The organism is Pseudomonas sp. AAC, from assembly GCF_000725445.1.
GTDB classification, from domain to species: domain Bacteria; phylum Pseudomonadota; class Gammaproteobacteria; order Pseudomonadales; family Pseudomonadaceae; genus Pseudomonas; species Pseudomonas citronellolis.
Genome location: NZ_KL647098.1, coordinates 1 through 57,671, shown reverse-complemented (window position 1 = coordinate 57,671; position 57,671 = coordinate 1). Strand labels below are relative to the sequence as shown.

Sequence of the window (57,671 nt, the reverse complement as noted above, 5' to 3'; positions counted from 1 at the left end):
GTCGAAGGCCTCGAGGGTCATGCGCTTGTGCGTCTCGCGGGTGGAGGCGCCGTTGTGCGGCGACAGCACCAGGTTGGGCAGGCCGAGTAGCGCCGGGTTCACCGCCGGCTCGCCTTCGGTGACGTCCAGCCCGGCCGCCGCCAGCCGGCCTTCGCGCAGGGCCGTGGCCAGGGCGGTTTCATCCACCAGGCCGCCGCGGGCGGTGTTGATCAGGATGGCCTCGGGCTTCATCTGCGCCAGCTGCGGCGCGCCGATGATGTGGTGGGTGGCGGCGCTGTAGGGCAGCTGCAGGATGAGCGCGTCGCTCTGCTCCAGCAGGCTGTCGAAGTCCAGGTAGCGCACGCCGAGCCGGACTTCTTCCTCCACCGGCAGGCGCCGCCGGTTGCAATAGGTGACGTCCATGTCGAAGCCGCGGGCGCGCTTGGCCACTTCCATGCCGATGCTGCCCAGGCCGAGGATGCCCAACTGCTTGTGGTGCACGTCCTGGCCGAACAGCGGCGAGGAGTCGGCGCGCCAGCCGCCGCCGCGGACGAAGGCGTCGGCCTCGACGATGCGCCGGGCCGCGGCCAGCAGCAGGCCGAAGGCGAGGTCGGCGGTGGCCGCGGCGACCGCCTTGGGGGTGTTGCAGACGCGGATGCCGCGGGCCGTGCAGGCGGCCACGTCGATGTGGTCGAAGCCGGCGCTGACGGTGCTCAGCACCTTCAGGCGCGGGCAGCGCTCCAGCAGGGCGGCGTCGATGCGGTCGGCGGGCAGCACCAGGGCGTAGTCGGCCCCGCTCAGCAGCTCGCCCAGGTCATCCGGGAGGCCGCGTTCGGGCATGCGGAGCTCGGCCCGTTCGCGCAGGCTTCCCAACAGCGCATCGGGTACCTGGCGCGACAGGGCGATGCAGGGAGTGGTGTTCATCGCTGGCTCCTCAGTCGCGATAGCTGGTGTCGATGCGGTTGAGCCTGCGCAGCAGCGCCGGCCAGACGAAGTCGCCGCCCTGGCCGCCGGTCTGCTTGTCGACCACCTCGGCCACGCCGTCGATGATCTGCGGATCGACCTGCACCAGCTGGCCGCCGGCCTGGGCCGCCAGCTGGATCTGGCAGGTGGTCTCGAAGGTGTACATGTTGAGGAAGGCGTCGGCGACGCTGCGGCCGACGGTGAGCAGGCCGTGGTTGCGCAGCATGAAGAACAGCTTGTTGCCCAGGTCGGCCTGCAGGCGCGGCTTCTCGTCGTCGCGCAGGGCCACGCCCTCGTAGTCGTGGTAGGCCAGCGAGGAGAGCACGAAGGTGGACTGCTGGCTGATCGGCAGCACGCCGCATTCCTGGGCGCTGACCGCGACGCCGGCGCGGGTGTGGGTGTGCAGCACGCACTGGATGTCGTGGCGCGCGGCATGGATGGCGCTATGGATGACGAAGCCGGCGCGGTTGGCGTCGTAGGGGCTGTCGATCACCTTGTTGCCGTCCTGGTCGATCTTCACCAGGTTGGAGGCGGTGATCTCGTCGAACAGCAGGCCGTAGGGGTTGATCAGGAAGTGATGCTCGGGGCCGGGGACGCGGGCGCTGATGTGGGTGAAGACCAGGTCGGTCCAGCCGAACAGGGCGACCAGCCGGTAGCACGCGGCGAGGTTGACGCGCAGTTGCCATTCTTCGTCGCTCACCTGGTCGCGGACATGGGGGAGGGCGAGTTCGTGGGCCATGGGGCATTCCTTCTTGTAGGTGTTCTTGTAGATGTTGTGGTGGAGCGCCCGAGGCTAAGGCGTGGCGAGGTGCGGCGACTGTCCTGAATTTGACGTCCGTCCTGCTGGCGCCCGGTCCCCCCTTTGCGGCCGATTGGGGGAGGCCGTCGATGCGCCTTGTGCTGGCTCGCCCGTCGGCCGAATAATGGGAGCAACGTCCCGGATTCCATGGAGCCTTCAGGCGTGACCTTCCCCTCGATGTTGTCGGAGTCCCATCTCGCCGTGCTGCTGGCCAGCCCCTGGTTCGGCGGCCTGCCGGAACAGGTTCGCGACGACATGCTGGCCCGCGCCGGCGTGCGCGCGCTGAACACCGGCCAGCAGCTGTTCCGCTGCGGCGAGCCGCCGGATGGCCTGTACATCGTGCTGCAGGGCATCATCCGCCTGAGCAACACCACCCGCGATGGCCAGGAGGCGGTGCTGAACTTCTACGAGCCGGGCACCTGGCTGGGCGAGGTGTCGATGCTCGACCACAGCAACCGCCTGCACGACGCCCATGCCCACGTACCCTCCCAGGTGCTGCACATCAGCCCGCTGGCGCTGGGCGAGCTGTGCGATCGGCACCCGGCGCTGGTGCGCATGCTGCTGGACCTGGAGGTGTCGCGCCTGCGCGCCATGCTGGTGGCCTTCTCCGCGTTTTCCACGCAGTCGCTGGAGCAGCGCCTGGCCGGGCGCCTGCTGGGGCTGAGCGAATCCTTCGGGGCGAAGGAGGCCGAAGGGGTGAGCCTGGACCTGCGGCTGTCCCAGGAGTCCATGGCGCAGCTCATCGGCGCCACCCGCCAGCGCGTCAACCAGGTGCTCAAGCAGTGGGAGCAGCAGGGCCTGATCCGCCAGCGCTACGGCCAGCTCCTGCTGCTGCGCCCGGACGCCCTGCAGACGCTGGCCCAGGAGCGGCCGGACCGCTAGCCCAGCGAACCTAGGTGTCCGCCGGCGGCTGGCCCGCGGCCTGCAGTTCGGCGCGCCGGTCGTGGGCGCGCTCGATCAGGTAGGCGCGGATCTGCTCCACCTGCTCCGGCGCCAGCCGCCCGGCGAACGGCGGCATGCCCCGGCCGGCCCGCGCGCCGGCGACGATGCTCTGGAAGTCCTCGTGCGTCTGCGCCGTCATGTAGCGCAGGTCGGGGATCACGTTCGCGCTGAAGGCGCCCAGGCCGTGGCACACCCCGCAGTGCTGGCGGAACAGCTGGTCGCCGGCCGCCACCGTGGCCGCGTCGGCGCTCAGCGGCGGCGGCTCGGGCAGTACGATGGCGCGCCGCCGGACCGCGGGCATGGGCGCGCTGCCGCCGAGCCTGAAGGTGAACACCCGGGCGTCGGGCACGCCGCGGGTGCGCTCGGACAGGGCGCCGAAGGTGATCGGGTAGGCGCCGCCCCAGCCGCTGCTGAAGGTCACGTACTGCTCGCCGTCCACGCTGTAGGTGATGGGCGCGGCCACCACACCGCTGCTCACCTCGCGCTGCCACAGCAGCTTGCCACTGTCGGCCGCGTAGGCCAGCAGGCGGCCATCGTGGGTGCCCTGGAACACCAGGTTGCCGGCGGTGGCCAAGGTGCCGCCGTTGGCGATCTGCGCGTAGGGCACCGACCAGACCTCTTTCTGCCGCACGGGGTCCCAGGCCTGCAGCTTGCCGGTGTAGATCTGCGCGAATTCGTCGATGCTCTTGCTGTCCCGGGGCATCGGCGGGATTTCCATCCCGGTGTTCCACTGGCCCTTGGCGGGCGTATCCAGCTTCGCCTTCGGGTGGTGGATGTCGGCCGTCGATTGCGTGGGGATGTAGACCAGGCCGGTCTTCGGGCTGTAGCTCATCGGGTGCCAGTTGTGCCCGCCCTGGGAGCCGGGGAACACCAGCCTGGCCTCGCCCTTGCTCCAGTAGTCGGCCGCCTCCGGGTCGATGAGCGGCCGGCCGCTGTCCAGGTCCACGCCCTTGGCCCAGTTGACCTTGGGGGCGTACTGGGCGGCCGAGAGCAGCTTGCCCGTGGCCGCGTCCAGCACGTAGAAGAAGCCGTTCTTCGGCGCCTGCATCACCACCTTGCGCGGCTTGCCGTCGATGGCCAGGGTGGCGACGATGATGTGCTGCGTGGCGGTGTAGTCCCAGGCGTCGCCCGGCGTGGTCTGGTAGTGCCAGACGTACTGCCCGGTGTCGGGGCGGACCGCGACAATGGAGGAGAGGAACAGGTTGTCGCCCTTGCCCTGCGAGCGCTGGCCGTAGTTCCAGAAGGCGCCGTTGCCGACGCCGAGGTAGAGCAGGTCCAGTTCGGCGTCGTAGGCCATCGAGTCCCACACGGTGCCGCCGCCGCCCTGTTTCCAGTACTGGTCGCCGAACCAGGTCTTGCGGATCATGCCGATGGTGTCGCTCTCGTCGCCCTTTGCCGGGTCGCCCGGCACGGTGAAGAAGCGCCAGGCCTGCGCGCCGGTTTCGGCATCGTAGGCGGTGACGTAGCCGCGCACGCCGAACTCGCTGCCGCCGTTGCCGATCACCACCTTGCCCTTGATGATGCGCGGGGCGCCGGTGATGGTGTAGTTGCGCGCGTGGTCGAGCACGGTGTCCACCGACCACAGGCGCTGCCCGCTGCGTGCTTCCAGCGCCTCCAGCCGGCCGTCGTACACGCCCACGTAGACCTTGCCGTTCCACACCGCCACGCCGCGGTTGGCCGCGTCGCAGCAGCCCGAGCCCTGGATGCCGCGGTAGACCCCGGGGTCGTACTTCCACAGCAGTTCGCCGGTGCGCGCGTCCAGCGCGTGGACGATGCTGTAGGCGCTGGTGGTGTACATCACGCCGTCCACCACCAGGGGCGTGGCCTCGACCACGCGGTCCAGCCCGAAGCCGTAGTTCCAGGCCAGGCCGAGCTGCCCCACGTTCCCCTCGTTGACCTGCTCCAGCGGCGAATAGCGCTGTTCGCCGTAGGTGCGGCCGGTGCTCATCCAGTTGCCGGGCTCGCTGTCGGCGGCGTTCAGGCGCTGGGCGTCGACCGCCGCCGGGCCGCCGGCCCAGGCCAGCGGAGCCGCGAGCAGCAGCGCCGCCCCGGTATTCCAAGGTGCTTTCATGGTTCGTTCCCTCATGGCGCCGCCAGCGGCAGCTCGTTTCGGGCGAGGCTCGGTGTGCAGGACGGTGCCCCGGCGGCAGGCCGCCGCCGGGGCTGGCCGTCAGGCGTGACGCGCAGTGCCGGTCACGGTTCGAGTCCCAGAGCAGCCGCCACCTGCGGGTAGGCCACCGTGTCGATCAGCTGGCGCGTGGCGGCGCCGTAGGGCGGCGTGATCAGCTCGAAGCTGCCGCCGGCGCGGCGCTCGTAGAAGCCGCGCGGGTTGGAGAACTCGCGGAAGCCTTCCTCGCCGTGGTGCCGGCCCATGCCGCTGGCGCCCACCCCGCCGAAGCCCATGGCGGCCAGCGCGCCCTGCATCACGGCGATGTTGAAGCACACGCCGCCCGAGCGGGTGCGCGTGGCGATCGCCTGGCGCAGCGCCGGGTCGTCGCTGAAGAGGTAGATGCCCAGCGGCGTGTCGCCCTGGTTGATGCGCGTGACGAGGTCGTCGGTGTCCTTGTAGGTCTGGATCGGCAGGATCGGACCGAAGATTTCCTCGCGCACCACCTGGGCGTCGTCGCGCGGGTTGACCACGATGTGGAAGGGCATGTCGCGGGCGCCGGCATCCATCTCGCGGCCGATGCGGATCACCTGCTCGCTCTTGCCCTGGGCGTCCTCCAGCAGGCGTTGCAGGCGCTCGACGTGGCGCTGGTTGATGATGCCGCTGGCGCTGCTGGCGCCGTTGTCGTGGCCGAAGCTGTGCTGCATCACTTCGCTCAGGGCCTTCACGAAGTCCTGCAGGCCGTCCTCGGGCACCAGCAGGTGGTCGACGGTGATGCACAGCTGGCCGCGCTTGATGGCCTTGATGCCGGCGATGGCCGCCAGCGTCTGCGCGTCGCCGAGCTTGTCGCGGCCGACGATGGTGGGGTTGCGCCCGCCCAGTTCGAGGGTGACCGGCACCAGGTTCTCGGCGCAGCGCTTCATGATCTCGCGGCCCACCGCCGTGCCGCCGGTGAACAGCAGGTGGTCCCAGGGCAGCGTGGCGCAGTGCCGGGCCAGCTCCAGGTCGCCGTTGACCACCGCGACCTCGTCCTCGGCGAAGTAGGCCGCGAACATTTCCTGCAGCAGGGCGCCGCTGTTGGGCGTCAGGTCCGAGGGCTTGAGGATCACCCGGTTGCCGGCGCCGAGCATGTCGATGAGCGGGCCGACGCCGACGTCGAAGGGGAAGTTCCACGCCGCCATGTTGCACACCACGCCCTTGGGGCTGTACTGCACGTAGGCCCGCGACTCGCCCTGGGTGGCCGGGTCGACCGGCTTGGCGATGGGCTTCATCCACTGCTGGACGTGGGCGCAGTCGAAGCGCACGCGCTCGACCATCGGCAGGATTTCGGTGAGGTCCGCCGCCGCGCCCGAATGGCTGCCGAAGTCCGCCACCAGCGCTTCGTGGATCCTGGCGCGGTAGCTGTACATCATCGGCACGATGCGCGACATGCGCTCGATGCGCGTCTCGGCGCTGGGGAACATGTCCTGGGCGAAAGCCGCTTTCTGCAGCGCGAACAGGCGCTCCAGGCGCTGGATGGGGGGTTGCGTGGTCATGACAGGTCTCCGGTGGGTAGCCGCGCGTCCCGCCCCGGATGGAGCGGGCCGTGCGGGAGGGCGCTGGCCCCCGGCCAGGGGCACGGGGGCAGCAAGATGCTCGGGCCGACGGCCTCGATGTCGGTGTGGCCGCAGAAGGCCATGCTCAGGCTCAGTTCGTTGTGGATGATCTCCAGCGCGCGGCTCACGCCGGCCTCGCCGAGGGCCCCCAGGCCGTAGACGAAGGCGCGCCCCAGCAGGCAGCCGCGCGCGCCCAGGGCGCGGGCGCGGAGCACGTCCTGGCCGCTGCGGATGCCGCCGTCCATCCAGACTTCGGTCTGCGCGCCGACCGCCTCGACTATCGGCGGTAGCGCGCGGATGCTCGACTGGGTGCCGTCGAGCTGGCGCCCGCCGTGGTTGCTGACCACGATGGCGTCGGCGCCGCGGGCCACGGCGTTGCGCGCGTCGTCCACGTCCTGGATGCCCTTGAGCAGCAGCGGGCCGTCCCACCAGCGGCGGATTTCGGCGACGTCGGCCCAGTTCAGCGACGGGTCCAGCTCGCCGCCGCGCCAGCGCGCCATGTCGGCCATGCTGTCGATGCCGGGCGCGTGGCCGACCACGTTGCCGAACGCCCGTCGCGGCGTGCCGGCCATGCCCAGCGCCCAGCGCGGGTGCCTGGCCACGTCGAGCAACTGGCGCAGGCTCATGCGCGAGGGGTCGGTCAGGCCGTTCTTCAGGTCCTTGTGGCGCTGGCCCACCAGCGACAGGTCGAGGGTCAGCACCAGCGCCGTGCAGCCGGCCGCCCTGGCGCGCTCGACCAGGCGCCGGGCGAAGGCGCGGTCGCGCATCACGTAGAGCTGGAACCAGAAGCCGGGGCCGGCGTGCTCGGCCACGTCCTCGATGGAGCAGATGCTCATGGTGGACAGCGTGAAGGGCACGCCGAAGCTCCGCGCCGCGCGCGCCGCGAGGATTTCGCCGTCGGCATGCTGCATGCCCAGCGCGCCCACCGGGGCGAGCGCCAGCGGCATGGAGGCGCGCTGGCCGAGCAGGGTGGTGGCGGTGCTGCGCCGGTCGATGTCGATGGCCACGCGCTGGCGCAGCAGCAACTGCTGCAGGTCGGCCTGGTTGGCGCGGTAGGTGCTCTCGGTCCAGGAGCCCGAGTCGGCGTAGTCGTAGAACATCCGCGGCACGCGGCGCTGGGCCAGGGCACGCAGGTCCTCGATGCAGGTGATGCAGGTCATGGCGCGCCGCCGTCGAGCAGCTTGCCCGGGTTGAGGATGCCGGCGGGGTCCAGCGCGCGCTTGATCGCGCCCATCAGCGCGCGTTCCTGCGGGCTGCGGGTGATCGACAGCCAGGGCTTCTTCTCCAGCCCGATGCCGTGCTCGGCCGACACCGAGCCGCCGCGCGCGCGCAGTTCCGCGTAGACCAGCGCTTCGATGCGCGGCTTGAACCGTTCGAGGTCGGCGTGGGGCAGGGTGACGACCAGGTGCAGGTTGCCGTCGCCCAGGTGGCCGAACACGTAGAGCCAGTGCGCCTTGGCTTCCGCGAGCAACAGGCGCTGCACCTGGCGCACGTAGCCGTCCATCTCGGCGATCGGCAGCGAGATGTCGAAGCCCAGCGGCATGCCGTGCCGCATCACCTGTTCCACGTCGTCGCGCAGCGCCCAGAAGGCCTGCGCGTCGGCGTCGGAGCGGGCGAGCACCGCGTCGCTCAGCAGCCCTTGCTCCAGGGCCGCTTCGAGCGCGGCCTCGAAGCGCTGGCCGTCGCCTTCGCGCTGGCTGCCCTGGGCCTCGACCAGCACGTAGAAGGGGTGCTCCTGGCCCAGCGGCGGCAGGCTCTTGGCCGGCGGCGTGGTCACCAGGCGGTAGAAGGACTGCCACATCACCTCGAAGGACGACAGCGAGCCGCCCAGCGCGCGGTCCATGTGGCGCAGCAGCCCGGCCACGGCATCGAAGCCCGGCGCCGCCAACAGCGCGGTGTGGCTGGCCAGCGGCTTCTCGCGCAGGCGCAGCACCAGGCGGGTGATCACCCCCAGGGTGCCTTCGCTGCCGATGAACAGCTGCTTGAGGTCGTAGCCGGTGTTGTTCTTGATCAGTGGGCGCAGGGACGACACCACGGTGCCGTCGGCCAGCACGGCCTCAAGCCCCAGCACCATGTCGCGGGTCATGCCGTAGCGCAGCACGCGGGTGCCGCCGGCGTTGGTGGCGGCGGTGCCGCCCAGGGTGGCGCTGCCGCGCGCGCCCAGGTCCAGCGGGTAGACCAGGCCCTGGGCCTCCACGGCTTCCTGCAGGGCCTGCAGGGTGACGCCGGCCTGCACGGTGGCGGTGCGCTGTTGCGGGTCGATGGCCTCGATGGCGCGCATGCGCTCCAGCGACAGGATGATCTCGCCGGGCCCGGCATCGGCGCCGCGCACCAGGCCGGTCAGGCCGCCCTGGGGTACTACCGGCAACTGCCGTTGGTGGCACCAGCGCAGCACGGCGGCGACTTCCCCGGTGCTGGCCGGGCGCACCAGCGCCCGCGCCCGCAGATGGTCGGCGCGGAAGGCGCCGGCCGAACGGCTGGCGAGGTCGGCCGCGCAGAGCACGCCGTTATCGCCGACGATGGCGCGCAGCGCCTCGACTATGGGGTCCATATGCGATCGTCTCCTAGCGGGGAGTGGCTGGCGCGCGGGCGATGTCGTGCCGCGAGGCCTTGAGCTGCGCGCGTTCCTTTTCCACCTGCTCGATGTGGCGCTGGCGCACGTGGCCATAGCCGCGGATCTTCTCCGGCAGCGAAGCCAGGGCGACGGCGGTGTCGAGGTTGCCAGCATCGAGGCTGGCGATCAGGCCGTCGATCTCGCGCTCGTACTCGGCCAGCAGGCGCAATGCGAGCCGGCGTTCGGCGCTGTTGCGGAAGGGGTCGAGGAGGGTGCCGCGTAGGCCCTTGCAGTGCTTGAGCAGGCCGAAGGCCTTCAGCAGCCAGGGCCCGACTTCCTGCTTGTACGGCTTGCCGTGCTGGTCCAGGCCGCCGAAGGGCCAGGCGCCGACGTTGAAGTGGACCTTGTAGTCGCCCTCGAACACGGCATCGAGTTCTTGCCTGAAGGTGGCGGAAGCGTAGAGGCGGGCAACCTCGAACGCGTCCTTGATCGCCAGCAGCTTGAAGTAGTAGCGCGCCACCGCCGTGCTGAAGCGCTCGCCCAGGTTCAGCCCGCGCTCGGCCGCCATGGCGCGGTCCACCAGGGCCTTGTAGCGCCGGGCATAGGCCTTGTTCTGGTATTCGGCCAGGTAGGCCATGGAGCGCTGGACGATGGCGTCGAGGGACATGTCGATGCGTGGCGCGGGCACGACCGGCTTGCCGGCGCAGGCGGCCTGTTCCACCGCCTGCAGGTCGACCGCCGCGCGGCGGCCCCAGAGGAAGCTCGCCTTGTTGAAATCGACCTGCACGGCGTTGAGTTCCAGCGCGCGCATGATGGCCGCGTGGGACAGCGGCACGCTGCCCAGCTGCCAGGCCGCGCCGAGCATGAACATGTTGGCGGCGATGCTGTCGCCCATCAGCTGCGCGGCGATGCGCAGGCCCTCCATGGCCAGCAGCTGGCCGTTGCCGCAGCGCTGGCGGATGCGCTCGACCAGCGCGCCGGCATCCATCTTCCAGTCGGGGTTGCGCGCGAAGTCGCTGGTGGGCACCAGGTCGCTCGCCACTATCACCCGCGTGCGGCCCGGGCGCACGCGCAGCAGCGCCTCGTCGCCAGCGGTCACCACCAGATCGCAGCCCACTATGGTGTCGGCTTCGGCCGTGGCTATGCGCGTGGCATGCAGGCGCTGCGCATCGGCGGCGATGCGCACGTGGGACATCACAGCGCCGTATTTCTGCGCAAGGCCCGTGACGTCCAGCACCGAGACCGCCAGCCCCTCGATGTGCGCGGCCATGCCGAGCACCTGGCCGATGGTGACCACGCCGGTGCCGCCGACACCGGTGATCAGCAGCGAGAACTCGCCGGCGAGCGCCGGCAGCGCCGGTTCCGCGATGGCCGGAAAGTCCGCCGCGCCCACGCCCGCGGTGCGCGTCTTGCGCAGCTTGCCGCCGTGCACGGTGACGAAGCTCGGGCAGAAGCCCTCGACGCAGGAGTAGTCCTTGTTGCACGAGCTCTGGTTGATCTTGCGCTTGCGCCCGAAGGGGGTTTCCAGCGGTTCGATGGACAGGCAGTTGGAGGCCCTGGAGCAGTCGCCGCAGCCCTCGCAGACGGCCGCGTTGATGAAGCTGCGCTTGGCCGGATCGGCCCACTTGCCGCGCTTGCGCAGGCGCCGGCGCTCGGTGGCGCAGGGTTGGTCGTAGACGATCACCGACACCCCTTCGATCTCGCGGCAGCGCAGCATCAGCGCATCCAGCTCGGCGCGGTGCAGCAGCGGCACGCCGGCCGGCAGGCTGCCGGCGGGGTGCTTGGCCAGGTCGTCGGTCAGCACGAAGATGTGCCGGACGCCCTCGGCCATCAGCTCGCTGACCACCTGCGGCACCGTCAGCTCGCCGTCGATGGGCTGGCCGCCGGTCATGGAGACGAAGCCGTTGAACAGCACCTTGTAGGTCATGTTGGCCTTGGCCGCGATGGCCTGGCGGATGGCCAGGAAGCCGGAATGGAAGTAGGTGCCGTCGCCGATGTTGACGAAGACGTGCTTCTCCCCGGTGAAGCGGTGCTGGCCCAGCCAGTGCATGCCTTCGCCGCCCATCTGGGTGAACATCGGCGGCGTCTTGATCGGGTCGTGCAGCACGGCCATGGCGTGGCAGCCGATGCCGACCATGGCCCGCGAGCCGTCGGGCACCTGGGTCGAGCGGTTGTGCGGGCAGCCCGAGCAGAAGCCGGGGTTGCGATTGGGCGAGGCCGGGTCGGGCAGGCCGGGCAGCTTGTTGGTGGCTGGCGGCAGCGCCATGGCGGGCAACTCGGGGTGCAGCTTGCGTAGTTGCCCGTGGATGGCGTGCATGATCTGCGTCGGCGACAGCTCGCCCCAGCCCTGCAGCACCGCCTCGCCATGCTCGGGCGCGAAGGCCTGGGCCGCCGCGTACTTGCCGGCCACCCGCGGGTGGTTGGGCAGCGCCAGGTCGTAGAGGATGCCCTTGACCTGGTCTTCGAGGATGCCGCGCTTTTCCTCGACCACCAGGATGGCGTCCAGCCCGTCGGCGAATTCGCCGACGAACTGCGGGTCCAGCGGCCAGATTAGCCCGGCCTTGCCGATGCGCAGGCCCAGCTCGCGCTGGCGCGTCTCGTCCAGGCCCATCCCTGCCAGGGCCTGCAGCACGTCCTGGTACGACTTGCCGGCCGACAGCACGCCGAGCCGGGCGCCGGGCACTTCCTGCAGCAGATGGTTGAGCCGGTTGGCGCGGGCATAGGCCACGGCCGCCGGCAGCCGGTGGTTGACCAGGCGTTCCTCGCCCATCAGCGGGATATCGAAGGTGCGGATGTTCAGGCCCTGCGGGCCGAGGTGCGGGGCAACCTGCAATTCGGGCAGGACGATGCGCGGCGAGTCGGGGCCGACGCGCACCGAGCCGCCGCCCTCGACCACGTCGTTGTGCACCTTGAAGCCCACGGCGCAGCCGCTGAAGCGGCTCATGGCGAAGCCGTGCAGGCCCAGGTCGAGCAGTTCCTGGGTGTTCGACGGGTAGAGGATCGGCAGGCCGGCGGCGATGAAGATCGGGTCGGAGAAGTTGATGACCGAGGAGGACTTGACGCCGTGGTCGTCGCCGGCGATGGCCAGCACGCCACCGTGCCTGTGGGTGCCGGCGCTGCCCAGGTGGCGCATGGCGTCGGCGCTGCGGTCGGTGCCCGGGCCCTTGCCGTACCAGATGCCGAACACGCCGTCCACGTTGGCGCCGGGCAGCAGGCCCGCGTACTGCGAGCCCCACACCGCGGTGAGCGCCAGGTCCTCGTTGACCCCCGGCATGAAGTGGATGTTGTTGGCCTCCAGGCGCGCCTGCTGGGCCCACAGCTCCATGTCGTAGCGGCCCAGCGGCGAGCCGCGGTAGCCGGAGATGAAGCCGCCGGTGTCCAGGCCCGCGGCCTGGTCGCGCCAGCGCTGCTGCAACGGCAGGCGCGACAGGGCCTGGGTGCCGGTGAGGTAGATCCAGCCGTCGCGGATTTCGAACTTGTCGTCGAGGCTGACGCCCTGGCGAGGCAGAGGGGCATTCATCACGGTGTCTCCTGCTTATTCTTGTTCTGGCGCCTTGTGCGCGGTACAAGCGGCGGGGCGGGCAGGGCGTGCCCGCCGGGCGGCTCGTGGCGCCACGACGATCGTTGGAAAAATAGTGCAGCGCGATACCGCGGGAGACTGTTAGGTATTTGCAATGCGAGGACGCTGTAGGAGTACTCATGACTACCCCTTCCGAGGTATCGGCAAGCCACCTGCGGACGCTGCTGGGCAACCCCTCGTTCGCCCTGCTGCCGGCGGAGGTGCGCGATGATGTCCTTGCCCACGGCCGGCAACGCCGGCTGGCGGCCGGGCAGCGGTTGTTCCGCCGCGGCGACAGGGCCGATGGGCTGTACATAGTGCTGGAGGGCTCGCTGCGCCTGAGCGGCACTTCCCGGGACGGCCTGGAGGCGGTGCTGAACTTCTACGAGCCGGGCTGCTGGGTCGGCCTGGTGTCGCTGCTCGACGGCCTGCCGCGCATCCACGATGCCCAGGCGGCCATGCCGTCCCTGGTGCTGCAGCTCACCCCGGCGGACGTCGAAGGCCTGATCGGCCGCCATCCCGCCTTCTCGCGCTTCCTGCTGCACCAGCAGAGTTCGCTGCTGCGCGCGCTGCTGGTGGGGTTCGAGGCCTTTTCCACCCAGACGCTGGAGCAGCGCCTGGCCAGCCGCCTGCTGGCGCTGGCCGCGGCCTTCGGCTCGGCCAACGCCGGGGGCGGGCTGGCCATCGAGCTGCGCCTGTCCCAGGAAACCCTGGCGCTGCTATTGGGCAGCACCCGCCAGCGGGTCAGCCAGTTGCTGAAGCAGTGGGGCCAGGACGGCATGATCGCGCAGAAGTACGGCAGCGTCGTGCTGCTCGACCAGGGCCGGCTGGAGGAACTGGCCCGGGTGTGAGGCTTCAGTCTTCCTGGCATTCCTGCCAGCGCTTGCGCGCGCGCAGGTAGGCGGCGGTGTCGGCGTAGCCGAGGCGGGTGGCGATGCGTTCGCGGTCCAGGCCCTGCAGCTCCAGGTACTGCTCCAGCTCCGTGCGCACCGCGGCCAGCACCTGACGGTAGCCCAGGTCCTGCTCCAGCAGGCGCCGGCGCAGGGTGCGCGGGGTCATGTGCAGCGCCGCCGCGGCGCTCTCCAGGCTGGGCGCGGCGCCGCTTTCCAGCTCGCCGCGGATGTGCTGCGCCACCCGCGCGGCGGCCCCGCTGAACTGCTGCAGGCGCGCCAGGCGCTGTTCCAGGCCGCTGACGATCAGCTCCACCAGCACCGGGTGGTGGCCGCGCATCGGCTCTTCCAGCAGGCTCCTGTCGAAGACCAGGCGGCTGCGTTCGCAGCCGAACTGCAGGTTCGGGCCGAACAATTCCCGGTACTCGGCGTGGTAGGGCGGCCGCGAATAGGCGAACTCGGCGCGCAGCGGCAGCACTGAGTGCACGCAGCCTTCGCGCAGCTGCGTCATGGTCATCACCAGGGCATGTTCGCTGTAGTGCCGACGCAGCCGCTCCGAGGCCTCTATCTGCACCTCCAGTGCCACTTCGCCAGCGGCTTCGACGATGTGCAGGCGATCGAGGTCCGAGCCCAGGCGGGCGAAGCGCTGCCAGTGCTGCAGGGCCTCGCCGACGTTGGCGCAGCACAGGGTGAGGGGCACCAGCACGAAGCGCTCCCTGGGCAGGAAATGGCTGAACAGGTGCAGGCCGATGGCCGGGTCGATGCGCGCCGCGCGCTGCCAGAGGCGCTCCAGCTGCGCCCGGTCGAATTCCTCGGCGTCGCTGTGCTCGCCGAGGTAGCGGGCCAGCACCCGGCCCATGGCGCCGCGGTGCCGCGGCTGGACCGGCGTGGCCACTTTGGTTCGGTTTTTGTCCCTTTCTGGCATGTTCGCCAGCGTCCTCTTGCCGTTTCATGTGGCCGTTCGAGCGTGCTGTCCCGCCCTGCCGATCGGCGGCCAGCCACGTCCTGCCGTTGATGATAAACCGAGAATAAGAAACATGACCCGCAAATACCTGCCACGCCGCGCCGCGACCCTGGCCACGCGCCTGCTATTGCTCGCTCTGCCGGTACTGGGCGGCGCCGTCCAGGCGGCGGACAAGCCCAACATCGTGGTGATCTTCGGTGACGACATCGGCATGTGGAACCTCAGCGCCTACAGCCGTGGCGCCATGGGTTACCGCACGCCGAACATCGACAGCATCGCCAAGGGCGGCGCCATCTTCAGCGACCACTACGCCCAGCCCAGCTGCACCGCCGGGCGCGCCGCCTTCATCACCGGCCAGCTGCCGATCCGCTCGGGCATGACCACCGTCAGCCAGCCGGGCGGGCCGCTGGGCCTCAAGCCGCAGACCGTGACCCTGGCCGAGGTGCTCAAGACCCAGGGCTACACCAGCGGCCAGTTCGGCAAGAACCACCTGGGCGACCGCAACGAGTACCTGCCGACGGTGCACGGCTTCGACGAGTTCTTCGGCAACCTCTACCACCTCAACACCGAGGAGGAGCCGGAGGACGTCGACTACCCGGCCGACCCCGGCTTCAAGAAGCGCTATGGCCCGCGCGGCGTGTTGCACTGCTACGCCACTGACGGCGAGACGCCCGGCGACGACCCGCGCTTCGGCAAATGGGGCAAGCAGCGCTGCGAGGACACCGGCGCGCTGACGCGCAAGCGCATGGAGACCGTCGACCAGGAGCTGATCCAGGCCTCGTTCAAGTTCATGGACAAGGCCGTGGCGCAGAAGAAGCCGTTCTTCGCCTGGATCAACACCACGCGCATGCACGTCTTCACCCACACGCCGAACCAGTACCTGGAGCGCTGCAAGCAGTTCACCAGCGGCGAGGACGAACACTGCGCCGGCATGCTGCAGCATGACGAGGACGTCGGCACGGTGCTGAAGAAGCTCGACGACCTGGGCATCACCAAGGACACCATCGTCATCTACTCCACCGACAACGGCCCGGAGCACGAGACCTACCCCTTCGGCGGCACCAGCCCGTACCGCAGCACCAAGATGACCACCTGGGAAGGCGGCGTGCGCGTGCCGATGATGGTGCGCTGGCCGGGGCACATCCCGGCGGGCGAGGAGCTCAACGGCATCCAGTCCCACGAGGACCTGTTCACCACCCTGGCGGCCGCCGCCGGCATGCCCGACGTGCGCGAGCGCCTGGCCAAGGGCGACGACCTGGGCACCGGCGTGGTGAAGAAGAACTACATCGACGGCCTCGACAACCTGGCCTACTGGGAAGGCAAGACCGACCAGTCGGCGCGCCACGAGATCTTCTACTACGCCGAGAGCCGCCTGCAGGCCGTGCGCCTGGACCAGTGGAAGGCGCACTTCTATACCCGCGACGGCTACTACGGCAGCACCACCACGCTGGAGATGCCCTGGCTGTTCAACATCCGCCAGGACCCCTTCGAGAGCTACGACCAGGCGCCCGGCCCGCGCGCCAACCTGCTGCAGAAGAAGACCTACCTGTTCAACCGGATGACCGACGCCATAGTCGCGCACCTGAAGACCTTCAGGGACTTCCCGCCGGCGCAGAAGGGCGTGTCGCTGAGCTTCGACCAACTCAAGGAACAGATCACCAAACAGGCCGAAAAATGATTCCCCCGGCGGCCGCCCGACGGCCGCCAGGTTTACCCCCGCGCGCCCGTCGCGCGCAGAACAACAAGACCGGAGTTTTACCCCCGATGAGCCAGCTCAGCCCCGCCGCCATGCAAGTCTTCGCCGCCATGCAGAACGCCCCCGTGGTGTCCCGCGACCACGCCCGCGAGGCGATCCTGCTGCTGGAGGACGACCTGCCCTGGGTCGCCCTGCCCGACGGTTCCACCATCCAGCTGCTGCACGTGGACCTGAACCAGAACCTGTGGATCAACCGCACCCGCATGAAGCCGGGCTTCGGCGTCGACACCCACTACCACACCGGCCCGGTGTTCGCCGTCACCCTGCAGGGCGAGTGGTTCTACCGCGAATACCCGGACAAGGTGAACAAGGCCGGTTCCTACCTCTACGAGCCGGCGCATTCGCTGCACACCCTGTGCGTGGCCGAGGACGCCACGGAGATCGCCGACGTCTGGTTCGCCATCTTCGGCAGCAACGTCGACATCGACGAGAAGGGCGACGTCATCCGCATCCTCGACGCCAAGACCGCGCTGGCCGTCTACCGCGCGCTGTGCGCGGCCGAAGGCAAGAGCTGCGACAAGCTGATCGTGCTCGGTGAGTGAGATGAGCCGCTTGCAGAGCGCATTCGTCACCGGCGCCGGCGGCTTCATCGGCCGTCACCTGGTGCGCCAGTTGCTGGCCGAGCAGGTGGCCGTGGTCGCCCTGATGATGCCCGGCGAAGCCGTGCCGGCGGAGTGGGGCGATAACGTCCGGGTGGTGGTCGGCGACGTGCGCCGGCTGCTCGAACTGCGCGAGCGGATCGGCCCGGTGGACGCCATCTTCCACCTGGCCGCGGTGGTCAGCGACTGGGGCAGCACCCAGTCCCACGTGGAAGTGACCGTCAAGGGCACCGAGCAGGCCATCGAACTGGCCCTGGGCTGGGGCGCGCACTTCGTGGTGACCACCAGCGTCTGCGCCTTCGCCAGCGCCCTGGCCAAGGGCCGGCTGAGCGAGGACAGCCCGGTCGGCGTGCCGTCGTCGGCCTACGAGTTCTGCAAGCAGGAACAGGAGCGCGTCACCCGCGAGGGCGTGGCGCGCGGGCTCAAGGGCACCATCGTGCGGCCGGCCAACGTCTTCGGCGTGGGCAGCATGCCCTGGGTGAACTCGCTGGTGCAGGTGCTGCGCGAAGGCGCGCCCTGCCTGCTGGGTTCCGGCGACTGGGATGCCGGGCTGGTGCACGTGAACAACCTGGTGGCGCTGCTGATCGCCGCCGCGCGCTCGGCGTTCGTGCATGGCGAGGTGTTCATCGCCGCCGACGGCTTCGGCGTGACCTGGAAGACCTACCTGGAGGCCCTGGCCCAGGCCGCGCAGACGCCGCCGCCGAAAAGCCTGCCGAACTGGCTGGCGCGCTTCATGGCCAGCGCCCTGGAGTGGTGGGGGCACCTGCGCAAGCAGACGCAGCGCCCGCACCTGACGCGGCAGACCTTCCGCCTGATGGGCGGGCCCAACGAGTTCGCCATCGACAAGGCCCGGCGCCTGCTCGACTACCGGCCGCCGGTGAGCTTCGAGGCGGCCATGGCGGAGCTGGCCGAGCATTTCCGTACACAACGCCAGGCGTCGGCAGGCGCCGCAAGTGCAACAGCAGGACTGGGGAGCCAGGCATGAGTCAGTGGATCCACGGCGCGCCGCGCGTCGCCTTCATTTCCGGCGCCGGCAGCGGCATCGGCCTGCAGGTCGCCAAGGCCCTGGTGGGCGAGGGCGCCAGCGTGGCGCTGTTCGACCTGCGGGTGGAGGAGGGCGTGCTCGCCGAGCTGCGCGCCCTGTGCCGGCAGCCGCAGCAGAAAGTCGAGGCCTTCATCGTCGACATCACCCAGGCCGCCGAGGTGGACGCGGCGGTGGACGCCGCCGCCACCAGGCTGGGCGCGCCGGACTTCGCCTTCAATTCCGCCGGCATCCTGCGCACCGCGCTGTTCACCGAACTGCCGGCGGAAACCTTCGAGCTGGTGGTGCGCATCAACCTGATCGGCAGCCGCAACTTCGCCGCCGGCGCGCTGCGCTACATGCAGCGGGGCAGCCATCTGGTGCTGGTGGCCTCGCTGTCGGGAATCGTGGGCGGCTACACCCAGGCCGCCTACTGCGCCTCCAAGTTCGGCGTGGTGGGCCTGGCCGAGGTCCTGCGCCTGGAGCAGAAGCCGCGCGGCATCGACGTCTCCGTGGTGTGCCCCGGCGAGATCGCCACGCCGCTGCTGACCTACGAGCGCCAGCATGGCAGCAAGGTCACCGAGGCGCTCAACGCCACCGCCGGGGTGCTGACGGTGGAGGAAGCCGTGGCCGGCATCCTCGCCGGGCTGCGCAAGCGCGAATTCATGATCACCCCGGGCCTGCGCGCCAGGCTGTTGCGGGGCATGGCGCGCAAGACCAGCTCGCTGATGCGCTGGCTCACCGACCAGACCCTCGCCAAGGCGCTGCAGGCCGAGCGCCGCTGAGCCGCGCCGGCCGCGGCTGGGGCCGTGGCCGGCAACCCTTCCGTCATTTCCAGGGGAGCCTTTCATGTCGCGTAGAACTCTGATGATGCCGCTGTTGCTGGCCCTGGCCCTGCAGGGCCAGGCGGCCGAGTCCGTCACCATGGAACCGGTGGGCGGGCAGCCCGCCGCGGGGGAAAAGCCCTCGGTGAGCGACTTCGACTACCAGGTGAAGTACCAGCGCGCCTTCGAGGCGGTGCTCTGGTCGCTGCCCAGGGTGCAGACCCAGGGCGGGCGGGAGGCCACCCTCGGCGGGCTGGGCATCAAGGACAACGACATAGTCGCCATGTCCGGCACGGCCACGCCCAAGTTCGAGACCTGGACCGCCAACAGCTCCACGCCCTACGTCTTCGCCTATTCCGACCTCAGGCGCGAGCCGGTGGTGCTGGAGGTGCCGGCGGCCGGCCCGGACGGCAGCCTCTACGGCCAGGTGGTGGACGCCTGGCAGCGCACCATCGCCGACATCGGCCCCTCCGGAATCGACGCCGGCCGTGGCGACAAGCTGCTGCTCACCGGCCCGGACTTCAAGGGCACGGTGCCGGCCGGCTACCGCCAGGTGGTGTCGCCGACGCGGCGGATCGTCTTCGCCTTCCGCTCGGTGCGTGCGCCGGGCAAGAGCGCGGCGGACGCCTATGCCTACGCCAGGCGCCTGAAGATGTACTACCTGTCGCAGGCGGCCCGGCCGCCGCAGCAGCGTTTCGCCGACCCGCTGAACCAGCGCTATTCGTCCCTGCTACCGCAGGACGAGCGCTATTTCCAACTGCTCCACGACACCGTCACCTACGAACCGGTGCAGCCCGAGGACAAGCACATGCTCGGCCTGCTGGCCTCGCTGGGCATCGAGCAGGGCAAGCCCTACCAGCCGGACGAGAAGACCCGCCGGGCGATGCGCCAGGCCGTGGTGGACGTCTGGTTCTACCTGCAGCAGCGCTTCGACCAACTGCCCAGGGACTATTACTACTGGCCCGACCGCCAGTACGTGCCGCTGCTGCTGCCGGACGCCAACCGCGGCTTCAGCTTCGACTACCCCGGGCGCATCGACGTGGATGGCCGCGCCCTGGCGTTCTTCTGGTGCACCCTGGTGCCGCGGCAGGTGCCCGAGCGGCCGGCGGCCTACTACCTGATGGCCATGGCCGACAGCCGGGGCCGGCCGCTGGAGGCGGGCGCCAGCTACAGGCTGGTGGTGCCGGCCGACATGCCGGTGAAGCAGTTCTGGTCGCTGACCCTCTACGACCGCGCCACCATGGCCTTCATCTACACCCCGCAGAACCGCACCACGCTGGACTCCTACGGCCTGGACAAGATGAAGAAGAACGCCGACGGCAGCGTGACCCTCTACGTCGGCCCGCAGGCGCCCAAGGGCCTGGAGTCCAACTGGATTCCCACCGGCGGCAAGCGGCCGCTGCCGGCCCTGCGCTTCTACGGCGGCACCGACGCGCTGTTCGACAAGCAGTTCAAGATGCCCGACTTCGAGCGCATCGACGAGCCGGCCGCCGCAGCCGCGCCCGGCGTCATGCCCGCCGGCCTGGCGATGGGCAGCCACCTGCTGCCATGACGGATGCCTGGCATGCGCTGTAAATCCACCCTGCTGGCTGGCTGCCTGCTGTGCGGCGCCGGCCAGGGCTGGGCGGTGGAGAACGGCGCCGGCTTCTACCTGCTCGGTTCCCGCGGCCCCATGGCCGGGGTGCTGCCGCCGCCGGGGCTGTACCTGCAGAACGACCTCTACCGCTACAGCGGCAGCGCCGGGGCGAGCCGGGACTTCCCCCTGAACGGCAAGGTGGTGGCCGGCATCCAGGTCGAAACCTGGCTGGAAATGCCGACGCTGCTCTGGTCCACGCCCGCGCAACTGCTCGGCAGCAACCTGGGGTTGTCCTGGAGCCAGCCCCTGGGCGGGCCCGGCCTCGACGTCGACGCCGAGCTGACCGGGCCCCAGGGCGGGCGCTTCGCCAGCGACGTGCACGCCTCCAACTACACCTACGGCGACCCGGTGCTGGCGGCCTTCCTCGGCTGGCACCGCGGCAACTTCCACTGGCAGGGCGGGGTGGCGCTGAACGTGCCGGCCGGCGACTACGACGACCAGGCCCTGGCCAACGTCGCCTTCCACCACTGGGGCGCCGACCCCTTCGCCGCGCTGACCTGGTTCGACCCGGCCATCGGCCTGGACCTGTCCGTCGCCGCCGGCGTCACCATCAACGCCGCCAACCCCGCCACCGACTACCGCAGCGGCAACGAGGCGCACCTGGAGTGGGCCGCCGAGCAGCACTTCGGTCCGCGCTTCTCCGCCGGCCTGCTCGGCTACCACTACCGCCAACTGACCGGCGACGGCGGCCGCGGCGCCAGCCTCGGGCCCTTCCGGGGCCGCACCCGGGCCCTGGGCGCGACCCTGGCCTGGAACTTCCCCGGCGCGCGGCCCTGGTCGCTGCGCCTGAAGGCCTACAAGGAGCAGGGCGCCTACAACCGCCTGGAGGGCCACGCCGCCTACCTGACGCTTTCCGTGCCCCTGTCTTCGTTCTGACGCGCAGGCGGGGGCCGCACCAGTTCCAACCCAGAGCAAGGAGTTCATGATGAAAGCCACACGCACGATGCTGTCCGCGCTGAGCGTGGCCGTCGCCCTGGCCGCCGGCCACTGCCTGGCCACGCCGAGCTATGCCGATCCGCAGGTCAGCCTGGTGATGACGCCGCAGAAGGTCGCCCAGGCCCAGGAGATCGACGCCTACAACCTGGGGGTGATGGCCTACACCTGGGGCTACCCGCTGGTGCGCCTGGAGCGGATCCTGCGCGAGTACATCGACGTGCCGGCGAACAAGCCGCCGACCAGCTACCGCGGGCCGCTGAACCAGATCGGCTGGGCCACGGCGCTGTCCACCCCGGCGGACAAGGACATGCCCACCGCCAACAACGACACCCTGTACATGAGCGCGGTGGTCAAGCTGGACGAGCCCTACGTGCTGAGCGTGCCGGACACCGCCGACCGCTACTACGTGATCAACGTCTTCGACATGTACCACGACCTGGAGCACTACATCGGCCGTCGCGCCACCGGCACTGGTGCCGGGCGCTTCGCCCTGGTGCCGCCGGGCTGGGAGGGCCGCCTGCCGGCAGGCGTCAAGGCGCTGCCGGTGAGCACCGACAAGGTCTGGCTGTGGGGCCGCGTGCACATCCGCCAGGGCGAGGACCTGGCGCCGGTGCTGGCGCTGCAGAAGCAGTTCGACCTGCGCCCGCTGAGCCAGCTGGGCAAGGCCGGCTACGTGCCGGCGAAGCAAAGCCTGCCGGCGCTGCCGTCGATCGATGGCGACGAACTGGGCTTCTTCACCCACCTGGGCTACGCCATGCAGCACAACCGCATGAAGACCGTGGACCAGGCGCTGGTGGGGCAACTGGCGCGCATCGGCCTCACCCCCGAGCACGGCTTCGACCGCAGCAAGCTGACCGCCGAGCAACTGCGCGGGCTCAAGCGCGCCCTGGCCGACGGCCCGCTGGTGGCCGGCAAGGCCACCATGACCTCCACCGTGCTGCGCAATGGCTGGAACGTGGCCCTGGTCAAGGAGTTCGGCTACGACTACCCGGGCCGCTCGGTCATGGCCGGCGCCTACCTGGGCGGCAACCTGGCGGAGGAGGCGGTCTACCCGATCCGCTTCACCGACGAGCAGGGCAAGCCGCTCAACGGCGAGAACCCGTACCGCCTGACCTTCGCCAAGGCGCCGCCGGTGGGGGCGTTCTGGTCGCTGACGATCTACAACGCCGGCGACAAGATGCTGGTGGACAACCCCATCGGCCGCTACAAGGTCGGCTCGGACACCCCGGGCCTGCAGGTCGCGGCGGACGGCTCGATCAGCATCCCCATCCAGCACGCCCAGCCGGCCGGCGCAGGCAAGGCCAACTGGCTGCCGGCGCCCAAGGGCGACTTCTACCTGCTGCTGCGCCTGTACCAGCCGGACGCCAGCATCCTCGATGGCAGCTACGCGCTGCCGCAAGTGACCCGCGCCCGCTAGCGGCGCGGCGGATCGCGGACGGAGTCCGCTCCTACAAAGAGGAATGCCGGGCTTCACGGCGACCTGTAGAAGCGGGCCCTGCCCGCGATTCGCGCGCAGGGCGCGCTCCTACAGGGGAATGGCGTGGGTGGGGCGGCGTAGGTGCGACTGTCCTGCGCCCCGCGCCGAGATGCGGCGGATAACCGCGAACGGTTATGCGCCCTACGAACTCGCCGGTTGACGCTGAACCACCCGACCGCTCCGAACGGCCCCCTCTCCCGCTTGCGGGAGAGGGCTGGGGAGAGGGTGCTCTTCCGCGAGCCTTTTCGTAGGAGCGAGCTTACAGGGAGGAATACCGTGCTTCACGGCGACCTGTAGGAGCGGGCCCTGCCCGCGATTCGCGCGCAGGGCGCGCTCCTACATTGGAATGGCGTGGGTGGGGTTGCGTAGGAGCGGATCTCATCCGCGAACCGCGCCGGAGGTTCCGGCTAATCGCGGACAAGGTCCGCTCCTACCGCATGAGCGAGCATGGCTTTCGTAGGATGGTGTTGAGCGAAGCGATACCCATCACCGCAACCGCATGGGTTTCGCCAAGGCTCAACCCATCCTACGAAAAGCGTCTCGGCGCGGCCGACAAGACAGTTGCTCCTACGAAGAGCACTGGAGGCGCCACGGTTCGGCCCGGGCCACAAAAAAATGGCGACCCGAAGGTCGCCCAAAACCACAGGTGCTGCTGCTCAGCGAACCCCGTCGCTGCGCAGGGCAGCCGGGGTGAATTTGGCGGCGGAGGAGGGCTCGCCGAAGCGGATCCAGCTCTTCTCCTGGTTCATCATGCCGCTGACCGCGTAACGGCCGGAGATCAGGTCATACAGGGATTCCAGGGCGTACCAGGGCACCTGCTGCTTGTAGTCCTGGGTCAGCATGGCCTCGCCTACGCGCCACAGTTGGCCGCGGCCGTCGTACTGGTCGGACAGGGCGATGCTCCAGGAGTCCTCGTCGACGTAGAAGCGGCGCTTGGCGTAGATGTGCCGCTCGCCCTGCTTCAGGTTGGCTTCCACCACCCAGACGCGGTGCAGCTCGTAGCGCGCCAGGTCCTGGTTGATGTGGCCGGCCTTGAGGATCTCGTCGTACTTGTGCTTGGGCGAGGCCAGCTCGTAGTTGTTGTAGGGAATGTAGATTTCCTTCTTGCCCACCAGCTTCCAGTCGTAGCGGTTGGGCGCGCCGTTGTACATGTCCAGGCCGTCGGAGGTGCGCAGGCCGTCCACTTCGGTGGTCGGGCTGTCGTAGGCCACCTGCGGGGCGCGGCGCACGCGGCGCTGGCCGGCGTTATATTGCCAGGCCATGCGCGGTTCCTTCACCTGGTCCAGGGAGTCGTGCACCAGCAGCACGTTGCCGGCCAGGCGTGCCGGCTCGGTCACCCGCGACTTGTAGTAGTACAGGAGGTTCTCCGCGTCCTTGGCGTCCAGGTCGGCCATGCCCTTGGGCACCGCCAGGTCTTCCTCGTAGCGGATGGCGGTGAAGCTGCCGCTGGTCTGCGGCGCGGCGGTGACCGAGGCGCGCAGGATGTTCACTCCGCGGAAGCGGGTGATGTGGTTCCACACCACTTCCAGTCCGTCCTTGGGAATCGGGAAGGCCACCCAGCGGCTGTCGGCGAAGCCCTGCAGGCCGTTACCGCCCTGCACCAGGCTGGTCTTCAGCGCGCTGGTCCTGGCCGCTTGGTTGATGAAGTCGGGGACCACGGTGCTGCGGTGGGTCGGGTAGACGTTCATCTTGTAGTCGGGGTAGCGCTTGAACATCGCCAGCTGGCCTTCGGACAGCTTGGCCTTGTACTGCTCGACGTTCTGCGCAGTGATGGTGAACAGCGGCTTCTCGCTGGCGAAGGGGTTGCCGGGGAAGCCCTTGGCGTCCACCTCGGCGGCGTTCTGCGCCAGGCCGCCGGTCCAGGCCGGGATGCTGCCGTCGGCGTTGCCGGCCTTCTCCGCGCCCAGCGGGGTGAGGCTGGCGCCCAGCTTGGCGGCCTCCTCCGGGGATACCGCGGCCAGCACGCTGCCGGCCAGCAGGGACAGGGTGAATGCGCCGATCACTCGTAGTGCTTTGTTCATCGTTGAGTCCTCGCGGATCAGAAGTTCACGCCGACGCTGAACGCGAGGAAGTCGCGATCGATCAGGGTGTTGTAGTCGCCGCCGAAGAAGTTGGTGTACGACAGGCTGGCGGTGTAGGTGTTGCGGTAGTCGGCATCCAGGCCGAGGCTGATGGCCTTGGCGCCTTCGTTGAAGGTCGGGCCGTAGCCTTCCACGTCGTGGGACCAGGCGATGTTCGGCTTCAGGTTGATGCCGGCGATGGCGTTGCCGTAGTCGAGGATGCCGCGGGCGCGGTAGCCCCAGGAGGTGTTGGTGTAGAAGCCGTGGGTGTTGCCCGGCGCCCACTGGCCGTACTCGGGGGAGCGGCCGTAGCGCATGGCGCTGGTGGGTTCCAGGTCGCTCAGGTGGGTCAGGCCCAGTTCGCCCACCAGGGTCAGGCGGTCGGCGCCCATCACCTGTTCGAAGAAGTGGGTGAAGGTGGTTTGCACCTGGGTCATCGGCTTGCGTTCGTAGCCGTGGTTGTCGCCGCCGGGCACGTTGGGCATGTTCGGCGAGCTGGTCGCCGCGATCGGGTTGAGCACCGCCAGGGTGACGTCCGGCGTGCTGATCTGCAGCGGCATGTTCGGCCGGTAGCTGATCTCGCCGTTCCAGGCGGTGCCGGTGGGCAGGCTGGTGGCGAAGCTCAGGCCGTAGAGGCGGATGTCCTCGGGGTACTCGATGAAGTAGTTGCTGTTGCCCAGCACGGTGCTCAGGGCCATGCCCTGGACCAGCGAGGAACAGCCCGGGCGGCCACCGCAGGCGGCGCCGGTGGCGGCCAGGATGCGCCCCAGCGAGGCGAGGGTGGCGCCGTTGGCGGTCTGGCTGCTGTAGTAGGGGTTGCGGCTGTGGTAGTTCATGGCGTAGGCGCCGTATTCGACGTCGTCGGTCATCCAGCGCAGGGCCAAGCCCCACTGGCCGCTGTCGCCCGGCTCGCGGTCGCCGCTGCGCGGCAGGATCACCCCTTCGTCGTTGGCGATGAAGCCCTGGCCGGCGGCCGCGGCAATGGGTTCGAACTGCGCCATCAGCGCGCCGAAGCCGGGGGCTGCGTTGTTGGCGTTGTTCAGGTTGCAGCCGTGGGGGACCACGTCGGTGCCGAAGAAGGTGCCGCAGTTGTCCAGTACCGTCTTCTCCCACTTGAGCTGGTAGAAGCCCTCGACGGACAGGCTGTCGGTCACGCTCTGCGACAGGTAGAACATGTTCACCGGCAGCAGCGCTTCCTTGATCTCGGCGCCGGGGCGGCGGATGGCGGAGACGTCGATGGGGTTGATGCTGTTGATGCTGTTGGGGATGAAGGTGCTCTCGCCCCAGCTCACCACCTGCTTGCCCAGGCGCACGCTGCCCGGCAGGTTCTGGATGTCGTAGTTGTGGTAGACGAAGGCGTCGAGCAGCTGCGCGCCGGAGGAGCGGGCGCCCTTGTCGCGGCCGTCGTCGCTGATGTCCTTGAACGGCCGGCTCTCGTCCTTGAGTTCGAAGTCGTACCAGTACTTGCCGCGGACGAACAGGCCGGTGTCGCCGTACTTCAGCTCCAGGTCGTGGATGCCCTTGAACAGCTTGGAGAAGGTCTCGCCCTTCTCGAAGTTCAGGCGGCCGTCGTCGGTGGTGTGGGTGGCGGTGTTGCCGCCGTTGTTGTAGCCGATGAAGTCCTGGTGGGGGCTCTGGGTACTCCAGCTGGCGCCGATGGACAGGGAGGAATCGAACTGCCCCTCGATCTCGCCGATGTTGAAGTTGACAGCCTTGGCGGGGGCGGCCACGCCCAGGGCGACGGCCAGCGCGAGCAGCTGCGGTTGGAAGAATCCAGGTCTTGTTATTGTTCTCATGAAACGCTCCAGTGCAGGGGGTGGAAGACTGCAGGCACAAGCTATGTGGAGCGCCGGGGGCGGATAAGCGCGCGAAAGTACGAGTGGCGTGTCGGAAGAAGGTATGAGTCGTGCTGTGGCGCGGGTTTCAGCGGGGTTCAGCAATGCGATGAATGGTCCTTCATTCACTGGTTCGGTGGGGCGTGGGAATCGTCTGAAGGAATTCCCCGTGGCAACGCGCGCACCGGGCCAGGGCCCGGTGCGTTCGCAGGTCAGAAGGGCGCCCGCGGGCGCTCGGATCAGATGAGGTAGCCGCCGTCCACCGCCAGGCTGATGCCGGTGGTGTAGCTGGAGGCGTCGCTGGCCAGGTAGAGCACGGCGCCGGCCATTTCCTCGGGGTTGGCCACGCGCTTGAGCGGCACCCGCTGCAGGATGCCGTCGAGCACCGCCTGGTTCTGCACCAGGGCGGCGGCGAACTTGGTGTCGGTGGGCCCCGGCAGCAGCGCGTTGCAGCGGATGCCGAAGGGCGCGCATTCCTTGGCGAAGACCTTGGTCATGCTGATCACCGCGGCCTTGGTCACCGAGTAGATGCCCTGCAGCTCGCCGGGGCTGATGCCGTTCACCGAGGCGACGTTGATGATGCTGCCGCCGCCTTGCGCCTGCATCAGCTTGCCGGCTTCCACCGACATGTAGAAGTAGCCGCGGATGTTGACGTCCACGGTCTTCTGGAAGGCGGCGACGTCGGTGTCCAGCACGTTGCCGTACTGCGGGTTGGTGGCGGCGTTGTTGACCAGGATGTCGAGGCGCCCGAAGCGTTCGCGGATCCAGGCGAAGGTGGCCTGGATCTGCTCCGGCTCGCCGATGTGGCAGGCCACGGCGCTGGCCTTGCCGCCGGCGGCCTGGATGGCCTCGGCCACCGCCTGGCAGCCCTCCAGCCGGCGGCTGGATACGATGACCTGGGCGCCCTGGCGGGCCAGCAGGTGGGCGATGGCTTCGCCGATGCCGCGGCTGGCGCCGGAAACGAAGGCGACCTTGCCGCTGAGGTCGAAGGGGGCGGGTGTGGACATGGGCTGCTCCGGGAACGGTTGCGAAAGGGGCCGGCCACCGCCCCCGGTCGGATCAGGAGGCGCGTCTAGGGGCGGGGCCGGCCAGGCGAGGATAGGCAGCGGGGCGGAGCGGCGGTATCGCCCGGAAGTGCGATCAGGATGATGAATGGGGATGATGGGGCCGGCGCGTGGCGAGCCGGCCCCGGGTGACGCCTCAGGCCTGTTCGCGGGCCGGCAGCATGGCGCGCAGCACGCCGTCGCGGCGCACGTGGTGGTGCCAGATGGCCGCGGCGGCGTGGCCGAGGATGAGGGCGAAGAGCAGGTACTGGGCGGTGACGTGGAAGGCCTTGGCTGCCTCGCGCGCGGCATCGGACAGCGGCAGCGGCGGGATTTCCACGAGCCAGAACAGGTTCACCGGGCGCTTGCCGAACAGCAGGCCGGTGAGCGGCATGAGGATCAGCAGCGCATAGAGCAGGGCATGGCCGGCCTTGGCGGCCAGCAGCGTGAGGCGCTCGTCGGCCGGCAGCAGCTGCGGCGCGCCATGGCGGGCGCGGACCAGCAGGCGTGTGACGGTCAGGGCCAGGACGGTCAGGCCCAGGGACTTGTGCAGGGTGAACACCCCGCCGACGCCGCCGAGCAGGCCGGCGAACAGGTCCTTGCCGTAGGGCAGGGCGATGATGGCCAGCACCAGGAGGGCGCTGAGCCAGTGCAGGGTGATCTGGGCGGGGGTGTAGCGGGCTTGGGTCACGGGGGTTCCTCTTTGCGGACGCCGGCCTTGCCGAGGGGGCGTGGGGCGGGTCGTTTTTTCGTGGGAGCCGGGGAGGGTAACCGAAGGGGCTGGCTGTTATGGGGAGGAAGGCGTTGCAATTTGTTGTGGGGGGGTGAGAGCGCCCTCTCCCCAGCCCTCTCCCGCAAGCGGGAGAGGGAGCCGTTCGGAGCGGTCGGATAGTTCAGCGTCAACCGGCAAGTTCGTAGGGCGCATAACCGTTCGCGGTTATCCTCCGCATCTCGGCGCGGGGCAGGACAGTTGCGCCTACGCCGCCCAACCTACGCCATTCCCATGCAGGAACGCGCCCTGCGCGCGAAGTCGCGGGCAGGGCCCGCTTACGTTCCAGGAAGCACGGCTTTTCGTAGGATGGTGTTGAGCGAAGCGATACCCATCACCACGACCGCATGGGTTTCGCCAAGGCTCAACCCATCCTACGAAGAGCGCCTCGGCGCAGCTCCCATGCAGGAGCGCGCCCTGCGCGCGAAATCGCGGGAGCGCTAGAACCCACTCTCCCGCATGAACACCGCCGCCAGGTGCATCAACCCGTCCGCCAGCAAGCTGCGGCGCTGGCCTTCGATCTGCAGGTGGCCGCGGGTTTCGTGGAGGTTCGGCGGGGCTTCGTCCAGCTGCACCAGCACGTGGAACAGCGGGCTGCTGGGCACCAGTTGGTCGCCGTGGGGTTGCACCGCCAGGGGGCCGCCGTGGCGGGAGGCCAGGGCCGGTTGGCCCAGTTGGCCGATGCGCGTGGTGCCTATCTGCAGGACCTTGCCGGTGATGGCCCGGGGCACGCCCTCGGGGTAGAAGCGCACCGCGCTGCCTTCGCCCAGGCGCTGGATTTCGTCGGGGCCGACGTAGGCGTCCACCTGCCAGCTGCGTGGGTCGATGAGTACGCCCAGGGGTTCGCGGGTGCCTATCCATTGGCCGCTGCGCCAGTCCGGGTTCAGGTCCAGCCACTGGCCGGCGAAGGGCGCCTGCAGGTTCAGCCGGGCGATTTCCGAGCGGGCGGCGCGGGCTTCCTGGAATTGCACGCCGTAGCGCTGGCGGGTGGCGGCTTCCTCGGCCAGGCCGGCGGGGTCGGCCAGCAGGCCGGCCAGGCGGGCGCGGTAGCCTTGCATGCTGGCTTCGTTGCCGGCCAGGCGGATGGTGATGTCCGGCTGGTCGAGCACCACCAGGGTCTGCCCGGCCTGCACCGGGCCGGCCTTGCGCACTTGCTGCAGCAGCGCCGGGAAGGGCGCGTAGAGGCGCACCTGGTGCTCGGCGCGGGCCAGGCCCACGGCGTGGATCTGGCTGCGCCAGGGCACCGCGACCAGCAGCAGGGCGGCCGCCAGCAGGAGGAGGAACAGATGGCGGCGGCCGCGGCGCACTTCGCCGCGGTGCTGCCACCAGTGTTTCAGTTCGCGCCAGATCGGCTGCACGATGAACCAGGAGATTTCCACGGCGAAGAGAAAGATCCCGAGCAGTTTGAAGAAGAACAGGTAGACGGTCACCGCGATGCCCAGGAACAGCACCAGGCGGTACACCCAGGTGATCATGGCGAAGGCCACCAGCAGGCGCCGCTGGCGCGCCGGGAAGGCTTCCGGCCAGGCTTCGTCGAGCCCCAGCAGGTTGCGCCGCAGGGTGACCTTGGCCAGGGCCGTGGCGCGCTCGTGCAGGTTGGGGAAGTCGAGCAGGTCGGAGAGGATGAAGTAGCCGTCGAAGCGCATGAAGGGGCTGGCGTTCAGCGCCAGGGACAGCGCCCAGCTGGTGGTGGCGAGGTAGAGCAGGGCGTTGCGCAGCGGGCCCGGGTCGCTCAGCGCCCAGCCCAGGGTGGCCAGCCCGGCCAGGCCCAGCTCGGTGAGGATGCCGGCGCTGGCGATGGCCAGGCGTTGTTTCGAACTGCGCAGCTTCCAGCTCTCGCCGGTGTCGGTGTAGAGCATCGGCCACATCACCACGAAGGCGATGCCCATGTGCGCCACCTTCAGCCCCAGGCGCGTGGCCACCAGGGCGTGGCCCATTTCGTGGAGGGTCTTGGCCACCACCAGGGCCAGGGCGAAGCTGAGCAGGCCCTCGGTGGAGAAGGATTCCACCACGTCGTGGCGGAAGGTGTCCCACTGGTGCGCCACCAGGACGATGCCGAGCAGGCCCAGGCTCACCACCAGCACGCCCATGAAGGGGTGGAACAGCCAGCCCAGGGCGCCGGCCAGGCGCCGCAGGTGGCGTTGCGGGTGCAGCAGCGGGATGCGGAAGAACAGGTAGTGGTGCAGCCACCATTTCCAGGTCAGGAACTGCTTGCCCTCGCTGGCCTCGCGCAGGCGCTCCAGGGCCTGGGCGCCGGGGCGCACCAGCTGGTGGCGTTCGAGGAAGGCGCGAAAGCCCAGCACCTGCTCGACGTCGGGCTTGAGCGCGGTCTGCTCGGCGATGTCTTCGGCGATGCGCCGCGGCGTCTGCTCCCAGCGCAGCAGGCATTCGAACTCCAGCCAGCCGATGCGGAAGAAGCGGTTGGTGACGTTGTCGTGGATCACCCAGGCCGGCTCGCCGTCGGCATTGCTGCCGGCCTCGGCGATGTCGAGGTCGTCGCGCAGCGGCGGCGTGGGCAGGTCTTCGGCGGTGGCGTCCATCACCAACCGGTCCAGGCGCGGGCGGCGGCCAGCGGCCGGCGCAGCAGGTAGTAGCCCAGCGGCACGCGCTCGCCGTAGAGCTTGGCGGTGCCGTGCAGGCCCAGGCGGGCGTGGGCCGGGGCGCCCTCGACGCTGGCCAGCAGGCGGTAGGAGGCCACGCCGTCGTCGCCCGGGCGCGCTTCGTAGCTGGTTTCGAGGATTTCCCCGTGCAGCGGCGAGAGCGGGTAGGCGGTGAGGAACAGGGTGACCGGCGCGCCGCTGTCCAGGGCGATGGCGTCGGCCACCGGCAGCTGGATGCGCATGCCCGGCTGGCGGGGATCGGCGACCTGGAGGATGCGCTCGCCGGTGACCACCGGCTTGCCCAGCCAGTCGTTGGGGTCGCTGTACACCGCCACCCCGGCGCGCGGCGAGAGCACCGTGGTGCGCGCCAGTTGCGCCTGCACCGCGGCCAGTTCGGCGCGGCGTTGCCGCGCGGTGCCGTTGAGCACCGCCAGCTCGCCCTTGCTCTGCGGGTTGTCGAAGGCGCGCTGGCTGGCGGCCAGCAGCTCGGCGTCGGCCACCGCGACTTCCTTGGCCAGCACTTCGGCGCGGCTGCGCAGGGTGGTTTCGTCGAGGGCGAACAGCGGGGTGCCGACCTCGACGCTCTGGTTCGGCCGCACCAGCATGCGGGCGATCACCCCGTCGATCGGCGAGCTGATCACCTGGGCATTGCGCGACACCACTTCGGCCGGGGCCAGCGCGGTCTGCCGCACCGGCACCAGCAGCATCACCGCCAGCACCGCCACGCCGAGCAACAGCTGGCGCCGGCTGGGGCGCCAGAAGCGCAGCGAGCGCGGCTTGCCGAAGGCCGCCCAGCAGTGCGCCCAGGTCTGGAACACGCCCTGCAGCAGGTGCTCCACCGAGGGCGCCGGGGCTTCGTCGAGGAGGAACACCAGCAGCCCCAGGCGCTGGCCGTGGCGGTCATGCAGGGGGATGACCCAGAGCCCGCTGGGCCACCATTCGGCCCAGCCTTCGGCGATGTCCTCGGGCACTTCCAGGGTTTCGCGGGGCAGCCAGCGCGGCGCGGCGTCCGCCACCTGGCCGCTCAGCCAGCGCCCGGCGCGGCGCAGCCAGACCAGGTAGGGCGAGTCCTCGGTGGGCCGCGCAAGGCCGGAGATGCACAGCAGCTCCAGCTGCTGGCCGTGCTGGGCCAGCACCAGCGCCTGGTGGAAGCGCAGCAGCGCGTAGAGGTCGTTGGCCATGGAGAAGGCCAGGGCGTTCAGCGACTCCGCGGCCAGGGCGCGGTCGCGCAGGTTGGCCAGGCTCAGCAGCAGCTGGGGTGGCGGAAACATCTCGCTCATGGCTGCCTACTCTTGCGCGTCGGGGAAGCGCGCGGTACCGCTCATGCCCGCGATCAGTTCAGGATAGGCCGCATCCAGGCGCGCCTCCAGCTCCACGGTCTGGGCCACGGCGTCGACCCGCGCGTTGATGGCGCTGACCTTGGCCGGGTAGCGCTTGCCGGTCTCGTGGATCTCCACTTCCACCGGCATGCCGGGCTTGAGCTGCGGCAGCAGGGTGGAGGGCACGTTCAGGCGCACCTTGAGGGCGCCGTCGCTGACCAGGTCGAACAGCGGCGCGCCGGCCTGCACGGTCTGGTACGGCTTGACGTAGACCTTGGCCACGCGCCCGGCGAAGGGCGCCTGCACCTGGCAGTAGCCGGCCTGGGCGCGGGCCAGGGTGAGGGCGCCCTCGGCCTTGCTCACCTCGGTGGTGGCCATGGCCACTTCCAGCTCGCCGGCGGCGTCGAGCTTCTGCAGGTTGCGCTTGGCCGCCAGGTTCTGCCGGGCCATGCCCAGCTCGGCGGCGGCGACCTTGGCGCGGGCCTGCACCTCGACGCACTGGAGCTGGGCCAGCAGGGCGTCCTTGCCGACCTTCTGGCCGAGGCTGGCCTTGAGTTCGCCGAGGGTGCCGTTCATCTGGCTGGACAGGGTGGTCTCCAGGTCCGATACCAGCAGCACGCGGATGGCGTTGGGTTCGTCGCCGGCGGCCGGCGGCGGGAGGGCGGGGTCGCCGTCGGCGGCGAAGGCCGACGGCAGCAGGGCGAGGAACAGGAACGGCAGGCACGACAGGCAGGACTTACGGCTGTGCGGCATTGGCGCTTCCTTCGTTGCTGCTGGAGAGGTTGTTGCCGGAAAGATTGCTGCTGGGGGCGCCCGCGCTGCTGGCGGTGAGCAGGTTGCTGCCGCTCTCCTGTTCCAGGGTGCGCTGGATTTCCCGGGCCAGGGTCTTCACGTCGTGGTTTTCCACCTTGTCCGGCAGCACGGCGAAACCCACCGAGTTGTACAGCCGGCCCCAGGCGGCCTGGGCGTCGGAGTAGGCGGCCTCGCGCTGGTAGCGCGAGAGCAGGTAGCGGCCTTCGGCGCGGATCAGCTCCAGCTCGGTGCCCAGGGCGGCGCTGCGGGCCTTCTGCGCGTAGTCCAGCAGGCTCTTGTCGACGCGCAGGCTGTCGTCGGCGAACTCCACTTCCTGGCGCGCCAGCTGGTAGCGCAGCAGGCCGACGCGGACCTGGGTGAGGATGGCCATGGACAGCGCGGTGCGGCGCATGTCGTCGGTCTTGGCCTGGGTCTGCTGGGCGGTGTTCAGCGCCGGGTACTGCAGCAGGCGCAGCAGGTTGATGGAGACCTGCACGCCGGTCTCGTTCCAGTGGTTGTTGTACAGGTACTTGTTGGAGTCGTACTGGTAGCCGTAGTTGACGCTGACGTTGGGCCACAGCTGGGCCTTGGCGATCTTCAGGTCGTTCTCGTCGACGCGCTTGCGGTACCACTCCTCCATGATTTCCGGGCGGTGCTGCAGCGACAGCTGCTCCAGTCTCTCGACGTTGCTGGTGACCAGCGGCAGCGGCGGCTCGCTGGTGTCGGCCAGGAGCATCTTCGAGTTCGGCGGCAGCGACATCAGCGCGGCCAGTTCGGCGCGGGCGAACTCCAGGTCCTGGCGGCGCACGGTGAGCATGTACACCGAGTCGAGCAGGGCGCGCTGGTAGGCGAGGATGTCCTGGCGCGGCAGCAGGCCCTGGTTCTCGGCCTCGCGGGCGGCGGTGAGGGCGCGGTGGGTGCGCATCAGCAGGTTGTCCACCTCCGGCAGCAGGCGCTGGGCGCCCAGGGCCCGCCAGTAGGCGTTGCGCACGTCCTGCATGACGTTCTGCGCCACGCGCTCGCGGCGTTCCTCGGCCATGTGGATCTGGTCGGCCTTCTGCTGGGTGCGGTAGTAGGCCACGCCGAAGTCCAGCAGGCTCCAGGACAGGCCCAGGCTGTCGATGTCGCGGTAGCGCTCCTCGGAGGTGGACGGACGCAGGGACACCTGGCGGTCCTGGATGCCGATGGAGGTGCCGCCGGAGTCGTTGTTGCGCCCGGCGTAGCCGGCCGAGGCCACCAGGCGCGGCAGCATCTCGTGGGCGGTGACGTCGCGCAGGTCGGCGGCCAGGGCGCTTTCCAGCAGCTTCAGGCGGTAGTCGAGGTTGTATTTCAGGGCTCGCGCCGCGGCTTCGTAGAAGGTGATGGGCGCGTTCACCGGCTCCTGCTCGCGGTACATGCGCGCCTGGTCGTCGATGACGCGCTGGCGCATCTGCTGTTCGTCGTAGGGTTTGGACTCCATCAGCGAGGAGCAGGCGCCAAGCACGGTGCTGACGGCGATGATGGCACTCAAGGCCTTGAGGCGTTGTCCCGGCATAAGCATTCCTTGTTCAATGCGTGTTTTTTTCTGTCGATCCCGATTCAATTCGCGCTCCCCCTGCGTTGCGCGGCTTCGCGCAGCTGTTGGCGGAAGCCGCGGGCGGTCTGCGCGGGCTTCTCGGCGGCCGGCACCAGGTCGCTGGCGCGCGGCGCCCAGAGCGAGGGCTCGCTGAGCAGGCCGTCGGCGCTGAGGTTGGCGCGGCCGTGGCGGCCGTCGATCCAGGCCCTTTCCCGTTCGCTGGCTTCGCGGCTCTCGGCCACCGCCTGGGCCACGTACTGGCCGGGCACCAGGCCCAGGCCCGCGCCGATCGAGTCCGCCTCGATCTCGGGGGTGAGGAACAGGTCGGCGCGGTTGCCGTCCACGTGCCACATGGATTGCATGAGGCGCTGCTCGATGCTCTCGACTTCCGGCAGCACGAAGATCGCCGGCTCCAGGCCCAGCCCGGGGGCATTGCGCTGGCCGTCGCCGGGGCGCTGGCCGAAGTAGGGGCCGGCCGGCGGCTGGATGTAGGGCGAGGCGATCTCCAGGGTGATGGTCAGCTCGGCCTGGTCGGTGGCGCCGGCGAGGTCGGCGACGGTGTAGGTGAAGACGTCCTGCAGCACCCGGCCCAGGCCGGCGGCGGCGAGCACCTCGGGGTTGGTCTGGTCGATGCTGTAGGTGTAACTGCCATCGGCGTTGAGGGTGAGGAAGCCGTAGCGCCCGGCCAGCACCTGGCCGACGCTGCCGGCCGCGCCGCTGGCGCTTTCCGCGCCGACGCGCACGCCGACCACGCTCAGGCGGTCGCCGCCGTCCACGTCGCTGTCGTTGGGCAGCACGTTGCCGCTGGCCTGGGGCGCGACCACCTGGTCGCTGGCGGTGTTGCTGTCGTTGCGCGCCACCGGGTTGTCGTCGGCGCCCTGGATGGTCACGGTCAGGCGCGCATCGGAGGTGGCGCCGGCGGTGTCGCGCATGCGGTAGGTGAAGACTTCGCGCAGGGTCTCGCCGGCGGTGCGCAGGGCCTGCACCACCGGGTCCGCGTTGTTCACCTCGTAGCGGTAGCTGCCGTCGGCGTTGAGCAGCAGCACACCGTAGCGCCCGGCAAGGCGTTGCCCGGCCTGGGCCTGCTGGCCGTTCTCGCCGCTGAAGAAGATCACTTGCCTGGTCTCGCCGTATTGCACGCCGTCGACGTCGCTGTCGTTGTCCAGCACGTTGCCGGTGGGGTCCACCCCCGGGGTGCCGTTGTTCACTCCGCCGGCCTCCACGGCGATGGCGGCGTCGTCCTGGGCGATGGGGGTGTCGTTGCGGCCGTCGATGGTGATGGTCAGCACGCCGTTGCTGGTGGCGTCCCAGATGTCGGTGACCTGGTAGGTGAAGCGTTCCACCAGTGTCTGGCCGCTGACGCGCAGGGCCTGCACCGCCGCCAGGCTGTTGTCCAGGATGTAGCTCCAGCTGCCGTCGGCGTTGATCCGCAGGTCGCCGTACTGGCCGCGCAGGGTCTGCCCGGCCGCGGCGGCGTCGCCGGGCAGGGGGCGGTCGCCGCTCCAGAACGCGAGGATGGTCATCTGTTCCGGGAACAGGTCGATGGTGTCCGGGTCGTGGTCGTTGTCCAGCACGTTGCCGCCGGGGTCGCTGCCCGGCGTGGCGTTGTTCAGGCCGCCGGCCTCCACCGCGGTGCCCTGGTCGGGCGCGGTGATTGGCGGCTGGTCCTGGCCGCGGATGACGATGTTCAGGGTGGCGGTGTCGCTCAGCCCGCCGTCGTCGGTCACCTGGTAGGTGAACTGCTCGATGACGAAGCCCAGCGGGCCGAGGGCGATGATGACGTCGTTGCTGGAGTCGACCACGTACTGGTAGCTGCCGTCGGCGCCGATGGTCAGGGTGCCGTACTGGCCGACCAGCACCTGGCCGTTGGCCTGGGTGGTGCCGCCGGGCACGCCGGTCAGCGCCGGGTTGTCGCCTTCGGCGCCCAGGCCGATGCCCGTCAGCGTCTTGTGGTCGCCGGCGTCGACGTCGGTGTCGTTGGGCAGCACGTTGCCGATCGGATTGCTGCCGCCATTGCCGTCGTCGTCGGTGGCCACGGCGAAGTCCAGGTCGTCGTGGGCCACCGGCGCGTCCCAGGCGCCCTGGATGGTGATGCGGATCTGCGCCTGGGAGGTGGCCCCGGCGGTGTCGTGCATCTGGTAGGTGAAGACTTCGCTGAGGCTCTCGCCGGCCTTCAGTGCCTGCACCGTGGCCAGGCCGTTGTTGACCGTGTAGACGTAGTTGCCGTTGGCGTCGATGCTCAGGCTGCCGTAGCTGCCGGCCACCGAGGCGTTGCCGGCGCCGACCTGGACGAAGCTCCCGCCGGCGGAGAGGGCGCCGGTCCGCAGGCCATCGACGGTCTTGCCGTCGCCGCCATCGACGTCGGTGTCGTTGAGCAGGGCGTTGCCGCTGGGGTCGCTGCCCGGGGTGCCGTTGTCGGTGCCGCCGGCCTCGACGGCGATGGGGGCGTCTTCGCTGGCGATGGGGGTGTCGTTGCGGCCGTGGATCACCACGCTGAAGGTGGCGGTGACGGTCTTGCCGTTACCGTCGCTGACGCTGTACTGGAATACCTCGGTCAGGCGCTCGGCGTCGGTGCGCAGGGCCTGAACGGCGGCATTGTTGTTGTCGATCACGTAGCTGTAGTTGCCCTGGGCGTCGAGCACCAGGCTGCCGTAGTTGCCCGCCAGGCTCTGGCCGACGGTGCCGTTGGCGCCGGTGGGGCTGACGATGGCGGTGATGGTCAGGGTATCGCCGTCCGGGTCGCTGTAGGACGCGGCGATGTTGCCGCTGGGGTCCAGGCCCGCGGTGGCGTTGTTCAGGCCGCCGGCTTCGATGGCATCGACAGTCACCGGGTTGATCTGTGGCGGGTCGTTGACCCCGGTGACGGTGATCACCAGTTGCGCCTGGTCGGTCAGCCCGCCGCTGTCATGGATCTGGTAGGTGACGATCACCTCCAGGCTTTCGCCGGCGCCCAGGGCGCGGATGTCCGGGTTGGCGCTGTTGACGAAGAAGCTGTAGCTGCCGTCGGCGCTCAGGCTGAGCTGGCCGAAGTTGCCGTTGATCAGGCTGCCGTTGGCCAGGCGTGCCACTTCGGTGGTCAGGCTCACCGAGCCGCTGGCCGGCACCGCGGTGAAGCTGCCGCCGGCGCTTTCCAGGCCGCTGCGCACGCCGTCGACCTTGAGCACGTCGGCGTTGGGCTGGTCGAGGTTGTCGACGTCGGTATCGGTGCCGACGCCGGCAGCGCCGGTGATCACGTTGCCACTGGCGTTCACCGGCGCCGGGCTGCCGTCGCTGGCGCCGGCGCTGGCGCTGCCCTGGTCGTCGACCGCCAGCGGGGCGTCGTTGGCGCCCTGGATGGTGATGGTCAGGGTGGTGATGGTGCTCAGGCCGCCGGCGTCGGTGACCTGGTAGGTGAAGACTTCGGTGAGTGTCTGGCCGGGGGACAGCGCCTGCACCGCCGGGCTGTCGTTGTCGATCACATAGCGGTAGCTGCCGTCGGCGTTGAGCGTCAGGCTGCCGAAAGCGGTCTGTATCACCGCCGGCTGGCCGCTGGCGACCGGAATCACGCGCCCGCCACCCGGGCCGTCGTAGCGGGCCAGGCTGACCGTCTTGGTCTCGCCCAGGGCCACCGAGTCGACGTCGGTGTCGTTGCTCAGCACGTTGCCGGTGGCGTCCTGGCCGGCGGTACCGTTCTGGGTGCCGCCGGCCTCGATGGCGATACCGGTGTCGGGCGCGGCCACCGGCGTGTCGTTGGCGCCGTGGATGTTGATCTGCAGCACGGCGCTGCTGGTCAGGCCGCCGCTGTCGACCAGGTCGTAGTCGAAGAAGTCGCTGAGGCGGTCGTTGGCGGTGCGTAGCGCCTGCACCGTTGGGTTGCTGTTGTCGACGATGTACTGGTAGCCGCCGTTGGCGTTGATCAGCAGGGTGCCGTAGCGCCCCTGGATGCTGATGACGCCGCTGGACGGCAGGTCCAGCCCGGCGGGGTTGGCGTTGCTGGCGATGTGGGTGACGCTGAGGAAGTCGTTGTTGGTCTGGATGTCGACGTCGGTGTCGTTGGCCAGCACGTTGCCGGTGGGGTTGGTGCCGGGGCTGGCGTTGTTGGAGCCGCCGGCCTCCACGGCGATGGCGATGTCGTTGTTGGCTTGAGGCGCGTCGTTCACCGGGTCGATGACGATGTTCAGCGTGTCGGTGTCGCTCAGGGCATCGTCCAGGTTCTCGCCGGGGATGCCGTCGCCGTCCTTGTCGCCGAAGTTGCCCTGGTCGTTGGTGACCATGGTCAGGGTTTCGCTGTCGCGGAAGGTGTTGAAGTCCTGGTCGCCCTTGTAATAGAGCTGGCCGAGCAGGATGTTGAGCTGTTGCAGGGTGCCGCTCAGCACCAGGGTGCGCCCGGCGCCGGTGGGCGGCGTGGCATCGGCGGCGGGCGGCGTGGCCGACTGCCAGAGCACGCCGTGCTGCACGCTCAGGGTGATGGTCATGATGCCGTCGGCGTTGCCGGCGTTGACGTCCACGTCGCTGGTGACCAGGCCGACGATGTGCAGCACCGTGTCTTCCGTGCCGTGCTGGTCGGCGACGGTGTTGATCGGCGCTTCGTTGAGGTGCACGTAGCCCGAATCGGCGGTGCCGGTGGCGCCTTCGCCCAGGGCGAGGCTCACCGCGCCCAGCCCGGCGGCGCTGGTGCCGGTGTCGGTGTCGATGCGGATGTGGAAGCGGTTGTTGGCCGCCAATTGATAGTCCTGCGGCACGGCGATCAGGTAGTTGCCGGCGGGCAGGATGGCGAACTGGTAGATGCCGCCGTTGGCGGTGACGGTATTGAACACGCGGTCGTCGGCGGTGCCGAACTGGCCGTCGGCGCCGGCCCAGGTCAGCTGTACGGCCACGCCGTCCAGGCCCGGGCCGTCCGGGGTAGCGATACTGGTGGCGGACCGGCTGTCGTTCCATAGGGTGCCCTGAACCACGCCCATGCCCGCGCCCTCGCTGAGGACGTAGTTGTTCAGCCCGCTGGCGCCATCCTGGCCGTTGCGTTCGCCATCGGTGCTGCCGCCGCTGCCGGGCAGGGAGCCGCCCCAGCCGGTGTTTTCGAAGTCCGTCGGCAGGCTGGTCCAGGTGAGCACCGCGGCGCTGCTGGCGTCGTCGGCGATCACGCCGTTGGGCAGGGTGACGCTGTAGATCACCTGCACCTGGTCGTTGGGGGCGAGCTGGGCGAAGTCCACCGAAATGGCGCTGCCGTCGCTGAAGGCGACGCCTTCCGGCAGGTTGGCCAGGTTCAGCGCCACGCCGTTGAGCAGGATGCCCTGCACCTGGTAGTTGCTGCCGTTGGGGAACTGGTCCTGCAGGTGGATGTTGTAGGCCGGCACGCTGCCGTTCTGGGTGAAGCTGACCGAGACGGTGGTATCTGTGGTGTTTCCGGCGCCGGGCTGGATGTCGATGACGTGCTTGTCCAGCCCGGCCAGGCTGGGCTCCACCACGGTTTCGAAGAGGGTGTCGCTCTTGCCGCGGTCGACCCCGCCGTCCAGGCCGACGTGTTCGTGGGCGCTCACGCCGAGCTGCTTGCCGGCCTGGTTGCCGCTGACATTGGTGACGCGCACGTTGAACTCGAGGACCACCCCTTCGAGGTCGCTGTCGTTGGCCTCGGTGTTGGTCAGGTTGCCCAGGTTGAAGGTCACCGTCTGGCTGCCGTCGGCGTTGGTGACGATGTCCAGGCGGCCGCCGCTGGCGTCGAACCGGCCGACGGGCACGGTGCCGCCGAGGCTGGCGCTGATCGGCTGGGCCACGTCGCTGGCCTCGTTGCCGTTCATCCATAGCTGGCCGTTGCTGGTCAGGGTGATGTCGCTGGACAGACCGTTGAGGTTGCTCGAGACCAGGGCGATGAGGATGTTGTTGAGGTCGGCGGGGATGAACTCCAGGCCGGCGGCCAGTTCGATGCGGACCTGGTAGTTGGGGTTGTCGCCGGTGGGCACCAGTACCGCCACGCGGTAGCGGATCACTTCGCCCACCGCCACCTGTTCGTCGAGGGCCGCGGTGTTGGTGCCGCCGGCATCGCTGGGCGGCGGGGTGTCCTGCATGCCGCCGACGCGGGAGATCTGGATGCCGTTGGCCACCGGGATCAGCAGCGGCGAGATGACCCGGTAGTCGTTCAGGGTGCCGCCCCCGAGCAGGCCGTCGTCGCCGCTGCGCTCGCCGTTGGCGGTGTCGGTGGCGCTACTGCTGCCGTCGAGGCTGGTCCAGCGCACTTCGGCGTTGTTCGGAATGGCCGCCTCGCCGGCGGCGCTGGCGTTGACCACGCCGCTCAGGCTGATGACGATGCTGCCGCCGTTGGCGATGTCGATATTGGCGCCGCCGGCGCTGACCAACTGGCCGTTGAGGATGACGAAGCCGGGCCCGCCATTGTTGGTCGCGCCACCGTTGTAGGTCACGTTGGTGATGGTCAGGCCGTCGATTTCCGTCGGCAACAGGTCGAGCAGGCTGAGGTCGAAGGCATCGGTGCCGGAGTTGTTGGCGATGGTGATGTCGAAGCTGATGGTGTCGCCCTGGTCGTAGCCGCCAAGGCCGCCGCTGGAGGTGATCTGCTGGGTCACCGTGAGCGTCGGCTCGACGATGGCCACGCCGGGCTGCTGGGCGCTGGCCACGGTGCGGTCGAGGGCGGTGGCGCCGTTGGGGGCGTCGCCGTCCGGGTCGCTGTAGACCAGTTGCGCGCCGTTGTTCAGGCTGACCCCGGCCTGGTTGCCCGGCACATTGCTGGCCACCAGCACCAGGCGGATGACGAAGGCATTGTTGCCGGTGTTGTTGTCGGCCGTGGCGCCGGCAGTGCTGAACACCAGGCGCATGTCGCCGCCGTCGCTGCCGTCGGCGCTGAAGCTGGAGACGCTCAGCGTGCCGTTGAAGTCCTGGCCCAGGGCGCCGCTGCCGGCCGCGGTGGTGATGATCTGGTAGCCGAGGTTGCCGTTGAAGCGCGGGTCCAGGCGCAGGCCCGGGGGGATCAGGTCGTCGATGCGCAGGTTGGCGGTGCCGCCTTCTGGCAGGGTGACGACGATGTCGTAGGTCATGCCCTCGCCGATCACCAGGTTGCTGCCGCTGGTGTGGCCGGCGCTGGAGTCGTCGTCGCTGAGGCTGCCGTCCTTATAGTTCTTGACGAGGGTCGGCGCGGCCACCTGCTGGTTGGCGATTTCCGTCAGGTCGGTGGGGGTGAAGTCCTGGCCGCCCTCGACGCTGGCGTAGTTGGTCAGCGCGGTGCTGCTCTGCAGGGTGCGCGAGGCGAGGATGGCGTTGTCGACGGTGACGTCGTAGGTGATCACCACCAGGTTGGCGCCGGAGAGGTCGTTGGCCGTGCCGCTGCGCCCGGCCAGCAGGGTCGCCTGGCCATTGGCGTCGAGGAAGGTGATGGTGTTGCCGCTGATGCTGTAGTCGGTGCCGAGCGCCAGCAGCGTGCCGTCGCCACGGTAGACCTGCAGGTTGGCCGCGCCCAGGCTGCCGCCGACGAAGGCCAGCCCCGGCGGCAGGGTGATGCTGGTGCTGACGTCATAGGCGGCGCCGCCACCGCTGTTCTCGATGGCGGTGGCCAGGCGCAGGGTGTCGCCGCCGTCGATGCCGCTGACGTCGCCGTTGATCGCCGCAAGGTCGGTGACGTTGCCGCTGAAGGGCTTGCCGCCGGTACCCGGCGCCGTCCAGTTGCCGCTGGTACCGGTGACACTTCCGTTGCTGCTGGAGACCACGCCGTGCTTGATGTCCAGCACCGGCTCGGCGATCGAGGCGATCACCGCGACATCGGAGGAGACCAGCACGTCCTTGTCGATGGTGGTGGTCTGGCTGGATTGTGCCAGCACGTCCAGCGAGCGCTGGTCGGCGAAGGGCTGGTCGCCGACGACCATGGTGAAGTGCACCTGCACCGTGCCGCCGTCGAGGCCGCCGGAGATGAAGTCGCCGAAGTCGAAGACGATCGAGTTGCCCGGGCCGGTGGTGACGCTGTCCGGCACGTCGAGAATGGTGTTGTCCGGCCCGAAGGACCACTGGCCCACGCCGCTGCCGACGCTCCAGGCGATGCCGGTGGCGTCCAGCAGCGGCAGCGGCAGGTAGGCGACGAGCTTGAAGTTCTCGTAGTCGGCCACCAGCAGGTCGTAGCTGATGGTGAAGGTGACCACGTCGCCGGGGCGCAGCTCGCCGTCGGCCGGCGGCGCGCCGCCATTCACCGTGGTCAGTTCGATGTCGACGCTGGAACTCTGGATGGTGCTGGTGGTGCTGGAGCCATCGGTCTGTTCGCTGCCGAGGTTGACGGCGTCGCGTATCACGGTGGCGTTGACCGTGGCGCTGTTGCCGATGCTGTCGCCCTCGTTGAGCTGGTCGTGGGGCGGGTGGTCGGTGGTGTAGGTGGTGTCCACCGTGGCGTCGTAGGTGATGAAGGCGTGAACGGCGCCGTCCTGCACGTCGTCCCGGGCCAGGTCGCCGAACAGGGCGCCCAGGCCGGCGCCGCCCACCGCGTTGAGAATCGACTGGGCGATGTCGAAGACCAGGGTGGTGCTGCCGTCGGCGTTCTGCGTAGCGGTGTAGACCAGGGCGATGGTCTGGCTGTTGGCGCCCTGGCGGATGACCAGGGTCGGTGGGTTGGCCGTATCGAAGGTCTGGCCGTCGCCGAGCTGGTCGGTGATGGTGAAGCGGCCCTGCTGGAGGATGTTCTCGCCGAAGCCGAAGAAGTCGGAGATGGCGATGTCCATGGTGTAGCGCAGGGTGTCGCCGGGGGTCAGTCCGGGGGTGCCGACGTCGCTCTGCAGGTTCACCTGCTTGAGCAGGGTGATGGACTTGGCGACGAAGGTGATGCCCTGGCCATCGCCGGTGATGGTGAAGGGGTAGCCATCCGGGTCGGTGGGCCGGTCGCGCGGGTCGAGCGGGTTCCAGTTGCCGCTCGCGGTGGCGGTGCCGAAGGTGATGGTCACCGGGTTGCCGGTGCTCGGGTCGATCACCGGGGCGCCGTTGGCGTCGATTTCCGGTACGTAGAAGCTGACCTGGGTGGTGCTGGGGCCGCTCAGGGTGTCGTAGTGGATGCTGTAGCTGCTGATGAAGACGCTCGGGTTGGCCAGGGCCACGGCGATCAGCGCCGGGTTGGTCAGCACGGTGCCGTCGTGCAGGGTCACCGAGGTCAGGGTACCGCCGGCGCCGGGGGTGATGGCGCTGACGTGGACCTGGGCGGGCACCGTCTGGGTGATGGTGACGTCGGTCAGCGTCTGGCCGTCGGCCGGGGTCACGGTGACGCTCTCGGTACGGGTGTAGTTCGGGCCGGTGACGGTCTCGCCCTCGGGCATGTCCAGCGTCTGCGTCACGCTGAGCAGAGTCGGGGTAACCACGAAGGCATGCAGCGAGCCTTCCACCCGGCTGGGGTCGAGGGTGGGGTTGTTCAGCGAATCGTTGCCGTACTCGAAACCGCCGCGGGCGTTGATGGTCAGGTTGGGGGCGCCGTCGGAGAGGCTGGTGTCGGCCAGGTCGCTCAGGTGCGCGGTGACCTGCACGTCGATGCTCGGCTGGCCGTTGGTGACGCTGGCGTAGGGCAGCTGCAGTACCACCATCTGATCGCCCGGCTTCATGCCGACGCTGGCGGCGTTGATCACCAGGGCGTTGCCGTTGGCGTCCTTGGCCAGCGGGTGGGTGGCATTGCCGTTGGCGTCGAAGGTGACGACGAAGGACTTCACCGTCTGGCCCAGGTAGGTGGCGCTGACGAAGCTCAGGCCGTCGTCGCCGTCGCGCCCGGTGGCCGGCAGGAACAGGTCGATGTAGGGGGCGAAGCCGACCTGGGTCGAGGGGTTGCTGAAGCTGACGGTGAAGGTGACGTCGTCGCCCAGGCGCACCGCGGCCCCGCTGCCGATGCTGGTGGTGGGGTCGGCGTCGGCCAGCAGGCCCTGGAAATGGTCGAGGGTGCTGGCGGACAGGGCGATGCTCTTGTCCAGGTCGCCGTGGCGCACCTCCAGGTTCCAGTCGCCGCCGGCGGCGCTGGCGCCCGTGGCGTTGCTGGAGGCGCCGACGTCGGCGCCGGTCCATTGCGCCAGGCGGTCGACCAGGGCCTGGCCGGCGCTGCCGGCGCCCACGGCGCAACCGTAGAGCTGGATGTCGGCGCCGGCATCGAGTTCGCCGCGCCAGCTGTTCAGGGTGCTGCCGAACTGGTCGAGGTTGGCCGCGGTGAAGGTCTGGTTGCCCAGGGTGAACTGGCCGGAGGCGCCGTGGGAGAAGATCTGGATCGAGTCGACCTTGCCCAGCTGCGCCAGGGTGGCGCTGATGGCGGCCAGGGCATCCTGGCCGGCGTCCACCACCAGGGTGGTGACGTTGGCCGCGAGGTTGGCGGTCAGTTGCTCGCGGTTCTCCACACGGCTGTCCAGCACCACCAGGGTGCGCGGCTGGCCCGGGGCCTTGGCCGCGGCGGCGTCCGGGGTGCTGGGGGTGTGGCTGGCGTCGGTCTGGTCGGCATGGTCGCTGGCGTGGTGCTGCTGGTCGGCCGCGGAAGCGGCGGCGCCGTCGAAGAGAATCCTGGGTTCCAGGGCCAGGGCCTGGCTACGGGGCCGGAACGCAGCGATCGGACGGCTTGGTTTCGACATGTCCATACGAATTCCCACATCAGAAATCAGCGATCGAAAAACAACGCCCGGACTTCTAACGCGAGCTTTTCCCTGGCCATTAGCCTAGTCAGGAATCGTGGATTTGCTCAGTTTTGTTACATCAATTTCTTAAGGAAGATTCTGAGGTATATGCACTTGATGAATGAAGCCGCAGGTAAGTATTTCATGACCTGATGGTCATGATTCGCCAAGCGCTCTGGATCGCTTCTTCCACTGCACAACTGCGCCTCGGGAAACCGCCGTGGCCCGGATGTATTCCTTTTGTGACAAGCGGCTGCGGGCAGGCGGGGGAGCCTGCAGCACTGTTCCGATGATTCCATATTGCCATTGCCTTTTCCCGCGCCAGCCCGCACCATGCGGCGCCGGCCCCCGTGGGGCGCCGGATGGTCCGCTGGCAGGAAGTGACGATGTTGTCGAACGGGCGAATGGGGGGCCCGCGGCGGAGGTTGCCGTGGCTGGCCACCGTGGTCGTGACCGCTACCTTTGCATGGTTCCCCGGGTGGCTGGAGGCGGACTGGGATTTCACCCTGATCGCCCGCCGCGCCGAGGCGCTGTATGGCCCGCTGGGGGCAGGGCGCGCACGCATCGAGGCCTGGCAGCGGGTGCTGGCCGATGAGGCGGGCGCCGACGAGCGGGAGCAGCTGCGGGCGGTCAACGATTTCTTCAATCGCCAGCTGCGTTTCACCGACGACCTCGGCCTGTGGCACCAGGTGGACTACTGGGCCACGCCGGTGGAGGCCCTGCTCAAGGGGGCCGGCGATTGCGAGGATTTCGCCATCGCCAAGTACGTCAGCCTGCGCCACCTCGGGGTGCCGGCGCAGAAGCTGCGCATCACCTACGTCAAGGCGCTGCGCCTGAACCAGGCGCACATGGTGCTGACCTACTACCCGCGGCCCGAAGCGGTGCCGCTGGTGCTGGACAACCTGATCGGCAGCATCCTGCCGGCCTCGCAGCGCGACGACCTGCAGCCGGTGTACGCCTTCAACGGCGAGGGGCTGTGGCTGGCCGACGGCGGTGGAGGCAAGCAGGTGGGCGACAGCAAGCGGCTGTCGCGCTGGCAGGACCTGTTGCGGAAAATGGAGGCCGAGGGGTTCCCCTCGCGCGAGTAGCGGAGTCGAGATGTCCCTGTTCAAACAACTCCTGATCGCCATCTGCCTGTTCCTGGTGGTGGCCTTCGGCGGCAGCTTCATGGTTGGCCTGGAAAGCTCCCGCGAGCAGTACGTCAACCAGTTGCGCTCCCACGCCCAGGACGCCGCGACGGCGCTGGGGCTGTCGCTCACCCCGCACATCGACGACCCGGCGATGGTCGAGCTGATGGTCAGCTCGATCTTCGACAGCGGCTATTTCGAGCGCATCCGCGTGGTCGACCTGGCCACCGGCAAGGTGCTGGTGGAGCGCCAGGGCGTGCCGGACGCGGTGGCCTCGGGCGCGCCGCAGTGGTTCGTCTCGCTGATCGGCCTGCCGTCCGCCGGCGGCGACGCCGTGGTCAGCCGCGGCTGGACCCAGGCGGCGCGGGTGGAGGTGGTGAGCCACCCGATGTTCGCCATCGCCAGGCTCTGGCAGAGCGCCCTGGGCAGCCTCGGCTGGCTGCTGCTGTGCGGGGTGGTCAGCGCGCTGCTCGGCGCCTGGCTGCTGCGCCGCCAGCTGCGCCCGCTGGACTACATGGTGGCGCAATCCCACGCCATCGCCCGCCGCGAATTCCTCAGCCTGCCGGAGCTGCCGCGCACCCCGGAACTGCGCCGCGTGGTGCAGGCGATGAACCAGATGGTGGAGAAGCTCAAGGCGCTGTTCCAGGAACAGGCCGAACGCAGCGAGCGGCTGCGCGACGAGGCCTACCAGGACAGCCTGACCGGCCTGGGCAACCGGCGCTTCTTCGACCTGCAGCTGCAGGCGCGGCTGAGCGCCGAGGACCAGGTCAGCAGCGGCTACCTGCTGTTGCTGCGGGTGCTCGACCTCGCCGGCCTCAACCTGCGCCTGGGCGCCCAGCACACCGACGCCTTGCTCAAGGCGGTAGCCGAGCAACTGCAGCGCGCCAGCCAGGGCCTGGGCGCCGGGCGCACCCTGGCGCGCACCCGCGGCGGCGAGTTCGCCCTGCTGGCCCCCGGGCTGCTGGAGGAAGAAGCCGAGCAACTGGCCACGCGCCTGGAAGGCATGCTCGCCAGCCTGGCCAGCACCGGCGCCAGCGACCAGCCGCGGGTGGCGGCCTTCGGCCTGGTGCCGTTCCACCCCGGCGAGGCGCCGGCCAGCCTGATGCTGCGCGCCGACCAGGCCCTGGCCCAGGCCGAGTGCCAGCAGCACAGTGCCTGGGCACGGCTGGACAGCGAGGCGGCGCCGGTGACCGACGCGCGCCATAGCTGGCACCAACTGCTGGAGCGGGCGTTGCGCGAGAAGCGCTTCGAGCTGTACTTCCAGCCGGTGGTGGCCTGCGAGGACACCGAGCTGGTGCTGCACCACAAGGTGCTCTCGCGCCTGCCGGACGGGCGGGGCGGCAGCCTCGCGGCGGGCCGCTTCCTGCCCTGGCTGGAGCGCTTCGGCTGGTCGGCGCAGCTGGACCTGCTGATGCTCGACCTGACCCTGGCGCACCTGGCCGGCCACGACCAGGTGCTGGCGCTGAACCTCTCGGGCGCGCTGCTGCGCGACGAACGCGCCCTGGCCCGCGCCTTCGAGCGCCTGCGCCAGCACCCGCAGTACGGCGGCCGCCTGGTGCTGGAGCTGGAAGAAGACCAGTTGCCCGACCAGGCGGCGCTGGAGGCACTCACCCGCCGCCTGCGCGAGCTGGGCTACGGCCTGGCGCTGCAGCACTTCGGCGGGCGCTTCAGCATGATCGGCAACCTGGCGCGCCTGGGCCTGGCCTACCTGAAGATCGACGGCAGCCACATCCGCGCCATCGACACGGAGAACGACAAGCGCCTGTTCATCGAGGCCATGCAGCACGCGGCGCACAGCATCGACCTGCCGCTGATCGCCGAACGCGTCGAGACCGAAGCGGAATTCCGCGTGCTGCGCGGGATGGGCATCGAGGGGGCGCAGGGGCAACTGTTCGGCGCGCCGCGGCCGTGGGGGCGGGGTTAGCGACGGCTGTTCCGTCCCCCCGTAGGAGCGGACTCTGTCCGCGATTCGCGCGCAGGGCGCGCTCCTACGCCCGCGCTTCCTGGAGCCGTAGGAGCAACTGTCTTGTGCCGAGGTGCTCTTCGTAGGATGGGTTGAGCTTGCGAAACCCATGCGGTTGCGCTGATGGGTATCGCTTCGCTCAACGCCATCCTACGAAAAGCCGTGCTTCCTGGAACCTACGCAGAAATATCCGCACGCATCGGAACGTTTCTTCAAAAGACCGAGCGAAACCCGCTCAGGAGACCAGGCGACATGAAGGTCACTGGGTCATTCCCCTTCGGGCCGGCGCAAGCGCTGTTCGCGATGTCAGATCACCCCCCCATCCTCCTCCTCGTCGATCAACCGATGCAGGCCTCCCAGCGCCTCACGCGCCTGGGTACGGCTGAGCAGCTTGGAGCGCGCCGCCTCGGGCAGGTCGGTAATACGGATCACGCCCTTGGCCATCAGCACCGAGATCAGGTCCTCCAGCACCCGGATCATCTCCAGGTCGCTGCGTTGCAACTGGCGCAGGCTGTATTCGGCCTCGCGCCAGGCGTGCACTTCCTCGTCGTCGTCGGCCAGGCTGCCGCTCATGCCGGCGAAGGCGGCGCTTTCGACGCGTATCAGCCGGCCTTCGGCGTCACGCTGGATGTAAGGCATCGCCTCGTCTCCATCAGGTGTTCGGGGTACCTGGCGGCGCCCGGTGGGGCGCCGCCAGGCGGGCTCAGTGGTGCTCGGTCTTCACCAGCGGGTCGGCGCCGGCCACCAGCGACTTGACGATGTCCGCCGAGGTCGCGCCGTAGGTCTTGAGGTCGACGCCGGTGAGCTTGATGGTCACGTCGGTGGAGCTGTTCACCTGGCCGGTGGTGCTGATCTGCAGGGTCGAGGTCGTGGTGTCCACCTTCAGGTAGCTGAGGATGTCGTTGTGCGCGGCATCCGGCAGCAGGTCCACCAGGTCGATGCGATCGCCGTCGCCGGGCTTGAAGTCGGTGATGGTGTCGTTGCCGGTGTCGCCGGCGCGCCAGATGAAGGTGTCGGCGCCTGCGCCGCCGGTCAGGGTGTCGTCGCCCTTGCCGCCGACCAGCAGGTCGTTGCCTTTGCCTCCGTCGAGGGTATCGCTGCCCAGGCCGCCGTACAGGGTGTCGTTGTCGTTACCGCCATTGAGGATGCTGTTGCCCGCGCCACCGTAGAGGATGTCGTGGCCGTCGCCGCCGTTAAGGGTGTCGGTGGTGCTATTGCTGCTGTTGGTGCCGTAGCCGTGCAGCAGGTCGTTGCCGCTGCTGTTGGTCGAGGCCACCGTGATGCTCAGCGTTTGCGTAGCGCTGGCCGTGCTGCCGTCGGACTCGGTGGCGATGGCGGTGACGCCCAGGGTCAGGGTGCCGTTGTAGCCGCTGGCCGGCAGCAGTTGCAGGTCGTGCAGCTGCGCCTGGGTGAAGCTCCAGCTGCCGTCGGCGTTGTGGGTGCCGCTGGTGAAGGTGGCGTCGTTGGGCATGCCGGTGATCTTCACCGAGAGGCTTTCCGAACCGTCGGTATCGCTCAGGGCCGCGTTGATGCCGACGTCGATCGGCGCACCGTAGGTCTTGCCGCCCAGGGTGAAGGTGGGAGGATCAAGGCTCAGGCTGGAGTCCTTGTTGGTGTCGCCACCGTTGAGCACCAGCCAGTCGAAGTGGTAGTTGCCGCTGCTGCTGGCGGTGTAGCTCTGTACGCCACTGCCGTTGACGCTGGCGCCGCGCTGCTCGGAGGAGGTCACCTGGATCAGCGTGCGGGTGCCGTCGGGACCGGTGACCACCAGCGCGACTATGTCGTTGAAGCCGTTGTTGATCTCGCTGCTGGAGTTTTCGCCGTTGGTGAAGGTCCAGGCGAAGTTGACCTGGGTGCCGGCCTTGAGCGTGTAGTCCGAACTGGTCAGCGAGCCGTCGATGACGTCGACGTTGCCCTGGTCGCTGGTCGTGGTACCGGCCGGTGGATTGATGCCGTCCAGCGTCCCGGAACTCAGGCCGGTCTCGGTTTCCAGGTTGGCCTGGGTGATGGCCTGGTTGGTGGTGATGCTGGTGGCGCCGGGGTTGAGCGCGAAGATGCTGCCGCTGTTGAGCAGCGGCACGTCGGCCACCGGCGTGACGCTGAGCGCCACCGTGGAACTGGCGGTGCCGCCGTGGCCATCGCTGATGGTGTAGGTGATGCTGTCGCTGCCGCTGAAGTTGGCCTTGGGCGTGTAGGTCAGAGTGCCGTCGGCATTGACCGTCACGCTGCCGTTGCTGGCGGAGGCGCTGGTGACGCTCAGGCTGTCGCCGTCGACGTCGCTGTCGTTGGCCAACACGTTGAGGGTGACGGGCTTGTCTTCCTGGGTCGAGGCGATGTCGGGCTTGGCCACCGGCGCATCGTTCACCGCGTTGATGCCGACGGTCACGGTGGCGGTGGAGGTGCCGCCGTGGCCGTCGCTGACGGTGTAGGTGAAGCTGCCGGTGCCGTTGACGTCCTTGGCCGGGGTGAAGACGACGTTGCCGTTCTCCAGTTTCACCGTGCCGTTGACCGCGCCCTGCACGCTGAGGATGGACAGGCTGTCGCCGTCGATGTCGCTGTCGTTGCCCAGCAGGGTATTGGCGGCGATGGTCAGGGCGGTGTCTTCGTTGGTCACCAGTTCGGCCAGGGGGTGGCTGAGGCTGCTGCCGCCGAGCACGCTGTAGCTGCCGCCGGCGGGGGCCAGCTCGACCTTCAGCTGGGCGTTGCCGCCCTGGTCCCAGTAGAGGATCTCGATCTGGTGGTTGCCGCCCTGGGCGATGTTGAAGCTGTCCGAGACGCGGGCCGTCGGGCTCTGGTTGGCGTCGTACTTGAACACCTCCACGCCGTCGATGCGGATGCTGAAGCCGTCGTCCGCCGTCACCCTGAACGTGTAGTTGCCGGCGGCGAGGTTGACCAGCCCGGTGAGCTGGACGATGGCGTCGCTGGTGTTGGCCGGGTCGGTGCTGAGCGAGGCGGCGTCGCTGCCGAGGAACTTCTGCAGCTGCTTGTCGCCGCCCAGGTCGGTGCTCACGCCGTTGCCGTAGTTGAGCGCAGTGGCGGTGAAGGTGGCACCGGGCGCGGTCTTGGCGATGAACGCGCTGACCATGCTCAGGCTGGTCAGGTTGTTGCCGTCGGTACCCTCGCGGTAGCCCCAGTAGTTGCCCTGCAGGCCGCCGACCAGGTAGTGGTCGTTGACCGCCACGGGGTCGTCGTTGACCGGGGTGACGTTGACGGTGAGCTTGTTTGGCGTGCTGTCGAAGGCACCATTGCTGTCCTTCACCGAGAAGGTGAAGCTGGCGTAGTTGTTGCCATTGGCGTTGGCCGCCGGGGTGAAGGCCAGCTTGCCCAGGTCGGCCGCGGCGATCACCTGGCCCTGGGTGACGGCGACGCCGTTGAAGGTCAGGCTGCCGGCGCCCGGCAGGCTGTCGATGCGCACCGCGCCGAGGGCGTCGTTGTGGTCGACGTCGTTGAAGCCGAAGTCGAGGGCGCTGAAGCTGCGGCTGCTGTCTTCATTCAGCGTGATGGTGCCGTCGCTGCCGGTGGGCGCGTCGTTGGCGCCGGTCACGGTGATGGTCACGGTGGCCGGGGCGCTGGTGGCGCCGGCGCTGTCCTTGGCGGTGTAGGTGAAGCTGACCTGGCGGCTTTCGCCCGGGGCCAGGCTGTCGAAGTCGCTGCCTGGGTTAAATACGTAGCTGCCGTTGGCGTTGAAGGTCAGGTTACCGTTGCCGGTGCCCGGGCCGCTGACCAGGGCGTAGCCATTGGGGTTGACCGGGCTGTCGATGTCGCTGGCAGCCGGCACCTGCTCGCTGAGCACGCTGTTCTCGCCAGTGGTCTTGCTGTCGCTGGCGGCCACGGGGGCATCGTTGACCGGGGTGACGGTGACCGTCACCAGTTGCTCGGCCAGGCCACCCTGGCCGTCGCTGACTGTGACGGTGAAGCTGTCGGTGCCGTTATAGTTGGCCAGCGGGGTGTAGCTGTAGCTGCCGTCGCCGTTGACCACCACGCTGCCATGGGCCGGAGCGCTGCCGTTCTTCAGGGCGTAGGTCAGGGCGTCGCCGTCGACGTCGCTGGCCGCGAGCTGGCCGTGGAGCACGTCGTCTTCCGCGATGCTCTGGCTGGCCGGGCTGGTGAATACCGGCACGTCGTTGTCCGGGGTGACGGTGATCGACACCACTTGCTCGGCCACGCCGCCGTGGCCGTCGCTGATTGTGACGACGAAGCTGTCCGGGCCGTTGTAGTCGGCCGCCGGGGTGTAGCTATAGCTGCCGTCGCCGTTGACCACCACGCTGCCATGGGCTGGGTTGCCGCCGTTCTTCAGGGCGTAGGTCAGGTTGTCGCCGTCGATGTCGCTGGCGCCGAGCTGGCCGTGCAGCACGCTGTCTTCCAAGGTGCTCTGGCTGGCGGCGCTGGTGAATACCGGGGCGTCGTTGACCGGATGGACCTGCACCGTCAGCGTCTGGCTGCTGGTGGCCTGGTCGCCGTTGGCCGTTTCGCTGGCGGTGGCACTGACCTGCAATTGGAAGCTGCCGTTGAAGTCCTGCGGCGGGGTGATGGTGAGTTTGCCCAGGTCCCAGCCGGTGACGTCGACGCTGGTCTTGCCGGCCCCGGCGGTGAAGCTGAGGGTGCCGTCGCTGAGGACCGCGCCGAGCGGGATCGAACCGATGCTGACCTTGAGGGTTTCCGAGCCGTCGGTATCGACCAGCGCGGCGTTGACCTTCGACAGCGGAATGCTGCTGTCCTCGCGGCCTTCGTTCAGCCCGTAGACCTGGTAGTAGCCCTGGCCGTTGCTGCCGGCCAGGTCCGCCAGGCGCTCGCCGGCGGCGGTGAGTTCGCTGCCGTCGTGGTAGAGCAGGGCGCTGCCAGTGCCGAGAGTCTGCGCCGGGCTGCCGTTGTCGGAAAGCGTCAGGCTGTAGTTGCCCGGGCCGCTCTGGTTGTGCTGGTAGAGCGCCAGGGTGTAGTAGCCGCTCTCGCTGGGGGTGAAGGTGCCGCTGAACTTGCCGCTGGAGCCGCTCCAGGTGGCTTCGGCGACCTTGGTGCCGCCGACCACCAGGCGGATGCTGTCGTCGCCGACGCCGGCGAAGGTATAGGTGTGGCCGGCCTCGAGGAAGATCAGACCACTGACCTTGGTGGCGGTACCTGCACTGACGCTGCCGTTGCTCACGCTGTTGGTGGAGGACGTGCTGGCCGGCGCGCCGGCGGCGTCGATGACGCTCTGCAGGGTGTCCGGGTTGACGCCGTTGCCGTTGCTGCCCAGGGCCAGGCCGGTCCAGCTCTGCACGGTGAGGCCGGTGGCAGCCGGATGACCGCTGGAGGCGTCGAGGCTGAGCAGCGGCGCGTCGGCCACCGGGGTGATGCCGACGGTCACGCTGGCGCTGCTGGTGCCGCCATCGCCGTCGCTGATCGTATAGACGATAGTGTCGCTGCCGCCGTAGTTGGCGTCCGGGGTGTAGGTCAGGGTGCCGTCCTGGTTGATGGTCACGCTGCCATGGCTGGCACTGGCGCCGGTGACGCTCAGGCTGCTGCTGTCGATGTCGGTGTCGTTGGCCAGCACATCGATGGTGACGCTGTGGTCTTCATCGATCGTGGCGCTGTCATCGTGTGCGATGGGGGCATCGTTCACTGCCGTGACGGTGATGTTGACGACGGACTCGACGGTGCCGCCCTGGCCATCGCCGACCACCACGGTGAAGCTGTCGTTGCCGTTGTAGTCGTGGTCCGGGGTGTAGGTGTATTTGCCGTTGCTGGAGTCGAGTACCAGGGTACCGTTCACCGGTCCGCTACTCGGCTTCAGGGTGTAGGTAAGGGCATCGCCATCGACGTCGCTGGCGACGACCTGGCCGGAAACCGGCGTGTCTTCCAGGGTGGACTTGCTGGCGTTCTCGGCCACCGGCAGGTCGTTCGCCGAGTTCACGGTGATGTCCAGGGTCGAGCTGGCGCCGGTGTTGGTGGTGTAGGTGATCTGCGGCACGGCGCCGTGGTAGTTGGCGTCCGGGGTGAAGCTGTAGTGGCCGTTCGCATAGATCACTATGCTGCCGACGCCGACGATGGTGGTGCCGGTGCCGGCGGCGATGTTGCCGCTGAAGCCGGCGACGCTGTAGCTGCTTACGCTCAGCGTGTTGTCCACGTCGCTGTCGTTGTCCAGCACGTTGCCGGTCGCGCTGCCGTCGTCCTCGTCCATGCTCGCGACGTTCGGGAGCAGCACCGAGGGATCGTCCACCGGGGTGACGTCCAGGGTGAAGGTGTGCGAAGCGCTGTCGAAGGCGCCGGCGCTGTCCTGCACGCTGAAGCCGAAGCTGGCGTAGGGGGCGCCATTGTCGTTGGCGTCGGGGGTGAATGTCAGCTTGCCGAGGTCGGCGGCGGCGATCACCTGGCCTGGGACGACGGCGACGCCGTCGAAGGTCAGGCTGCCGGCGCCCGGCAGGCTGTCGATGCGCACGGCCTGCAGGTGCTGGCCGGCATCGGCGTCGTTGAAGGCGAAGTCGGCGGCGCTGAAGCTGTGGCTGCTGTCCTCGTCCAGGCTGGCGCTGCCATCGGCGCCCTGCGGCGGGGTGTTGCCGCCCACCTGCACGGTCAGGCTGCTGTTGGCGCTGGCGCCATGGCTGTCGCTGATCTCGTAGTGGATCACCACGCTGCCGCTGACGTTCTCGGCGGGCACGAAGTTCAGGGTGCCGTCGGGGTTGATGCTGACGCTGCCCTGGCTGGGGTCGGCGAGCACGGCCTTGGTGACGCTGAGCGCATCGCCGTCGACGTCGCTGTCGTTGCCGAGCACGTCGATGCTCGGCAGCGCCACGTTGATCGGCGTCAGCGCCTGGTCGGCGTTGGCCACCGGCGCATCGTTGGTGCCGGTGATGGTCAGGGTCAGGGTGCTGCTGCCGGTGGCGCCGTGTTCATCGGTCACCGTGAAGCCGATCTGCAGCACTTTCACCTGGTTCGCGGCCAGGCTGTCGTAGGCCGCGTCCTTGGCATCGAAGACCCAACTGCCGTCGCTGTGCAGGGTGAAGCCGGCCGGCGCGGCGCCGTCGACGGAGTAGCTCAGCTGGGCGCCATGGTCGACGTCGCTGGCCTGCAGCTGGCCGGTGATCTCGCTGACCGGCTTGAGCTGGTCGACCAGGGCCTGGTTGTTCGCGCCGTTGCTGGTGAGGGTCCAACCCGTGCCGTCTTGTACAGCCTGGCCGACCGAGCCGACGACGCTGGCTTGCGGCGGCAGGTTGCTCAGCACCAGGGTGGAGTCGACGGAGCTGTCGCCGCTGTCCGCCACGCCGATCACCAGGGTGTAGGTGCCCGGCTGGTCGAAGGTGTGGCTGAAGGTCTGCGGGCCCGAGGTGCCGTAGTCGCCCACCGCGGCGACGCTGCTCAGCAGGGTGACGACCTGGCCGTTGACCTGCACGAAGGCGAAGTCGTTGTAGGGCGCGTAGTCCTGGGTGGTGAAGGTCCAGTTGAAGCTGATGGCTTCGCCCGGCTGGGTGGTGGTGATGGTCAGCGTCAGCGCCGAACCATCGGTGGCGCCGGCGACGACGCCCGGCTGCAGGCTGCCGCCCTCCACGGCGCTGGCGCTGGCGGCCTGGGCCACCGGTGCATCGTTGCTGCCGACGATGTTGACGGTGACGCTGGACTGGGTGCCGTCCGCGCTCTGGACATTGAAGGTGTCGGTCAGGGTTTCGTTCAGCTTGAGCTCGTTGTAGGCCGAGTCGGCGGTGTAGCTCCAGGTGCCGTCGGCAGCCAGGCTGAAGTGGCCGTACTGGCCGGCGACGTTGGTTTGCTCGACGAAGGTGGCCGGGCTGTCGACGTCGGTGACGGTCAGTTGGCCGCCGGTGCTGATCGGGGCGTTGGTCTCGTTGATGCTCACCTGGGCGCCGGTGATGACGGCGGCGTCGTTGGTGCCGTCGATGGTCACGCTGACGCTGGAGGTGGTGCCATCGGCGCTGGTAACGGTGAAGGTGTCGGTCAGCGACTGGCCGACATTCAGCTGGTTGTAGGCCGAGTCGGCTGTGTAGCTCCAAGTGCCGTCGGCAGCCAGGCTGAAGTGGCCGTACTGGCCGGCGACGTTGGTCTGCTCGATGAAGGTGGCGGGGCTGTCGACGTCGGTGATGGTGAGTTGGCCGCCGGTGGTGATCGGGGCGTTGGTCTCGTTGATGCTGACCTGGGCGCCGGTGATGACGGCGGCGTCGTTGCTGCCGGTGACGGTAATGGTGATGGTCTGTGGGGCGCTCAGTGCGCCGCTGTCATCCTGGGCCTGGTAGGTGAAGGTGACGTCGCGGCTGACACCGGCCGGCAGGCTGTCGAAATCCTGGCCCGGATCGAAGGTGTAGCTGCCATTGGGGTTGAAGGTCAGCGTGCCGTTGCCGGTGCCGACATCGGTCGTCAGTTGGTAGCCGGCGATGGTGCCGTCTACATCGCTCGCGGCCGGGACCTGGCTGTTGAGTACGGTGTTTTCACCGGTAGTCGCGCTACCGGCCTGAGCAACCGGCGCGTCATTGGTGCCGGTGACGGTAATGGTGATGGCCTGCGGGGCGCTCAGCGCGCCGCTGTCGTCCTTGGCCTGGTAGGTGAAGGTGATGTCGCGGCTGACACCGGCCGGCAGGCTGTCGAAGTCGTGGCCCGGATCGAAGCTATAGCCGCCATTGGAGTTGAAGGTCAGCGTGCCATTGCCGGTGCCGACATCGGTAGTCAGCTGGTAGCTGGCAATGGTGCCATCGACATCGCTGGCGGCCGGAACTTGGCCATTGAGGATGGTGTTTTCTTCGGTCGTGGCGCTGCCGGCCTGGGCGACCGGAGCGTCGTTGGTGCCGGTGACGGTAATAGTCAGAGTGCTGCCACTGGTAGCGCCCTGGTCATCGGTGACGACTACCGGGATGCTGATGACCTGCGTCTGACCGGCCGCCAGGTGTTGGTAGGCGGCATTGCTGGCATCGAAGGTCCATTTTCCATCCTGGTCCAGGGTGAAGCCGGCGGGGAGAGGGCTGTCGGAGCCGAACTGCAGCTGGGCGCCCTGGTCCGCATCGCTGGCCTGCAACTGGCCATTGATCTGGCTGTCTTCGTTGACGGCGGCATTGGCGGCCTGGGCCACCGGCGCATCGTTGGTGCCGGTCACGGTAATAGTGATGGTCTGCGGATCGCTCAGTGCGCCGCTGTCATCCTTGGCCTGGTAGGTAAAGGTGACGTCACGGCTGACACCAGCCGGCAGGCTGTCGAAGTCGTGGCCCGGATCGAAGGTATAGCTGCCATTGGGGTTGAAGGTCAGTGTGCCGTTGCCGGTGCCGACACCACTGGCCAACTGGTAACCGGCAATGGTGCCGTCGACGTCGCTGGCGGCCGGGACTTGGCCATTGAGGATGGTGTTTTCTTCGGTCGTGGCGCTGCCAGCCTGGGCGACCGGTGCGTCGTTGGTGCCGGTGACCGTGATGGTGATGGTCTGCGGGGCGCTTAGCGCGCCGCT

The 57,671-nt window shown here is 69.1% G+C and carries 30 protein-coding genes (1 of these 30 running past the window's edge); 11 read left to right on the top strand and 19 right to left on the bottom strand.

Annotated features, from left to right (window positions below; translation table 11 throughout):
• Window positions 1-903 carry the 5' portion of a 2-hydroxyacid dehydrogenase gene (locus tag FG99_RS17860; protein ID WP_043271648.1) on the bottom strand. 78 nt of this gene lie to the left of the window's left edge, so the window shows 903 of its 981 coding nt (coding positions 1-903); it begins with the start codon at window positions 901-903; its stop codon lies beyond the left edge, outside the window.
• Between the two features lie 10 nt (window positions 904-913).
• A complete protein-coding gene (locus FG99_RS17855; RefSeq protein WP_009622313.1) occupies window positions 914-1,681 on the bottom strand; it encodes a class II aldolase/adducin family protein in 768 nt (255 codons plus the stop codon).
• 222 nt (window positions 1,682-1,903) lie between these two features.
• Here FG99_RS17855 and FG99_RS17850 point away from each other — a divergent pair, with 222 nt between their 5' ends.
• Window positions 1,904-2,623: a Crp/Fnr family transcriptional regulator gene (locus FG99_RS17850; protein WP_081884662.1), complete on the top strand. Its 720-nt coding sequence runs from the start codon at window positions 1,904-1,906 to the stop codon at window positions 2,621-2,623.
• A gap of 10 nt (window positions 2,624-2,633) precedes the next feature.
• On the opposite strand, the gene FG99_RS17845 is transcribed toward FG99_RS17850, so the two are convergent.
• The 5 genes from FG99_RS17845 to FG99_RS17825 form a co-directional block, all read right to left on the bottom strand.
• Complete coding sequence (locus FG99_RS17845; RefSeq protein ID WP_051879024.1) at window positions 2,634-4,754, bottom strand: PQQ-dependent dehydrogenase, methanol/ethanol family; 2,121 nt, start codon at window positions 4,752-4,754, stop codon at window positions 2,634-2,636.
• A gap of 122 nt (window positions 4,755-4,876) precedes the next feature.
• The gene (locus FG99_RS17840) at window positions 4,877-6,325 is read right to left on the bottom strand and encodes an aldehyde dehydrogenase family protein (protein WP_051879022.1); all 1,449 of its coding nucleotides are present in this window, start codon (window positions 6,323-6,325) and stop codon (window positions 4,877-4,879) included.
• The gene (locus tag FG99_RS17835; RefSeq protein WP_043271641.1) at window positions 6,322-7,545 is read right to left on the bottom strand and encodes an alpha-hydroxy acid oxidase; all 1,224 of its coding nucleotides are present in this window, start codon (window positions 7,543-7,545) and stop codon (window positions 6,322-6,324) included. Before FG99_RS17835 ends, FG99_RS17840 begins: the two co-directional genes overlap by 4 nt.
• The gene (locus FG99_RS17830) at window positions 7,542-8,936 is read right to left on the bottom strand and encodes an FAD-binding oxidoreductase (protein WP_043271639.1); all 1,395 of its coding nucleotides are present in this window, start codon (window positions 8,934-8,936) and stop codon (window positions 7,542-7,544) included. The genes FG99_RS17835 and FG99_RS17830 overlap by 4 nt, the downstream gene beginning before the upstream one ends.
• 13 nt (window positions 8,937-8,949) lie before the next feature.
• Entirely contained in the window at window positions 8,950-12,459 is a 3,510-nt protein-coding gene (locus FG99_RS17825; RefSeq protein ID WP_043271637.1) for an indolepyruvate ferredoxin oxidoreductase family protein, read from the bottom strand.
• A gap of 179 nt (window positions 12,460-12,638) precedes the next feature.
• Between FG99_RS17825 and FG99_RS17820 the strand changes: the two genes are divergently transcribed.
• Window positions 12,639-13,349, top strand: coding sequence for a Crp/Fnr family transcriptional regulator (locus FG99_RS17820; RefSeq protein ID WP_051879020.1), 711 nt, complete (start codon window positions 12,639-12,641; stop codon window positions 13,347-13,349).
• Between the two features lie 4 nt (window positions 13,350-13,353).
• Here the strand turns inward: FG99_RS17820 and FG99_RS17815 are convergent, their stop codons facing one another.
• Entirely contained in the window at window positions 13,354-14,283 is a 930-nt protein-coding gene (locus tag FG99_RS17815; RefSeq protein WP_051879017.1) for an AraC family transcriptional regulator ligand-binding domain-containing protein, read from the bottom strand.
• A gap of 142 nt (window positions 14,284-14,425) precedes the next feature.
• Here FG99_RS17815 and FG99_RS17810 point away from each other — a divergent pair, with 142 nt between their 5' ends.
• From FG99_RS17810 to FG99_RS17780, 7 genes are all read left to right on the top strand, one after another.
• Window positions 14,426-16,030 (top strand): arylsulfatase, encoded by a 1,605-nt coding sequence (locus tag FG99_RS17810; protein WP_081884661.1) that lies wholly within the window; start codon window positions 14,426-14,428, stop codon window positions 16,028-16,030.
• An 86-nt stretch (window positions 16,031-16,116) separates the two neighbouring features.
• The gene (locus FG99_RS17805; protein WP_051879015.1) at window positions 16,117-16,650 is read left to right on the top strand and encodes a 2,4'-dihydroxyacetophenone dioxygenase family protein; all 534 of its coding nucleotides are present in this window, start codon (window positions 16,117-16,119) and stop codon (window positions 16,648-16,650) included.
• Window position 16,651: 1 nt separating this feature from the next.
• On the top strand, window positions 16,652-17,692 hold the full coding sequence (locus FG99_RS17800) for an NAD-dependent epimerase/dehydratase family protein (protein ID WP_051879013.1): 1,041 nt from the start codon (window positions 16,652-16,654) through the stop codon (window positions 17,690-17,692).
• Window positions 17,689-18,513 carry an SDR family NAD(P)-dependent oxidoreductase gene (locus FG99_RS17795; protein WP_043271634.1) on the top strand — a complete coding sequence of 275 codons (825 nt, stop codon included), beginning with the start codon at window positions 17,689-17,691 and terminating at the stop codon, window positions 18,511-18,513. The genes FG99_RS17800 and FG99_RS17795 overlap by 4 nt, the downstream gene beginning before the upstream one ends.
• 64 nt (window positions 18,514-18,577) lie before the next feature.
• Entirely contained in the window at window positions 18,578-20,104 is a 1,527-nt protein-coding gene (locus tag FG99_RS17790; protein ID WP_236695217.1) for a DUF1254 domain-containing protein, read from the top strand.
• Between the two features lie 12 nt (window positions 20,105-20,116).
• Entirely contained in the window at window positions 20,117-21,064 is a 948-nt protein-coding gene (locus FG99_RS17785) for a SphA family protein (RefSeq protein ID WP_043271632.1), read from the top strand.
• Between the two features lie 49 nt (window positions 21,065-21,113).
• Entirely contained in the window at window positions 21,114-22,541 is a 1,428-nt protein-coding gene (locus FG99_RS17780) for a DUF1254 domain-containing protein (RefSeq protein ID WP_043271630.1), read from the top strand.
• 716 nt (window positions 22,542-23,257) lie between these two features.
• Here FG99_RS17780 and FG99_RS17775 read toward each other — a convergent pair.
• From FG99_RS17775 to FG99_RS17735, 9 genes are all read right to left on the bottom strand, one after another.
• Window positions 23,258-24,622, bottom strand: a complete 1,365-nt coding sequence (locus FG99_RS17775) for a DUF1329 domain-containing protein (protein ID WP_051879011.1) — start codon at window positions 24,620-24,622, stop codon at window positions 23,258-23,260.
• Between the two features lie 17 nt (window positions 24,623-24,639).
• Window positions 24,640-26,457, bottom strand: a complete 1,818-nt coding sequence (locus FG99_RS17770; protein WP_043271627.1) for a DUF1302 domain-containing protein — start codon at window positions 26,455-26,457, stop codon at window positions 24,640-24,642.
• A gap of 278 nt (window positions 26,458-26,735) precedes the next feature.
• Entirely contained in the window at window positions 26,736-27,503 is a 768-nt protein-coding gene (locus FG99_RS17765) for an SDR family oxidoreductase (protein WP_043271625.1), read from the bottom strand.
• A gap of 193 nt (window positions 27,504-27,696) precedes the next feature.
• A complete protein-coding gene (locus FG99_RS17760; RefSeq protein ID WP_043271624.1) occupies window positions 27,697-28,230 on the bottom strand; it encodes a cytochrome b in 534 nt (177 codons plus the stop codon).
• A 518-nt stretch (window positions 28,231-28,748) separates the two neighbouring features.
• Window positions 28,749-30,848, bottom strand: a complete 2,100-nt coding sequence (locus FG99_RS17755) for a site-2 protease family protein (protein ID WP_141766240.1) — start codon at window positions 30,846-30,848, stop codon at window positions 28,749-28,751.
• Window positions 30,848-32,188, bottom strand: coding sequence for an efflux RND transporter periplasmic adaptor subunit (locus FG99_RS17750; protein ID WP_043271620.1), 1,341 nt, complete (start codon window positions 32,186-32,188; stop codon window positions 30,848-30,850). Before FG99_RS17750 ends, FG99_RS17755 begins: the two co-directional genes overlap by 1 nt.
• A 6-nt stretch (window positions 32,189-32,194) precedes the next feature.
• Complete coding sequence (locus tag FG99_RS17745; RefSeq protein ID WP_043271618.1) at window positions 32,195-32,980, bottom strand: efflux RND transporter periplasmic adaptor subunit; 786 nt, start codon at window positions 32,978-32,980, stop codon at window positions 32,195-32,197.
• Window positions 32,964-34,553: a TolC family protein gene (locus FG99_RS17740; protein WP_043271616.1), complete on the bottom strand. Its 1,590-nt coding sequence runs from the start codon at window positions 34,551-34,553 to the stop codon at window positions 32,964-32,966. The genes FG99_RS17745 and FG99_RS17740 overlap by 17 nt, the downstream gene beginning before the upstream one ends.
• 44 nt (window positions 34,554-34,597) lie before the next feature.
• Window positions 34,598-45,130: a VCBS domain-containing protein gene (locus FG99_RS17735; RefSeq protein WP_043271614.1), complete on the bottom strand. Its 10,533-nt coding sequence runs from the start codon at window positions 45,128-45,130 to the stop codon at window positions 34,598-34,600.
• Window positions 45,131-45,552: 422 nt separating this feature from the next.
• On the opposite strand from FG99_RS17735, the gene lapG reads away from it, so the two are divergent.
• Together lapG and lapD are read left to right on the top strand one after the other, a co-directional pair.
• Window positions 45,553-46,254: a cysteine protease LapG gene (lapG, locus tag FG99_RS17730; RefSeq protein WP_141766241.1), complete on the top strand. Its 702-nt coding sequence runs from the start codon at window positions 45,553-45,555 to the stop codon at window positions 46,252-46,254.
• A gap of 10 nt (window positions 46,255-46,264) precedes the next feature.
• Window positions 46,265-48,217 carry a cyclic di-GMP receptor LapD gene (lapD, locus tag FG99_RS17725; RefSeq protein ID WP_043271612.1) on the top strand — a complete coding sequence of 651 codons (1,953 nt, stop codon included), beginning with the start codon at window positions 46,265-46,267 and terminating at the stop codon, window positions 48,215-48,217.
• 345 nt (window positions 48,218-48,562) lie between these two features.
• Here lapD and FG99_RS17720 read toward each other — a convergent pair whose 3' ends face one another.
• Together FG99_RS17720 and FG99_RS17715 are read right to left on the bottom strand one after the other, a co-directional pair.
• Window positions 48,563-48,895: a hypothetical protein gene (locus FG99_RS17720; RefSeq protein ID WP_043271611.1), complete on the bottom strand. Its 333-nt coding sequence runs from the start codon at window positions 48,893-48,895 to the stop codon at window positions 48,563-48,565.
• A 64-nt stretch (window positions 48,896-48,959) separates the two neighbouring features.
• Window positions 48,960-57,671: tandem-95 repeat protein (locus tag FG99_RS17715; protein WP_043271609.1), on the bottom strand; the 8,712-nt coding region annotated here is incomplete at its 5' end.

Coding starts and splice junctions, on each gene's coding strand:
- FG99_RS17775 (WP_051879011.1), bottom strand. CDS start 24,622: ATGAACAAAGCACTACGAGTGATCGGCGCATTCACCCTGTCCCTGCTG.
- FG99_RS17855 (WP_009622313.1), bottom strand. CDS start 1,681: ATGGCCCACGAACTCGCCCTCCCCCATGTCCGCGACCAGGTGAGCGAC.
- FG99_RS17840 (WP_051879022.1), bottom strand. CDS start 6,325: ATGACCACGCAACCCCCCATCCAGCGCCTGGAGCGCCTGTTCGCGCTG.
- FG99_RS17745 (WP_043271618.1), bottom strand. CDS start 32,980: ATGCCGCACAGCCGTAAGTCCTGCCTGTCGTGCCTGCCGTTCCTGTTC.
- FG99_RS17740 (WP_043271616.1), bottom strand. CDS start 34,553: ATGCCGGGACAACGCCTCAAGGCCTTGAGTGCCATCATCGCCGTCAGC.
- FG99_RS17755 (WP_141766240.1), bottom strand. CDS start 30,848: ATGGACGCCACCGCCGAAGACCTGCCCACGCCGCCGCTGCGCGACGAC.
- FG99_RS17800 (WP_051879013.1), top strand. CDS start 16,652: ATGAGCCGCTTGCAGAGCGCATTCGTCACCGGCGCCGGCGGCTTCATC.
- FG99_RS17835 (WP_043271641.1), bottom strand. CDS start 7,545: ATGACCTGCATCACCTGCATCGAGGACCTGCGTGCCCTGGCCCAGCGC.
- FG99_RS17795 (WP_043271634.1), top strand. CDS start 17,689: ATGAGTCAGTGGATCCACGGCGCGCCGCGCGTCGCCTTCATTTCCGGC.
- FG99_RS17810 (WP_081884661.1), top strand. CDS start 14,426: ATGACCCGCAAATACCTGCCACGCCGCGCCGCGACCCTGGCCACGCGC.
- FG99_RS17780 (WP_043271630.1), top strand. CDS start 21,114: ATGAAAGCCACACGCACGATGCTGTCCGCGCTGAGCGTGGCCGTCGCC.
- FG99_RS17735 (WP_043271614.1), bottom strand. CDS start 45,130: ATGGACATGTCGAAACCAAGCCGTCCGATCGCTGCGTTCCGGCCCCGT.
- FG99_RS17770 (WP_043271627.1), bottom strand. CDS start 26,457: ATGAGAACAATAACAAGACCTGGATTCTTCCAACCGCAGCTGCTCGCG.
- FG99_RS17785 (WP_043271632.1), top strand. CDS start 20,117: ATGCGCTGTAAATCCACCCTGCTGGCTGGCTGCCTGCTGTGCGGCGCC.
- FG99_RS17720 (WP_043271611.1), bottom strand. CDS start 48,895: ATGCCTTACATCCAGCGTGACGCCGAAGGCCGGCTGATACGCGTCGAA.
- FG99_RS17825 (WP_043271637.1), bottom strand. CDS start 12,459: ATGAATGCCCCTCTGCCTCGCCAGGGCGTCAGCCTCGACGACAAGTTC.
- FG99_RS17750 (WP_043271620.1), bottom strand. CDS start 32,188: ATGAGCGAGATGTTTCCGCCACCCCAGCTGCTGCTGAGCCTGGCCAAC.
- lapD (WP_043271612.1), top strand. CDS start 46,265: ATGTCCCTGTTCAAACAACTCCTGATCGCCATCTGCCTGTTCCTGGTG.
- FG99_RS17790 (WP_236695217.1), top strand. CDS start 18,578: ATGTCGCGTAGAACTCTGATGATGCCGCTGTTGCTGGCCCTGGCCCTG.
- FG99_RS17820 (WP_051879020.1), top strand. CDS start 12,639: ATGACTACCCCTTCCGAGGTATCGGCAAGCCACCTGCGGACGCTGCTG.
- FG99_RS17805 (WP_051879015.1), top strand. CDS start 16,117: ATGAGCCAGCTCAGCCCCGCCGCCATGCAAGTCTTCGCCGCCATGCAG.
- FG99_RS17845 (WP_051879024.1), bottom strand. CDS start 4,754: ATGAAAGCACCTTGGAATACCGGGGCGGCGCTGCTGCTCGCGGCTCCG.
- lapG (WP_141766241.1), top strand. CDS start 45,553: ATGTTGTCGAACGGGCGAATGGGGGGCCCGCGGCGGAGGTTGCCGTGG.
- FG99_RS17765 (WP_043271625.1), bottom strand. CDS start 27,503: ATGTCCACACCCGCCCCCTTCGACCTCAGCGGCAAGGTCGCCTTCGTT.
- FG99_RS17830 (WP_043271639.1), bottom strand. CDS start 8,936: ATGGACCCCATAGTCGAGGCGCTGCGCGCCATCGTCGGCGATAACGGC.